The organism is Pseudomonas sp. FSL R10-1339 (assembly GCF_009600545.1).
Lineage (GTDB): Bacteria > Pseudomonadota > Gammaproteobacteria > Pseudomonadales > Pseudomonadaceae > Aquipseudomonas > Aquipseudomonas bubulae.
Genome location: NZ_WIVQ01000001.1, coordinates 1 through 57,127 on the forward strand (window position 1 = coordinate 1; position 57,127 = coordinate 57,127).

Genomic DNA, 57,127 nt, shown 5'->3' on the forward strand with positions numbered 1-57,127 from the left:
CGGTACCGCCGCGACCATGAAACAACAGCAGCTCGACGCCTTGCTCACGGCAGATATTGACCAGGGCTTCCTGCGCCCGGTACTGCGCCCAGGCGGCCGCGGTGGTGCCCGCATCCTTGGCCGAGTCGGAATAGCCGATCATCACTTCCTGCGGGCCCTGCAGGTGCGCGCGATAACCCGGCAACAGCAGCAGGCGCTCGATCACCGGCCCCGCATTGTCGAGGTCGGCGAGGGTTTCGAACAGCGGTACAACCCGCATCGGCCGCTCCAGCCCAGCCTCCTTGAGCAACAGTTGCACCGCCAGTACATCCGAGGCAGCACCGGCCATCGAGATCACGTAGGAGCCCAGCGAGGCGCCCGGTGCGGCAGCGACTTCGCGGCAGGTCGCCAGCACTTCGGCGGTGTCGGCACCCGGCTTGAAATAACCGGGCAACAGCGGCCGACGGTTGTTCAATTCGCGCATCAGAAAGCTAAGACGCGCATCCTCGTCCCAGTCCTCATAGCGGCCCAGGCCCAGGTAATCGGTGATTTCAGTCATGGCCGAGGCATGGCGTGCAGCATCCTGGCGCACATCGAGGCGCACCAGGAACAGGCCGAAGGTTACAGCCCGACGCAGGAAATCGAGCAGCGGGCCATCGGCAATTACGCCCATGCCACAGGCATGCAGGGACTGATAACACAGCTGCAACGGCGCCAGCAGTTCGCGATTGTCCTGCAGCACTTCAGGCGGCGCGGCCTGGGTGCTGTGCAAGGCTGTATGCGCCCAATTGCGGGTGGCCCGCAGGCGTTCACGCAATTGTTTGAGTACGGCGCGATACGGCTCGGCGCTGTCGCCTGCAGCGGCCAGCAGTTGCGCCGAGGCCTGTTGCATCGACAGATCGGCCGCCAGTTTGTCGATATCGCGCAGGTACAGGTCCGCCGCCATCCAGCGCGCCAGCAGCAGTACTTCACGGGTAACGCTGGCCGTGACATTGGGATTGCCATCACGGTCGCCGCCCATCCAGGAAGCAAAGCGGACCGGTGCGGCCTCAAGCGGCAAATGCAGGCCGGTCGCGGCATGCAGGGCCTTGTCAGCCTTACGCAGCATATGCGGCACGGCGTGCCATAACGAATGCTCGATCACCGCAAAACCCCACTTGGCCTCATCCACAGGGGTAGGTCGGGTGCGACGGATTTCTTCGGTGTGCCAGGCCTCGGCGATCAACCGCTGCAAGCGCTGATGAATCTCGGATTTTTCCGCGAGGGTCAGGTCACGATGGTCCTGGGCCGCCAGTTGCTCGGCTATGGCATCGTACTTCTGGATCAGGGTGCGGCGAGTCACTTCAGTGGGGTGTGCGGTGAGTACCAGTTCAATTTCAAGACGGCTGACCTGGCGCGCCAGCGACTCGGGGTCATGGCCTTCGGCGAGCAGGCGCGCAAGCAGTTGCGGCAACACCAGCGCCTCAAACGGCTGGGGCTGGCCTTCTTCACGGCGGTGGATCAGTTCGTACTGCTCGGCAATATTGGCCAGGTTCAAAAACTGGTTGAAGGCTCGCGCAACGGGCAGCACTTCGTCATCGCCCAGGGCGTCCAGAATGGCGCTTAACTCCTCGCCGGTGGTGCCGCGCCGGTCGGCTTTGGCCCCCTGGCGAATGCGCTCGATCTTGGCGAGAAAAGCTTCGCCGTATTGGTCACGAATCGTATTACCCAACAGCTCACCCAGCAGGTGAACATCATCGCGCAAGCGTGCATCAATATCGGTCATCAGCAGTTTCTCCAGCAGGATCCGGGGACAGCTCGTGCCCCAAGAGTGCGTTGCAAAGGCAGTTGGAGGCAAGCCATGGGAAGCACAGATTTAAAAAAATGCGCTGACCAATCGGTCAGAAAATCTTTTAGGCCAAATGCCATCTTTTATTGAACTATTCAAAAAACGCTTCGGTCACAGCCATTAACCATCACCGCTGGAACTCGTGTTCCAACACTCCGGGTGACGTCGCCAGTCGTGATGGAATTTGCTTTTTTAAGGAGCTTCCCAATGGAGTTGAAGACCATGATGACCCGCACTGTCAAAACCACCTCACCTCGCCTGCGCGGGCTAAAACTGGCTGCGCTGGCAATCGGCACCAGCTTCGTTCTGGCCGGTTGTGCTGGCAATCCACCTTCAGAGCAGTACGCCGTGACGCAATCGGCGGTGAACAACGCCGTGAGCGCAGGTGCCACTGAATATGCACCGGTGGAAATGAAGTCAGCCCAGGACAAGCTCAAGCAGGCCGAGCTGGCCATGCATGACAAAAAATATGACGAGGCCCGCCGCCTGTCCGAACAGGCTGAGTGGGATGCACGCGTAGCAGAGCGCAAGGCCCAGGCAGCTAAAGCAGAGAAGGCTGTTCAGGATGCTCAGAATGCCGTTCAGCAATTGCGTCAGGAAGGCATGCGCAGCGTTCAGTAAACGCTGCCCTTTTTTGACTGCATCTGACGACACAGCATTCCTAATCGATAGAAAGGACGACATATCATGCGCAATACAGTAATGATCCCTGCCCTGTTGGCCCTGAGCGTTGGCCTGGCGGCGTGCTCGCACCAGCCCAACGTCAACCTGGAAAACGCCAAGACCAACTTCTCGGCCCTGCAAACCAACCCTGAAGCGACCAAGGTTGCAGCGCTCGAAACCAAGGACGCCAGCGAATGGCTGGACAAGGCTGAAAAGGCTTACCTGAACAAGGAAGACGAGTCCAAGGTTGACCAGCTGGCTTACCTGACCAACCAGCGTGTGGAAGTGGCCAAGCAGACCATCGCGTTGCGAACCGCTGAAAACAATCTGAAAAACGCCGGTGCGGCGCGCAACCAGGCCTTGCTCGATGCCCGTGATGCGCAGATCCAGCAACTCAAAGGCATGAACGCCAAGCAAACCGAACGCGGCACACTGGTGACCTTTGGTGATGTGCTGTTCCAGTTCGGCAAATCCGAGCTGCAACCCAACGGCATGCGCAATATCAACACCCTGGCCGAATACCTGCTGCAGAACCCGGACCGCAAGGTGATTGTCGAGGGTTACACCGACAGTGTCGGTTCGGCGGCTTTCAACCAGACCCTGTCCGAGCGCCGTGCCGAGTCGGTGCGTAATGCACTGGTGCGCAAAGGCGTAGACCCTACCCGCATCGTGGCGCAGGGCTATGGCAAGGAATACCCGGTGGCCAGCAACAGCACCGATTCTGGCCGCGCCCAGAACCGCCGCGTTGAAGTGACCATCTCCAACGACAACCAGCCGGTTGCTCCGCGTTCAACCATGAAGTAAGACATGAAAAAGCCCCGCCTGAGTAATCAGGCGGGGCTTTTTTTTGCGCAAATATATTCACAACTGTGGGAGCGGGCTTGCTCGCGATGCAGACAGCGCGGTCCGTCAGGCATACCGAGGCGATTCAATCGCGAGCAAGCCCGCTCCCACAACAGAACGTTACTGCTCCAGCTTCGGCGTTTCCTGGCCCAGGCAACGTACGGCCTGTTTCTTGTTGTTGACCAGCACACCGGTCAGGCCTTTTTGCTCGGTATCGAACAAGACGATGATGCCGTCGATGCACTGCGCCACCTGGTTGGCCGGCGTGAGCGAGACCTTATAGTCCTCCCCCGGGATAGTCTTGAGCATGGTGAAGTCGCTGAGCAGCAAGGCGTCCTCGGGCTTGGCAAAATGCAGGTAACCGTAGTACCACAGGGCGCCCACGGTGCCGATAATGCTGCAGATACCGGTGATGATCAGGGGGATGGCGTTGCGTTCTTCACTCATTGTTGGCTCTCGGATTCAAGTTCGGTGTTCGGTGACGCGGGGTAATTGGCAATTTCGCCCAGGCGCCGCACGCCATTGAAATGTTGCGGGTCATCCAGGTAACGCAGCATTACCTGACGCCAGGTCGGGTCGGCAAACGTCTGTACATGGCCGCCACGGGTCAGTTGCAGCACCTTGGGCGGTGGCGCAGCCTGGTACAGGCGCAGGCCATTGGAAAGCGGCACGATGGGATCATCGAGGCTGTGGAAGATCAGCATCGGCGTGTCGCCCATGTTCGGTATCGCGTAAAGAGCACTGTCGGCATCCGGTACCAGCCAGGACAGCGGCACCTGCAGCGGCCAGGTCAGCCAGGACGTACTCAGGGCAAACTGCCCCACTTCGCGGTAACTGGCCGGCACGCCATCGAGCACCACCGCCTTGACTCGCGCGCGCTGCTGCGGGTGCTCGCTCAGGTAGTGGATGCCCATGGCGCCGCCCAGGCTTTGCCCCAGCACAATCAGCGGCAGGCCGCGGGTTTGCGGCTCATGCTGCAACCAGTCAAAAGCGGCATCGATGTCCTGATACACCGCCGGCAGCCCGGGCTCTCCTTGGGACAGGCCGTAACCGCGATAGTCGAGCATCAGCACTTGATAACCCTGCTCCGGCAACCAGGCAGTGGCGCCGAGATGGTAAGCCAGGTTGCCGCCATTGCCGTGCAGATGCAGCACCGTGCCCTTGAGCGGCACGCCTTTCTTGGCCGGTAGCCACCAACCGTGCAGGCGCGTGCCATCGGCGGCAGTCAGGGTGACATCGCTATAATCCAGGCCAGCGGCCTTCGGGGTAACCGGCTGGCCGGGCTCAGGGTAGAACAACAGGGAACTGCATCCGCTGAGGGTCAACAGCAGGCAGAGTGCAGCCAGGGTTTTCATCAGAACGATTCGCCTGAACGAGTGAGTGTGGGAGCGGGCTTGCTCGCGATGGCATCGACGCGGTTCAACTGAAACACCGCAGCGCCTGTATCGCGAGCAAGCCCGCTCCCACAGGGTTCACAAAATGTTGGAGTAATCCGCTTCGATACGGTCAAGGCTCAAATGGTTGAGGAAGTTGCTGAAGCACATCCAGGCCGAGAGCGCGTTCATGTCGCGGAACTGGTCCGGCAGATACTTGGGCGCTACCACCAGGCCTTCATCCACCAACTGACGCAGGGTTCGCATGTCCTCCAGGGTGGTCTTGCCACAGAACAGCAGCGGCACTTGTTCCAGCTTGCCTTTGCGTACGGCCAGCTGAATGTAGTTGTAAACCATGATGAAGCCCTTGAGGTAGGACAAGTCTTTGGTGAATGGCAGTCCATTTGGCACCGACCCACGGAAAACCCGACTCGCGTTGCCATAACTTTCTGGCATCTCGAAGCCTTGCTCGCGGAAAAACTCGTACACCTGCATGAAATCTGCGCCCTCCTCCACCATATGGATGGCGCGGGTTCGGTTGGTCAGTTTGCGCAGGCGACTGGGGTAGGAGGCAAAGGTGATGATCTCCATCAGGATTGCCAGACCTTCCTGGGTCACGGTGGAAGAAGGCGGCCCCTTGGACAGGAAGGTGCAGATCGGCTGGTTCAGGCCATTGAGCGTGGTGCCCACATGCACCAGCCCTTCGTGGACTTCGAGGGCGCGCACGTCGCGCTCGTTGAACATCGCATCGGTACGGATCTTGATGTAGTCGGCACCCGCCGCCGCATCTGCCACGATACCGTCGGACTCGAACACGCGGATGGTTTCTTCAGCCTCGCCAAACACCTTGTTCAGGCGGCTTTGCAGCAGATTCACGGCATCCTTGGCGGTCAGGATCTTGGCTTCGTCCTTGAGCGCCCCGCGCCCGTCGATGTTGTCCAGGTAATCGGACATCATCAGGCCCAGGTCAGCCAGGGTCGGATCGCCAGCATGAAACGCATCGGAAGCTGCGCCATACAGCTCCTGGGAAATAAGCCCGAAATCCTCGGTGCCACGGGCTTCGAGCATGCGCACCACCATGCGGTATTCCTTGCACATGCGCCGCATGATCTGCCCGACCGGGTTGAATTGCCCCAACTGGCGGGTGATATCCCGCTCGATGTTCTGGAACTCGGACTTCACCGCCGCCGAATCAAAAGCCAGTGGCCGGCCCAGGTAATAGTCGCGATCAACTGCAGGCATGGCCTTGCCTTTGGCCTTTAAAAAGCCCTGGCGGATGCTGTCATCCCACTTCACCGCATCCAGCACGCGGATCGGTGTCTGTGCCAGCACGATGCGGTCAGACAAGGTGCGTATCGTGCGCTGGTAGTCGTCCACCGGCAGCTTCCTTCAGTTAACAGCGTTATTTGGCCACACGTTTATAGCGGGCCGCTTCGACAAATACGTCGGAATTGGCCGGGTCATCCAGATAGGCAAAGACTTCAGCCGACGGGCTTTTGATCAGGGTACCCGTCCCTTCAGCGGTTTCCACAGGCTCACCGTTCAATGCGGACTGGCCAATGGCCTGCTTGATCTGATCCAGGTCAAGATCGTAGATCACCAGTTCGCCGTTATCGGTCAGCTCAAATCCGCTGAGGGTATGGTTGCCGCCCAGTTTGGCCGGTATCGCGGCCGAGGCATACCAGCGGCTGCCGTGGCGGGCGACGATAAAGACATAGCGCTCACGGGCCTTGGGTTCGCCCTTGGGGTAAACGACGGCCTGGTAGCGTGTTTTGTCGATGGCACTGATATCGAGATTGCGTGCCTGGCCCCAGGCATCCTTGCTGATCCATTTGCCCAGCAGCTGTTTGGGTGCCGGCTGCGCCTCGATCGGGGCCTGGCTGAAGGTCACGAGACAGCCGTTCAACATCAAAAACGACAATGCCATAAGCATCACGCGCCAAACTTTCATGCCTGCATCCTTCTATAGAGCGGCCAACACCAAGTGCATGTAACGCGTAAGAATAGCCAGACGGTCGTCATCCGCCTCGGGCTGCGCGCCATCAAGTAGGGCCTGATATTCCATCCGACCGATAATCGCCGTCAAGACTTTGGCATCCTGCTGAGGTTGTGTGGAGCCTAGCACTTCGAAGATCTGCCCGGCACCCTGCAGGAAAATCTGCTGATGGGCACGTACCAGCACCGCCAGCCGCGGGTTGATCAATGCGGCCTGATGAAAAGCTTGCTCGGCCATCAACTGGTCGCGGCGGGTGAGCAGTTGGCGCTGAAGGTAATCGGCGGTCATCCGTGCAATATCATCGGCCAGCAGCCCCCGCGCCCGGTGGCTGCCATCGCCCTGGGCCATCATTTCCCGCAACTTGCCTTCGGTGCCCTGCCACAGCTTGGCCATAAAGGCCGCACTGCGCTCCACATACTGGGCGAAGGTGTCGTTGATCAGGTCATCGATATCCTTGAAGTAATACGTGGTTGCCGACAACGGCACCCCCGCTTCGGCGGCCACCGCCCGATGGCGCACGCCCCGCACGCCGTCGCGTATGACGATGCGCATGGCAGCATCGAGAATCAACTGGCGGCGCTGCTCGCTGCCATGCCGGCTGGCCTTGCGACCCTGGTATTCGACACTTTGGGCAAGCGCCACCGCAACATTTGCTGCGCCTTGAGGAGGCATCACAGATTCCTTCTGAATTGAGCGGCGTTACCGAAACTGTGGGAGCGAGCCTGCTCGCGAAAGCCACCTTCACGAGCAGGCTCGCTCCCACAAACTCTCCTGATTATTCTGCTGGCTGCATGCCAGGCAATAAAAAGCCGCCTTTAACGGCGGCTTCTTATTCTGCATCGTTACGATTGCGGGCGCATATGCGGGAACAGGATAACGTCGCGAATCGACGGTGAGTTGGTCAACAACATCACCAGACGGTCGATACCGATACCTTCACCGGCAGTCGGCGGCATGCCGTATTCCAGGGCGCGGACGAAGTCGGCATCGTAGTGCATGGCTTCGTCGTCACCGGCGTCCTTGTCGGCTACCTGTGCCATGAAGCGCTCTGCCTGGTCTTCTGCGTCATTAAGCTCGGAGTAGGCGTTGGCGATTTCACGGCCACCGATGAACAGCTCAAAACGGTCAGTAACGTTCGGGTTCTCGTCGTTGCGACGGGCCAGCGGCGACACTTCGAACGGGTACTGGGTAATGAAGTGCGGTTGCTCCAGTTTGTGCTCGACCAACTCTTCGAAAATCATCACTTGCAGCTTGCCCAGACCTTCGAAGCCCAGCACCTTGGCGCCGGCTTTCTTGGCGATGGCGCGAGCCTTGTCGATGTCGTTGAGGTCGTCAGCGGTCAGCTCGGGGTTGTACTTGAGGATCGAGTCGAATACCGACAGACGCACAAACGGTTCGCCAAAGTGGAACACCTTGTCACCGTACGGTACGTCTGTAGTGCCCAGAACCAGCTGCGCCAGTTCACGGAACAGCTCTTCGGTCAGGTCCATGTTGTCTTCGTAGTCGGCGTAAGCCTGGTAGAACTCCAACATGGTGAATTCAGGGTTGTGACGGGTCGACACGCCTTCGTTACGGAAGTTGCGGTTGATCTCGAACACTTTCTCGAAACCACCCACCACCAGACGCTTGAGGAACAGTTCCGGCGCGATGCGCAGGTACATGTCCATGTCCAGGGCATTGTGGTGGGTTTCAAACGGCTTGGCCGCAGCGCCACCCGGGATGGTTTGCAGCATCGGCGTTTCGACTTCCAGGAAGTCGCGTGCCATCAGGAAGCTGCGAATGTGGGCAATCACTTGCGAACGTACACGGAAGGTGTGACGCACGTCTTCGTTAACGATCAAGTCAACGTAACGCTGGCGATAGCGCTGCTCGGTGTCGGTCAGACCGTGGTGCTTGTCCGGCAGCGGACGCAGGGATTTGGTCAGCAGGCGCACGCTGGTCATTTCAACGTACAGGTCACCTTTGCCGGAGCGGGCCAGGGTGCCTTCAGCGGCAATGATGTCGCCCAGGTCCCAGGTTTTTACTTCGGCCAGGGTTTCTTCCGGCAGGGTCTTGCGGTTGACGTAGACCTGGATGCGACCGGTCATGTCCTGGATCACCATGAACGAGCCACGGTTAAGCATGATGCGACCGGCAACCTTCACCGGAATGGCGGCTTCGGCCAGCTCTTCCTTGGACGCTTGCGCATACTTCTTCTGCAGGTCAGCGCAGAGGCTGTCACGGCGGAAGTCATTCGGGAAGGCATTGCCCTTGGCACGCACGGCAGCAAGCTTTTCCTTGCGCAGGGCGATCAGGGCATTTTCTTCCTGTTGCAGGTCTTGCGGGTCGAGTTGTTGGTCGCTCATGTCTTTAAAAATTCCATCACAGTTCTGTTGCCCCCGCCTTGCGGCAGGGGGAAGCGGGCTTTGGCGCGCCCTCTGGGTATCGCACTGGCTTCGCACACGTTTTGTTGCCGACTTACAGCCCTTGTTTCAGGCTGGCTATCAGGTATTCGTCGATATCGCCGTCGAGCACCTTGTCGCAGTCGCTGCGCTCGATATTGGTACGCAAATCCTTGATCCGCGAGGCGTCGAGAACGTACGAGCGGATCTGATGACCCCAGCCGATGTCCGACTTGGTGTCTTCCAGGGCCTGGGAAGCGGCATTGCGCTTCTGGATTTCCTGCTCGTAAAGACGCGCCCGCAGCATTTTCATCGCGGTGTCTTTGTTCGCATGCTGGGAACGTTCGTTCTGGCAGCTCACCACGGTATTGGTCGGCACGTGAGTGATACGTACGGCCGAGTCAGTGGTGTTTACGTGCTGACCACCCGCTCCGGAGGAGCGATAGGTATCGATCCGCAGGTCAGAGGGGTTGATGTCGATTTCGATGTTGTCATCGATTTCCGGCGAAACGAATACAGCCGAAAACGAGGTATGACGACGGTTGCCCGAATCGTACGGGCTTTTGCGTACCAGACGATGGACGCCAATCTCGGTGCGCAACCAACCAAATGCGTATTCGCCTTTGATATGAACGGTTGCACCCTTGATACCGGCAACTTCACCGGCGGACAGTTCCATGATGGTGGCATCGAAGCCGCGCTTGTCGGCCCAACGCAAATACATCCGCAGCAGGATATTGGCCCAGTCTTGCGCTTCGGTGCCACCGGAGCCAGCCTGGATGTCCAGGTACGCGTTGTTGGCATCCATCTCACCACTGAACATGCGGCGGAATTCGAGTTTTTCAAGGGCTTCGCGCAGGCGTTCAACTTCAGCGGCCACGTCATCGACGGCGCCCTGGTCTTCTTCCTCGGCGGCCATCAACAGCAGGTCTTTGGCATCGGCCAGGCCTGTGTGCATCTCATCGAGGGTTTCAACGATCTGCGCCAGCAGGGAGCGCTCGCGCCCCAGTTCCTGGGCGTATGCAGGGTTGTTCCAGACACTCGGATCTTCAAGCTCGCGATTGACTTCGGTCAGACGCTCATGCTTTTGATCGTAGTCAAAGATACCCCCGAATGGTTTCGGAGCGCTCTGACAGGTCCTTGATGCTGTTAAGGATCGGGTTGATTTCCATGGCTGGCGGCACTCTCAGGCGATTTTTACAAAGCCGGGGAGTATACCGTAAACCGAGCGTATCAGCAGCCCGCCTGGCGGGGTTATGTGGCCAGTGACAACAGGTCGCAAGCCTTCTTCGATGAGCGATACGTCGCACACGATTATGGGCACAGAATTACATCTGAAAGACGAGGCCATCTCAGCCGTACGACAAGTTTGAATACTACATAGGAATAATTACCCAATTTGAGAGAAAAGTACTACACGCCAAATAATTGCACTTAAAAACCTGCACCGCTATACCTACAACACACTTACAACACCTGACTACCTGATACCCACACGCCATACCCGAACAACCAATAATTAAATGGCAGCCCCATGTCGAACTTAGCGAACGGTCACTCATTCGGTATAGCGACCCCCCACTTCAAGTCCTCGATGATGGCCATGCAGGCCTATCTAACATCAGGGGCGACCCCGCATGCCTTATTAAGTGCAGCCGTGTCACTGACGTATAACCTCCCGCACTTATGCGGCCTGGGAGGCGACGCAATTATCATGCAATCAACCCCCCATAACCTGGCCATCTTCAACGGAACGGGCAGAACAGGTTTTCACCAGCATCACGACAACTACTTGCATAAAGGCCTTGTATCAATTCCTCGCAGAGGGATTTACAGCACCATGATCTATGGCTGCCCTTCAGCTTATGATCGTTATACACGCCTACATGACATCGACTTGAACGGCGTATTTAAACACCTGCACGACAATGACTTGAAACATGGCGTGGTGGCGTCCAGCAGTTTGATTCAGGCGTTTGATAACAGCACTAAAGACTCACTCAGACAGACACGATTTTCACAATGGAACAAATACTTTATTCAACAGCAAGATCCAGCGCCCTTCTACCGTCAAACCCTGGCCGCTTTGGCGCGTGAAGGTTTTGCATCCATGTACAGGGGGCAGTTGGCGGCGCAGGTATTTGACGCGCTGTCGACCTGTGACCCGCATTTGTATACACCTGAAGATTTTTCCGACTTTACCCCTAACCCCTCAGAAGTAAAAAAAACCACCTTCATGCACGCCAATGTCACGGCGCATGGCAGTAACAGTCCATGGAAAGAGCTGTTCCTGCTCTTGAAAGTCTACCAGTGGAGTGCCGAAGACACGGCCTTGCTCACACCGGCACAGCTCTGTACGGCAGCCGGGCTGATCGACAGCTGGGTGGCATCGCCGCTTTCTTCAGAGACGCACAGCGATGACAGCCTGAGCCAACAGGCCGCCCTGATCTATCAACAGCTCAAATTCGACAACCCCGAACCTGTGCCTCAATTGTCCAAACCCTCCCACACCATCTTTATGGCATGTGCCGAGGCCGACGGGACCCTGACCGGCATAACCAACTCGATCTTTACCCCCCTGGGGTCACTGTTCGAGATCGATGACACAGGCATTATCCTGAGCAACCGGGCATTCTCATTCAATGGCCCCCACCTGGGTTCGACCTTCAAAGGCAACACAGCCGCCAAACACACCACCAACTGCGTGCGCGTCACCACCGATCACCTGGAATTTATCATTGGTACATCCGGGGGGCCTGTGCAGTCCCAGACACTGGCGTACGTCATCTACAAAATTATCGCTGAGCAATGCCCGGTTCAAACCGCCCTGTCGAGCCCGCGCTTTGCCAATCTGGGCCGGCACCCGAAGACAAACGGCATTACCTATTTAAGCGAATCCGCACAAACGAACCCGATATTTACCTGTACTCACGGGCTATCCGATAAATTCGGGGTGGTACAGCTGGCTGGCATCAACACCCTGACCGGTCAGGTGTTCGCCGCTGCAGACCCTCGTGGCAGCGGTGTGGCGCTGGCGGTATGAAGGCTCACGTTTGCGGTTCAGGCCATGCAGCCATACTGACTGTCGCCAGTGCTTTCTTTCTGGAAGTACTGGACGCAACCATCATGCTGATGGCCATCATCCCCATGGCCAACGACCTGGGCGCCAGCATCAGCGGCGTGACACTGTCACTGGCCACCTATCTACTGGCCCTGGTCTTGTTCCTGCCCCTGAGCGGGCATTTGTTCAACCGTTTCGCGCTTGCCCAACAATTCCTGTGCGGCCTGGCGATTTTTTGCCTCGCCTCCCTGGCCTGCGCCATCAGCCAGAATATTTACCTGCTGTGCATCGCCCGCCTTGTCCAGGGCTTTGGCAGTGCGTTGGTGGTACCTGCCGGACGAGCCTTGATCCTGGCCAACACCCCTAAGATTGCCATTCCCAAAACCATGGCCTGGCTGATTGCGCCTGCGCTCGTCGCCCCGATGGTTGCCCCCTATATGGCCAACCTGCTGTTAAACATCGGCAACTGGCGACTGATTTTTGCCTCTATCGGACTCTTTGCCGCAGGATTGATGATTGCCTGCCGCATCACCCTGTACTCACTGCCTGCCCCTGAAACCCCGCGTTTACAGCTTGATAAACATGCCTACGCACTATGGGCACTGTCCTCATCGGCCTTGTTCATGATGTTTATGGCGGCTTCGAATAACTGGCTCTTCTGCAGCGTTCTGGCCGCAGGTGCAATGCTCTATGGCAGCAAACGACTGTGCACTAGGCTGCACCAGCACGCGAAGGCGCAATTGTTTGATTTGTCCTTGCTCAATGATCCAGCGTTCAAGTTCAACATTCTCTCCGGAAGTTTGTTCCGTATCAGCATTTATGCATTTCCAACGCTGCTGATTATTCACCTCATGAAAAATTCGAATTATTCGCCCGTTTCGATTGGCCACTGCCTGTTGTTTATTTTCGCCGGCAACCTTGTTTCAAAACCCGTGGCAGCCCGGCTATTAACAGGCTGCCGCTGCCTGAAGCGCTATTTCATCTATTCGGCACTGACGACATCCGTCACGTTGGGCCTGTTTCTTTTCCCGCCACTGCTCAACCAACTACCGGCACTGTGGTTGATGTGTTTTCTACACGGTTGCGCACGCTCATTTCAATTTCTCGGCTACTCATCCACCGCACTGCGCAATGTGCAACAGCACCGCATGCATCACGCCAATATCCTGATCAGTTCGGTGATGCAACACAACGCCCTGATCGGCCAGGCAGTACCTGCCCTTCTGAGTGCTTTCTTTATTCCCGAACACCTGCCGTTCTTCACGATCGGCATGTCCACCGTGACGCTTGCGTCACTACTTACCGTGCTGGGCGCACTGCGCCTGCCCAACTCAAACAGGAGCCATATCGACCCCATGCACTTCAAGTCCAATTAACGGAAAACCTGGGTATGTCCCGTACTCATGTGGTGTTACGCAAGGAGCTGAAGATGAAAGCATTGACGTTGAAAACCACCGTTGAAATTCCGATAGAGGGCGTTCCTCAACTCACCCGATTTGTGTCCTTTGAAGGTGTCGATAAAGAACACTTCGCGCTATTGATTGGTGACTGTCAAACCACTCCCGTACTCACCCGGGTTCATTCCGAGTGCCTGACAGGCGATGTATTCGGCTCAAAGCGTTGCGATTGCGGCGCCCAGCTCAAAGAAGCCCTGTCGCAAATAGCCGCGCGAGGGGGTGGCGTATTGATCTATCTGCGTCAGGAAGGGCGCGGTATTGGCCTGTACTCCAAGTTCGATGCCTACCTGCTGCAAAACCAGGGCATTGATACCTTCACTGCCAACGAGATGCTCGGGTACGCCGATGACTTGAGAGAGTTTGAAAGTGCGGGGGCCATGCTCAAGGCCCTGCATATTCATCACATCGACCTGATTACCAACAACCCGGCAAAAATCCTGGCCCTGGAAAATTGCGATATCACCATCAATACCACCCTGCCCTCCGGGGTTTTCCTGACCGTCGAAAACGAGGACTACCTGCGCAGCAAAATCAATAAAAAACACCATACGATCAACTTGAAAAACAAAAAATGGTGATCGCAATGAGCACTTACATTCTGAATTTTTCACCTACAGGCATGCTACCGACAAAGCAGATGAACCCCCACACACCCATCAGCACCTCAGAAATTATCGACGATGTATTGATGGCCGCCGAACTGGGTGCGTCCATTGCGCACCTGCACGCCAGGGATCAAAAAACCGGCGAACCGACCTGCGACCTCAACACATTTGCCACTCTCTTCGAAGGCATCAGAAAATATAATAAACAACTGATTTTATGCGCCTCACTCAGTGGTCGAAACATTTCCGATCCGACTCTCAGAGCGCTGCCCCTGTCATTGGACGGTGACGCAAAACCCGATATGGGTTCATTGACCTTGTCGTCCATGAACTTTTCCACGCAGCCCAGCATTAATGCCCCGGCGACCATCAACTACCTCGCCGAACAAATGGCGCTAAAAGGCATCTCGCCCGAGGTTGAGATATTTGATAGCGGCATGTCGAACTACCTGCATTGCCTGATCAAAAAATCGTTAATGCCGCCCACTGTCTACGCCAATATTTTGCTGGGCAATATTTTTGGCGCACAGCCCAGTTTTGCGCACATGGCAGCCATTACCAGCTCACTGCCGGGCAATGTCGTCAGTTCTTTCGCCGGGCTGGGCAGCTATCAACTGCGCAGCAATACCCTGGCTCTCGCCTCTGGTCACGGCATCCGCATCGGCCTTGAAGACAATATCTGGCTCGACCATAAACGCACCACCCTGGCGAGTAATCGCAGCCTGCTCGAGCGCATCACCGCCATTGCCAACCTGCAGGAGTTGACACCCGCCACCCCCAGGCAGGTCAGGGAACAACTAGGACTGCAACCTGGACAAGGTCGCTATGGCTTGCCCCCTATCGTTGACTGATACGAGGAAACAGAAAATGGAGAATGTCTGGTTTACTCCCGAAAATTATCAACGCACCTCCAAAAACCTGCAGAGACGCTGTTTGAAACTATTGCTGTCGTTCGCGCCCCCCCAAGGCACATTGCTGGATGTCGGGTGCGGAACCGGTAATACCCTGCTTTTCACGGACAAAGAAAAGATTGAGCAGTACGTGGGCATTGATATTTCCGCTGACATGATTGCGTACGCCAACCGCGCTCATGCAGCACCCAATATCAGATTTATGGTCAGCGACTTCCTGGACTGTCCCCTCGAACACTGGCCAGCGTTTGACGCAGCCGTCTGTGCCGCCTGCCTGCATTGGTTTATTCCCAACGAACAAACTGTTATCGATAAATTATTCAGGGCTTTGAAACCGGGCGGTTACTTATATTTATCCTGTGCGTTCGACTTCGATTATGTACAAGGTGAGCGATCGATCCAGGAGCGGGTGCTGACCGCTATCCGCCAGCAATACCCCTGTATTGCTGAGCCCGTGGTATTCGATGATTTCAGGTTCAACAGGCACTCCCTTGTCACGGCACTTCACGGTTTCGAGATCATTCGCTCGCACCGTATCGAGGAACCCGTGCACTTCAAGACGTTTGAAGATTTCAGGGATTGGCACCTGGGTAGCGGCTCCGTGGTCTATGGCCAGTTCGAAAAAAGCGTCCGCGACCTGGCAATCGCCGCTTACTATCAAAAACTCTATGAGCACTATTGCGCCGCAGAATACAAAACCGCGTATTCCACTGGCTTGATGCTGCTTAAAAGGAGGGCTGCCTGATGTATACCGGAATTGTTCAAGGCACTGCCCGGGTGCTGTCGGTGCACACGCAGGCTGGGCACAAACGTATCGTCCTGGCCCAGAAAGCCTCTCTATTCGAAAACGTTGATATCGGTGCCAGCGTGTCGGTCAACGGCACCTGCCTGACCGTCGTTGCCTACTCTGCAGGCACCGCGACGTTTGATATTTCTCACCGAACGGCCGAAATCACGACACTCAAACACTTGAGTATCGATGAGCAGGTCAATATTGAACGCTCACATCGAACTGGCGATGAGAATGGCGGGCACGCACTGTACGGCCATGTTGAAAGTACCGCGCAGGTCGTGTCGTGGCAGCCACTGGGCGAAACGGTGACTGCGCAACTCCAGCTGGATGCGTCGACCTTTGCCTACCTGTTCAAAAAGGGTTTTGTCGGTATGCATGGCTGCAGCCTCACCATCGATAGCCTGGATGAAGAGCGGCACTGGGTGACGGTCAACCTGATTGCGCAAACACTCGCCCTGACCAATTTGAGCAGCTTGCGGGTGGGCGACCGGGTCAATATCGAAATCGACCAGACCACCCGCACCCTGGTGGATACCCTTAGGACTACCCTGGCCCGCCTGCTCCCGGGAAACCTGTAGCGTGCGGCAAAGCAGTCATCGTTGATGCCATCGCGCGCAGGCTCGCTCCCACGACAGTGCTGTAAGCACTCCGGCTGTGTGAACGACACAAAACCTGTGGAAGCTGGCTTGCCTGCGATGCAAGCGACAAGGTCTTGAGAGCAATCACTCAATACCCACCTGATTACGCCCATTCTTCTTGGCCAGGTAAAGCCCCTTGTCCGCCGCCGAAATCAGCTCACGGCAGTTGCTACCCTGCTGCGGGGTCATGGTCGACAGGCCAATACTGATGGTCAGGCTGGAGCCTGCTGTCGGCGAAATATGCGGGATTTTCATCGCTTCAACCGCCATGCGCAGTTTTTCTGCCACCAGCCGCGCGCCGCCCTGGGAAGTGTTGGGCAGTACAATGGCAAATTCCTCACCGCCATAACGGGCCGGCAAGTCAGATGGCCGGCTGCTGGCATCACGGATGCCCGCCGCCACCTTGCGCAACGCTTCATCGCCGTCCAGATGGCCAAATGAGTCGTTGTATGATTTGAAGTAATCAACATCGATCATCAACAACGACAATTGGTTCTGCTCACGCATGGCGCGACGCCATTCCAGCTCAAGGTATTCATCAAAGTGGCGGCGGTTGGACAGCCCGGTCAGGCCATCGGAGTTCATCAGCCGTTGCAGCACCAGATTGGTGTCCAGCAATTGCTGTTGGCTGACCCGTAGCGCACGGTAGGCAGCATCACGCTGCAACAGCGTCATGTAGGAGCGCGAGTGATAGCGGATACGCGCCACCAGTTCGATGTTGTCCGGCAGCTTCACCAGGTAATCATTGGCCCCGGCCGAGAACGCCGCGCTTTTGATCAACGGGTCCTCTTTGGTGGACAACACGATAATCGGGATATTTTGCGTCGCCGGGTGGTTGCGGTATTCGCGCACCAGGCTCAAGCCGTCCAGGCCCGGCATCACCAGATCCTGCAAAATCACCGTCGGCTTGATGCGGATAGCCTGGGCAATGGCCTGGTGCGGGTCGGCACAGAAGTGAAAATCAATGTTCTGTTCAAGGGCCAACCCTCGGCGCACGGCTTCGCCGATCATTGCCTGATCGTCTACCAGCAACACCATGGCCGCGTTTTCATCAGTTTTAACGTCGTCCAACTGCAAGTCGCTCATGCGCGTTCACCTGAATTACTGCCTTCAAGCCACTCTTGCCGGGTTCTACCAGTCATTTGGCAAATTTCTCCAGCAAGCGTGGCGCAATCTTGTCCAATGGGCGAATCTCGACTGCGGCATCGATGGCCGCTGCCGCTTTGGGCATTCCGTACACCGAGCTGCTCTGCTGATCCTGGGCAATGGTGAGAAACCCCTGCTGGCGCATGAGTTTAAGACCTTGAGCCCCGTCACGCCCCATGCCGGTCAACAGCACTCCCACCGCTTCACCATTCCAGTAGCGGGCAACACTTTCAAAAAAAACATCGATCGATGGCCGATAAATCTCATTGACCGGCTCGGCGGTGTAAGCCAGCGTGCCATTTTTCAATAGCCTGATATGGTGATTGGTGCCCGCCAGCAGCACGGTGCCCACCTGCGGCGTCTCCCCGTCGCGGGCCAGGCGCACATCAAGTCCGCACGAAGTGCTCAGCCACTCGGCCATACCTGCAGCAAACACCTGATCAACGTGCTGAACCAGTACGATAGCTGCCTCAAAGTTTCTCGGCAGACCTTTAAGCAGGGTTTCAAGTGCAGCCGGACCACCTGCCGACGAACCGATGGCCACCAGCCCTGCCCGCACACCCGGTACACGAGCATGGGTCACTACCGGCTTGACCCGTTTCTCACTCTGCCCCATCAACCAGCCAACATTGAGTATCTTGCGCAGCAAAGGCGCCGCTGCCTCTCTGGGGTTGCTGCCGCCCAGCACGGGGGTATCCACCACATCCAGCGCACCAAAGCCCATGGCCTCAAAAACACGGTGCACATTCTGCTCGCGGTCGATGGTGACAATCACAATCGCACAAGGGCTTTCAGCCATGATCCGGCGCGTGGCCTCGACGCCGTCCATGACCGGCATGATCAAGTCCATCAGAATCAGGTCCGGGGTGTTCTCGGCGCACAGGCGCACCGCCTCCTGACCATCACCGGCAACCCAGATCACATGGTGCGCGGGTTCGAACGCCAGCGCCCGGCGCAAGGCCTCAACCGCCAGGGGCATATCGTTGACGATGGCGATTCTCATGTCTGGGCTCCACCAATGAGTTCAACCACTGCGTCGAGCAGGGCATCGTCATGGAAACTCGCTTTGGCTAGATAATAGTCGGCGCCTGCATCCAGGCCGCGCCGACGGTCTTCTTCACGATCTTTGTACGACACCACCATCACCGGCATTGATTGCAATCGGTTATCGCGACGCAACAGGGTAACCAGTTCGATGCCATCCATGCGCGGCATATCGATGTCGGTAATCAACAAATCGAAATGTTCGGCACGCAGCGCGTTCCAGCCGTCCATGCCGTCAACCGCCACAGCCACTTCATAACCACGGTTAATCAGCAATTTGCGTTGCAGTTCGCGCACCGTCAATGAGTCATCCACCACCAGAATACGTTTGCGGGTCAATTCGGCGGTGTGCCGGTTACGCCGGTCGATACGCTCAAGACGCCCGGTATTAAGCAGTTTGTCTACCGAACGCAGCATGTCTTCGACATCTACGATCAGCACCGGTGAACCATCATCCAGCAAGGCCCCGGCGGAAATGTCCTGGACCTTGCCCAGACGCGGATCAAGGGGCAGGACCACCAGGGTGCGCTCGCCGATAAAGCGCTCAACGGCCACGCCATAGACCGCGTCGCGTTCGCGAATCACCACCACCTTGAGGGTTTCGTCATCGCTCTGGCTGGCAGGGCGCTGCAACAATTGGCTGGCGGCAACCAGCCCCACATGGCGGCCTTCATGCCAGAAGTGCTGACGGCCTTCGAGCTGCACGATGTCGTCGGGCTCCAGGTCGCGCATGCGCTCGATATGGGCCAGCGGGAAGGCATAGGCTTCGTCGGCCACTTCAACCACCAGGCTGCGCACCACCGACAGAGTCAACGGCACTTCAAGATGGAAGCGGCTGCCATGCTGGGGGGTGTGCTCCAGCACAATGGCACCGCGCAACAGGCGCACCATATGCTGTACGGCATCCAGCCCCACACCGCGCCCCGATACTTCGGTGACGGTGTCGCGCAGACTGAAACCGGGTAAAAACAGAAAGGTCAGCAGCTCTTCTTCGCTCAGTTGCGCCACCGTCTCCTCGGTGGACAACTGACGCTCGACGATGGTGCGACGCAAACGGTCCAGATCGACACCGGCACCGTCATCGCTCAACTCCAGCACCAGCAGACCGGCCTGATGGGAGATGCGCAGGCGGATCAGGCCTTCGGCCGGTTTACCCGCCAGCAAGCGCTGTTCCGGGGTTTCAATACCGTGGTCGACGGCATTGCGCAATAAATGGATCAAGGGTGCTTCGAGCTTTTCCAGCACGTCGCGGTCAACCTGGGTTTTCTCGCCTTCGATTTCCAGGCGGATCTGCTTGCCCAGGGCGCGACCCAAATCACGCACCATGCGCTCCTGCCCGACCAGCACATCGGCGAAGGGCCGCATGCGACACGCCAGTGCAGTGTCGTAGAGCAATTGCGCACGCTGGCCAGCCTGCCAGCAAAATTCGTCAAGTTCGGCGGTCTGCTCGCTGAGCAGGTGCTGGGACTCGGCCAGCATCTGCCGGGCATCGACCAGTGCCTGCTCGGCTTCATGGCTGATGCCCGAGACCTTGAGGTGTTCATTGAGCGTGTCCATGGCCCGCAAGTTGGTGCTTTGCATGCGTTTAAGCCGTTGCAATGTCACCAGAAAGGGCTTGAGGCGCTGGGTTTCCACCAGGGATTTGCTCGACAGATCGAGCAGGCTGTTAAGGCGCTGGGCCGTGACCCGCAGTACCCGCTCGCCGCTTTCGGTCAGACGCTGGGGGCGACGTGCTGGCTCCGCTGCCGGCTCGGCTGGCACCTCGACCTGACGCTCAACCACAGGTTCTGGCGCAAATTCGGGTACTGCTGGCGAGGGCATCAACAACAGCTGCGACACGTCAAATTCGGGCGGCGCCACCCGCGCACCGGGGGCAGACGGATCCAGCAGCTCATTCATGTGCGCCACATAGGCGTCGATGTCGTGAGGCGTGACAGTGTTGCCGGGGGTGGCAATGCGCATCAGCAGGTCGGTACCTTGCAACAAGGCATCAATGTGTTCGCGTTGCAGGTACAAACGGCCTTCCTGGGCACTGACCAGGCAGTCTTCCATGACATGGGACACGCTGACCCCGGCATCCACCCCGACAATCCGGGCTGCGCCCTTGAGCGAGTGGGCCGCGCGCATGCAGGCTTCCAGCTGGTCAGCCTGGGTCGGGTTGCGTTCCAGCGCCAGCAGGCCTTCGTTGAGCACCTGGGTTTGCGCCTCGGCCTCCAGGCTGAACAGCTCAAGCAGCGAGGCGTCGCGCATTTGCTCGGGGGTCATGTCAGGCTCCGGGTGATTGCGCTCAACAGTTGCTCTTCATCCAGTAAACGCAGGCTGCGGGTTTTCCACTGCAGCACACCCCGGGTGTATTTGGCGCTGACATGCTCGCCGGAGAGCGATGCAGCATTGATGTCGCCCTCGGCAATATTATGAATGCCATCCACCTCATCCACCGGCAGCACCACGGCTCCACCGTGGGCGGCCACAATCAGCATGCGCGGCATCACCCGCTGCGATGAGGCTCCCGGCGTGGCTGGGTCAAGCCCCAGCAGTTCAACCAGCGACAGGCACGGCACCAGAGTGCCGCGCACATTGGCCACACCGCGCAAGGCCCGGGAACGCTGGTGCGGCAGGGAGTGAATGGTTTGCATCGGTGCCACTTCATCCAGGCAACGCGTGGGCAGCCCCAGCCACTCCTCACTCAGGCGGAAAATCACCAGTGAGCAGGTTGCAACCTTTTGCTCATGGGCCTGCGGGGCATAAAGCTCCTGGCTTTGCTGCTCAAATGAATAGCGGTCGAGCAAACGGGTCGCGGCAGCAGCATACGTGTCGCAGTTGCGGCAATGGATATGCTGGGGCAGCAACGGGCAGCTTTTGTCACCGTAGATGCCAATGCGGTTCCAGCAGTCATCAATGGCCTGCGCTTCGGAGTGAATCAAGCTCTGTGCTGCTAAAGCGCTCATTGTTTACGCTCACTTTGAGTGGAACGCCCGTTACGGGCTGCGCGCTCGTGCAAGCGCCGGGCGCCTGCTTCATCGCCTTGTGAAGCCAACAGCGCTGCCAGATGGGCCAGCGCTTCCGAATGCTGGGGTTCCAGGTACAGCGCCTTGCGATAGAAGCCCTGGGCCTCTGAGGTCTGGCCCTGCACATCGCTGAGCAGGCCCAACCAGTAAAACACCTCGGCCTGCGGGTCATGCCGCTGCAAGAACTGTTCGCAGACCGCACGCGCCTCAAGGCTTTTGCCTTCATTGGCCAGGCTGGCAATCTGTTCAAGCAACAGACCCGGCCCATCCACTGGCGAAGCCGATTTTTGCCCGATCGGGGCTTGCGCGCGCGGGGCAAAAGGCCGGCTGGCCGGTGTCGGCACAGGCGCTGGCGCTTTTGGTCGTGCCAGTGGCTTGAGTTCGGCAAGCACAGGGCGCGCTGCCGGCAATGGCTCATGATTGTGGCAAAAGGCAAACGACTGCGGAGCACCGATCGAACGCATGCCCAGCCGGTTGAGCAAGCTGCCTTCGGCCGGACCTATAAATAAAACACCATCATCACGGGTCAGGCGCTTGAGCACATCAAGGGCCTGCTGCTGGGTTTTAAGATCAAAGTAGATCAACAGGTTGCGGCAGAACACAAAGTCATAAGGCTCGTGGCTGGCGAGCAGTATCGGATCCAGCAGATTGCCTGCGGTGAAGCTGACCTGCCCGCAGACCCGCTCCGACAACTGATAACCATCGCTCTCGACACAGAAGTAGCGCTCACGAAAATCTGTTGGCTGGCCTCGAAAGGAGTTTTTGCCATACAGCGCGTTTTGCGCACGCTGCACCGAAAGCGGACTGACATCCAGGGCGTCGACCTTGAATTGGTGTGCAGCAAAGCCGGCATCGAACAGTGCCATGGCAATCGAATACGGCTCTTCGCCGGTCGAACACGGCAGACTCAGGATACGCAACGGGCGTCGGCTGCCGATTTCCGCCAGGCGCTGCCTGGCCAGGCGGCCCAGGGTGGCAAAGGATTCGGGGTAACGGAAGAACCAGGTCTCGGGCACGATCACCGATTCGATCAGGGCTTGCTGTTCATCCTGGGAACTGAGCAGGCGCTGCCAGTAGCGATAGTTATCAGCCATGCCCAATGCAATGCAGCGCTGGCGTACGGCACGTTCGATAATCGCCGGGCCGACCGATGCCACATCCAAGCCGATGCGCTGCTTCAAATAGTCAAAAAAACGCTGATCAAGACTCATGGCGCCACCTGGACGCAGGTGTCATCTTCGCCCTGCGCAAAAAGCAGAGCAGACACCGCAGGGCTGAGCAGATCGTCGACACTTAACCACTGCAACAGCCCGGCCTCATCTTTACGCACCGGTCCCAGGTAAGGCGCATCGCGGTTATCGACACCGTAGGGCTGAAACTCCGCCGGATCGCAGCGCAAAGTGTCACTGGCCTGTTCAAGCAGCAGGCCGAGCAATTGCCCGCGATAATTGACCAGCACCAGCCGGGTGCTGGTGCGGGCTACGGCGGCGGTGCCAAAGGTCATGGCACTGATATCGATCACCGGAACCATTCGATCACGATGAGCAAAAACCCCCGCTACCCACTCGGGGGCATGGGCTATGGGCTTGAGAGGCAAGCGCGGCAACACTTCGACCACATCGCCAGCGGCCAGTGCATAGCGCTCGTTACCAATATAAAACACCAGAAACAGGCGTTTTTGCGACACCTTGGCGCCCGGTTTTTTGGCTGAAAGCTCGCTCATCAGACTTTGAAACGCGAAACGCCGCTGCGCAACCCAACGGCAACCTGACTCAATTCGTCGATCGCGAAGCTGGCCTGACGCAGGGACTCGACGGTCTGGCTGCTGGCATCACCCAATTGCACCAGCGCAAGGTTGATCTGCTCGGCACCGGTAGCCTGAGCCTGCATGCCTTCATTGACCATCAGTACACGCGGCGCCAGGGCCTGAACCTGATGGATGATCTGCGACAGCTGCTCGCCCACTTGCTGCACTTCGGACATGCCGCGGCGTACTTCTTCAGAGAACTTGTCCATGCCCATCACGCCCGCCGACACTGCCGACTGAATCTCGCGCACCATCTGCTCGATATCGTAGGTAGCCACGGCAGTCTGGTCGGCCAAACGGCGCACTTCGGTAGCAACCACAGCAAAACCGCGGCCGTATTCACCGGCTTTTTCAGCTTCAATGGCCGCGTTAAGCGACAGCAAATTGGTCTGGTCGGCGACCTTGACGATGGTCACCACCACCTGGTTGATGTTACCGGCCTTCTCGTTGAGGATCGCCAGCTTGGCGTTGACCAGATCGGCAGCCCCCATCACCGAGTGCATGGTTTCTTCCATGCGGGCCAGGCCCTGCTGCCCGGAACCAGCCAGGATCGAAGCCTGGTCGGCTGCCGAGGTCACTTCGGTCATGGTGCGCACCAGATCACGGGACGTGGCGGCAATTTCCCGGGAAGTTGCACCTATTTCCGTAGTGGTGGCTGCGGTTTCAGTGGCTGTGGCCTGTTGTTGCTTGGAGGTAGCGGCAATTTCCGTAACCGACGTAGTGACCTGCACCGAAGAGCGCTGGGCCTGGGACACCAACGTAGTCAGCTCGGCCATCATGTCGTTGAAGCCGGTTTCCACCGCGCCAAACTCGTCCTTGCGCTCCAGATTCAAGCGCGAGCTCAGGTCACCGGAACGCATCACTTCCAGAATCGTGACGATACGCTGCATCGGCGACATGATTGCGCGCAGCAACAGGAAGCCACACAGCGCTGCTGCAAGTACGGCAATAACCAGGGAAATGATCATGCTGATCTTGGCAGTCAATACGGCGTGACCAATATTGTCAGTGGCGAGCTTGGCCGACTCGCTGCTGCCTTCAATGATGCTATTGAGCAACTTGCGGCCTTCCATCTAGGCTGGAGCCAGTTGCTCACTAAGCACCTTGTGGGCCTGGGCGTAATCCTTGTTCTGATAGAGATCAAGAATTTTCGCCAACACCACGCCGTACTCTCCATGCAGACGCTCGAAGTCGTCGAAGTGGGCCCTGTCTTCACCTTCAAAAATAGTGCCGCGATAGTTATCCAGTTCTTTGTTCAAGCGGTCTTCGTAGCTGGCGTACAACTTGCGGTCTTCGTTGGTCAGGTCACGCTGATTAAGCGAGCCCACCAGCTCCAGGGTCAGGACATAGCTGTCGACCCAGGCGCTACGAATCATCGAACTGTAATAGACCCCGGGAATCGAGTCGGTTTGCACCTTTTCTTCACTGGTTTCGATCGACAGCAGGCGCGAGTAAGACGCAACAACCATCAGCAGCATAATGGCGATGATTACAGCAAAGCTCGCCAAGATGCGTTGGCGTAACGTCCAGTTCTTCACAGTCGATCCTCGGGTGCCATTCAAATGAAGGTGAGTATAGCCGAGGGTAAGCAATGATTCGTACAGGCGTTGAGACAGATCTCACAGCAATAGACAAAAATTCCTACATGCAAAACTTCAAACCTGTGGGAGGGCTGTTGTCAGAACATCAATGCATTGGTCAGGTCGCCCATGGGCGCTTGCCCCCGCGCCTTCATGGCATCGTCACGTTGCTTGAGGCCATCCAGCACTTCCAGCTGATGCACCCGGCTAATCAGGCGCAGAATCGAAGCGGTGTCATACACCGTGTGATCCACCGTCCCCTTGCGTGCGAAAGGTGATACCACCAGAGCCGGAATCCTTGTACCCGGCCCCCAGCGATCACCTTTGGGCGGTGCAACGTGATCCCACCAGCCACCGTTTTCGTCCACGGTAAGCACGATCACCATGTTTTGCCATTGCGGGCTGTTGCGCAGCACCTTGAGCACACGGTCAAGGTGCCGGTCACCAGCAGCCACATCGGCATAGCCAGCGTGCAGGTTGAGGTTGCCCTGAGGCTTGTAGAAACTCACGGCTGGCAGGCTGCCAGCCTCGGCGTCAGCCAGAAAGCGGTTGCTGCCGGACTCATCGCCCAGGCCTGCGTCGCGCAGGCGCTTGCTGCGCTCCTGCGGGTTCTGCGGGCCTTGTTGAACAAAGTAGTTGAATGGCTGGTGGTGGTACTGGAAGTTGGGGATCTTGGGGATCCCGTCCGAGCCCTTGAACTGCTCCAGCGTGGCCTGCCAGGCCCCCGCGTACCAGGCCCAGTCAATGTTCTTTTTGCTCAGTTTGTCGCCGATATGCTCATGGCTTTGTGGCACCAGTACGCTTGGCAGGTCGGACTTGGCATAGTCGGGACGCTCGGGGTCGCGGATCCAGGTCGGCCAGTAAGGCGGCGCCATGGTGTTGACTGCAAAACCGTCCGGAGTAAGAGCGCTGGGACCGAACTGCGCGGCGCCGGTCATGGCGCTGGCCGGGGATTTGTCCAGAGCCTTCAAGCGTGTACCGGCAGGGTCATCGCCCTGCAAAACAGCAATCTGCGCCTCGGCAACAGAGGTATTCGCGTTCGGATAGAACGGCACCGCTGCGCTGATCAGGTATTGGTGGTTAAGGAACGAACCGCCAAAAGCCCCCTGGAAGAAGTTGTCGCACAGTACGAATTCACGGGCTACGTCCCACAGACGCAGCGAATACTGCGACTGGGCGTAGTAACCCATGGGCAAGCCGCCGGAATCCCCCCAGGCCACGAACTGGTCGTTCTTGCCATCGTTGATCTGCATCTGGTTCTGATAGAACACATGCCACAGGTCGCGGGTCACCAGATTCAACGGCAGATCTTGCTGATTCGGCCCTTTCAGCGCGAAGGGGGCGTTGGGCAGGTTCTCCTGAAACTGCTCACCCGGCGCATAGGTCACGCCATCTACCGTCTGCGGTCCCACTTGCAGCAGCCCGCCCCATATCGGTGGCAGGGTCTGTAGCAGGCTGCCATCACGGTCGCGTTGCTGGTAGTCGGCGGGTTTGAGGGCCGACAACGGCTTCTCGACACCGGGGAAATTTGCAAACAGGTTGTTGAAGCTGCGGTTCTCGGCATAGATCACCACGATGGTCTTGACCTGTTCGTGGAGCTTTTTGTCCAGCTCGGCCGGGGTCAGCGGTTGCGGCCTGACGGGGGGTTCATGCTGACTGCTGCCGCAAGCGCTCAAGGTGGCCGCGCCAACGCCCAGTGCGGCAGCACCGGCGAGGAAGCGACGGCGGCTGCTGTCGGCAGGGCATTGGGTGTCCTGGTCTTTCTTGTCGCTCATTGCGGCTTCCTGATTACACGTAACAAATTATTTCTGGCGGGCAGGCTAACAGGGGATTATGACGGGGAAGTTGCAGTGGATCGAAGCCACGAAGCATTAAAAAACGCCCCGGGCCGTTGCGGCTCGGAGCGTCTAAAACAAGCATGTTGCGGCGCCTGCATCGTGATGCAGGCTCGCGCCCACAGAGTGCGCTAGCCCTGCGCCTGCTTGACCTGGGCTTCCAGCTCGATCTTGAGCCCCGGGTCGAGCTTGAGCTGTTTGGCCAGCTCTTCCAGATAGGCGCGCTCCATGAAATGTTCTTCATCCACCAGAATCAGGCTGGCGATATACATTTCGGCCGCGATTTCCGGGGTGCTGGCAGCTCTGGCAACCTCTGCCGGGTCCAGCGGCTTGTTCAGTTCAGCTTGCAGCCATTGGCGCAATGCAGGGTCGCCATTGAGTTTGTTCAACTCGCCATCGATCAGTTGGCGCTCACGCTCATCCACATGCCCATCAGCCTTGGCAGCAGCCACCAGGGCCTTGAGGATCGCCTGGCTGTGTTGCTCCACTTGCGGCGCCGGAACACGGTCAATGGTTTGCGGCTCGGTCTGCGGTGCCGTGCCCTGATTGGCCTGCCAGTTGCCGTAAGCCTTGTAGGCCAGAACGCCCAGGGCGGCAAGGCCGCCATAGGTCAGTGCCTGACCACCGTATTTGCGCGCACTCTTGTTGCCCAGCAGCAGCCCCAGGGCACTGGCTGCCAGAGCGCCGCCACCCGCGCCGGAAAGCAGGCCGCCCAGACCACCAGACCCGAGCAGGTCACCCAGGCCGCCTTTATCGTCACGGGAGGCGCTGCCTTGGGCGCCGGTTTTTTTCGCCAGCATCTGTTGGCCGGATTTAAGCAGTTGGTCGAGCAAACTCATAAGCATCCTCTCTTAACAGGGTCAGGGGGCGCCAGAAAACCCGCCCGCAGGCAGGTTTATCGTAAAGAGCACTGGCTATCAGTCGCGCAGGTCGGACTCATGAATCGGTTGGTCGCGATGGGTCGCGCGCTGGTACTGGGCTGGCCAGATGGCCTTTTTACCGCCCAGGTCATCGTCTGCATGCAACGGCCAATACGGGTCACGCAACAGTTCACGCGCCAGCAGGATCAGGTTGGCCTGCCCGGTACGCAAAATATGCTCGGCCTGGGCCGGTTCGGTGATCATGCCCACCGTACCGGTGGCAATGCAGGCCTCCTTGCGCACGCGCTCGGCAAAACGGGTCTGGTAGCCAGGCCCCACCGGAATCTCGGCATTGGCTGCGGTACCGCCCGAAGACACGTCGATCAGGTCCACGCCCAATGCCTTGAGGCGTCGTGCCAGTTCGACGGTTTCGTCAGGGTTCCAGCCGTCTTCCACCCAGTCGGTGGCCGAGACCCGCACAAACAGCGGTAGCTCCTGCGGCCATACACCGCGCACGGCCTCGGTGACTTCCAACACCAGACGGATGCGATTCTCGAACGAACCGCCGTATTGGTCACGTCGCTGGTTGCTCAACGGTGAAAGAAATTGATGCAACAAGTAACCATGAGCAGCATGTACTTCAACCACCGAGAAGCCAGCCTCCAGCGCTCGCTTGGCGGCAGCCACGAACGCCTGGATAACCTCTTTGATCTGGGTCTCGTCCAGTTGCACTGGCGCAGTGTGCTGTGGGTCGAAGGCAATGGGGGACGGCCCGACAGGCACCCAGCCGCCCTCCTCCACCTTGACGCTGCCATGCTTGCCCAACCAGGGGCGGTGGGTGCTGGCCTTACGCCCGGCATGGGCCAGCTGGATGCCGGCTACAGCGCCCTGGGCGCGAATAAAGCGGGTGATGCGTTGCAGGGGTTCAATCTGCTCGTCGTTCCACAGGCCCAGATCCTGGGCAGTGATACGGCCTTCGGGGGTGACGGCAGTGGCTTCGGTAAAAATCAGCCCGGCGCCGCCAACGGCACGGCTGCCCAGGTGGACCAGGTGCCAGTCATTTGCCAGCCCATCGACGCTGGAGTACTGGCACATTGGCGAGACCGCAATGCGGTTAAGAAGGGTCAGTTGGCGCAGGGTATAGGGTTCGAGCAGCAGACTCATGGGTCACCTCTAATTCCAGTGGGCAGGCTCCAAGTACTTCTGAAGAGCCTAGTCGACAACACTGGATGAGGGGGAGTTCATATCGCAACGGGACGTGGTGGTTTTGGTGGGAGCGGGCTTGCTCGCGATACGGGCACCGCGGCCTGTCAGGCCAACCGCGGTGATAGCATCGCGAGCAAGCCCGCTCCCACAGGGGATTGGCGGATTAGCGCGGCTCGATATGGGCAATCATCAACTGTACGGTTTCGTTGCCGCGAAATTCGTTGAGGTCAAGCTTGTAGGCCAGTTCCACCCAGCGAATGGTCGGGTTCGGCCACACTTCGCGATCGATCCCGAAAGCAATGCCGTCGAGCTTTACGCTGCCGCATTCGGTCTTGAGCACGACTTTCAAATGCCGCTCCCCCACGATGCGTTGCTCCACCAACTGGAATACCCCGTGGAACAGCGGTTCGGGAAAGTGCTGCCCCCATGGCCCGGCATTGCGCAGGGCACGCGCCAGCTCCAGGTGAAACTCTTCCACTGCCAGGCTGCCGTCAGACAGCATGCGCCCGGTCAGGTCTTCTTCACGCAATTGACGCCGCACTTCAGCATCAAAGGCCTCACAGAACAGCGGGAAGTTAGCCTCAGGCAAAGTCAGGCCAGCCGCCATGGCATGGCCACCGTATTTGCTGATCAAGTCCGGATGCTGTGCAGCCACCACACTCAGTGCATCACGAATATGAAAGCCCGGCACCGATCGGCCGGAGCCCTTGAGCATGCCATCCCCGGCATCGGCAAAGGCAAAAGTCGGGCGGAAGTAACGCTCCTTGAGCCGCGAAGCCAGAATTCCGATCACTCCCTGGTGCCACTCGGGGTCGAACAGGCACAGGCCAAACGGCATGCTGTCGATGGTCAGATCCTTGAGCTGGGCCAGCGCTTCACGTTGCATGCCCTGCTCGATGGATTTACGGTCCTGGTTCATTTCGTCCAGTTGCGCAGCCATTTCCCGTGCGGCATTGGCGTCATCGGTGAGCAGGCATTCGATACCCAGGCTCATGTCGTCCAGGCGCCCGGCGGCATTCAGGCGCGGCCCGAGGATAAAACCCAGGTCGGTGGAGGTAATTTTCGAATGGTCACGCTTGGCCACTTCCAGAATAGCCTTGAGCCCGGGCCGGGCACGCCCGGCACGGATGCGCTCAAGCCCCTGGTGTACCAGGATGCGGTTGTTCGCATCCAGCGGCACCACGTCCGCGACGCTGCCCAGCGCCACCAGATCCAGCAACTCGGCGATATTCGGCGCCTTGCTGTCCTGGTACCAGCCCAGGCTGTTCAAGCGCGCCCGCAAGGCGATCAGCACATAGAAGATCACCCCTACCCCCGCCAGCGCCTTGCTCGGGAACTCGCAGCCGGGCTGGTTGGGGTTGACGATGGCATCCGCGGCCGGCAACTCGCTGCCCGGCAAGTGGTGGTCGGTAACCAGCACGCTCAAACCAGCTTTTTTGGCTGCGGCCACACCTTCGATACTGGAGATTCCGTTATCGACCGTGATCAACAAGTGCGGCGTGCGGGTAAGCGCAACTTCGACGATTTCCGGGGTCAGGCCGTAACCATATTCGAAGCGGTTAGGCACCAGGTAATCGACATGGGCCGCCCCCAGCAGGCGAAGACCGAGCATACCCACGGTGCTGGCTGTGGCGCCGTCGGCGTCAAAGTCGCCGACGATCAGGATGCGCTGGCGCTGCTCAAGCGCGACCACCAGCAAGTCCACCGCAGCATCGATGCCCTTGAGCTGCTGATACGGAATCAGCCGCGCCAGGCTCTTGTCCAGTTCTGCTTGCGACTGCACACCCCGAGCAGCGTAAAGACGGGTCAGCAGGGTTGGCATTTCGCCCAGAAAAGGCAGGGTTTCAGGCAGTGGACGAGGTTCGATGCGCATAAGCAGGTGAAGAGTCTCTGAGCGTAGAAAAAGTGTTGTAACTTAGCCGCGTTCGCCTTGCAGCCACTGCAATTGCACTTCGTGCTGGCCGCGATCGTCGGTCACGAAAATCGTGCCTTCGCTGATCATCACGTCCCACTTGATAACCCGTGGCATATCTTTGGCCAGCACCTCAAGAATCTCTTGCGGAACGGCTGCGATATTGACGTTCTTCAGGTTCTTGATTGCAGGAATCACCTTCCCTTCCCACACACGCAAGCTGCCATAGGCCAGCAGGCTGGTGCGCTCGGTACGGCGCGAGCACCAGGTCAGACGGTCGGCATCGGGCTGTCCGACTTCGATCCAGTGCAGAACACGGTCATCCAGGCTTTTTTCCCACAGGGCCGGTTCGTCTACATCTGACAGGCCTCGACCAAAAGACAGCTGCTCGTTGTACCAAAAAGCGTAGGCCAGAAGGCGCACAGTCATGCGTTCTTCGGTCTCCGAAGGGTGGCGGGCGATGGTCTGTTTGACGCTTTCATAGACCCCGCGATCGAGATCGGTAAGGTTGAGTTCAAACTTGTAGGTCGTGGACGGCTGTGCCATGAACGGGCTTCTTGATACGGAGAAAGGCGACAAGTCTAACCGATACACCGTGATTGAACGAATCGGCCAGCTTCTTGCCAGCCGCCAGCTATGTTAAAAGGCTGTACTCGCTCGCCCTTGGACAAGGATTCCACATGCCGCTCGCCACCAAACCCCTTTCAGGCCTTAAAGTTGTTGAATTGGGTACCCTGATCGCCGGGCCATTTGCATCGCGCATTTGCGCCGAGTTTGGCGCCCAGGTGATCAAGGTCGAATCCCCTGACGGCGGCGACCCGCTGCGAAAATGGCGCAAGCTGTATGAAGGCACATCGCTATGGTGGTTCGTCCAGGCGCGCAACAAAAAATCCCTGACCCTGAATCTAAAACACCCCGACGGTCTGAGCATTCTCAAGGAGCTGCTGACAGACGCCGATATTCTGATCGAAAACTTTCGCCCCGGGGTTCTGGAGAAACTCGGACTGGGTTGGGATGTGCTGCATGCACTGAACCCCAAGCTGGTGATGGTGCGCCTGTCCGGCTTTGGCCAGACCGGCCCGATGAAAGATCAGCCGGGGTTTGGTGCGGTCGGCGAATCCATGGGCGGGCTGCGTTATATCACCGGTTTCGAAGATCGTCCGCCAGTGCGCACAGGCATCTCGATTGGCGACTCGATTGCCGCGCTGTGGGGTGTGATCGGTGCCCTTATGGCTTTGCGTCATCGCGAGGTCAACGGCGGCCAGGGCCAGGTGGTAGACGTGGCGCTCTACGAAGCGATTTTTGCCATGATGGAAAGCATGGTGCCCGAGTTCGATGTGTTCGGTTTCATCCGTGAACGTACCGGCAATATCATGCCGGGAATTACGCCCTCTTCCATCCATACCAGCCTGGACGGCAAGCACGTACAGATCGGCGCCAATGGCGACGCCATTTTCAAGCGCTTTATGCAGATTATCGGGCGCGACGATCTGGCCAACGACCCGGAGCTTGCACACAACGATGGTCGTGACGCACGCCGTGACGAACTGTATGGCGTGATTGACCGCTGGGTCGGCTCGCTGCCGCTGGCCACGGTACTTGAACAACTGGGCGCAGCGCAGGTGCCTGCCAGCCGTATTTTCTCGGCAGAAGACATGTTCAGCGATCCACAGTTTCTGGCCCGTGAAATGTTCCTGCAGGCCAAACTGCCTGACGGTAAAGACTTCAAGATGCCCGGTATCGTGCCAAGGCTCTCCGATACTCCGGGCACGGCAGATTGGGTAGGCCCCGAACTGGGTGCACATAACATCGAGGTGTTGAACAGCCTGGGTTACGACGCTGCAGCAATCGCCAACCTCAAGCAAGCGGGCGCCATCTAGGCGTGTTGCCCATTTTTAGTGGCCACCCAAGGAGATCAGCAGCATGACCCAGCGTTCGACCTTGCGAAGACTTTGGGCAGGCCTGATCACCGCATTGTTTCTGGCCTGGGCCCCTGGCAGTCAGGCAGCACCCACACTCATCTGGTTGTTGCGCGACCTGCCACCGTTAACGGTGTTTCATGGCCCGCAAAAAGGTAAGGGGATAGTCGACCAGGTGATGCCAGCCCTGATCGCAGGCATGCCGCAATACCAGCACGTGATAATGCGGGTTAACCGGGCTCGGGCCCTGCAGATGCTTGAAGAACCCTCGCTGACCTGCGATCCGGCGCTGATCTGGAATCCCGCCCGCGCCCTCTCGATCGTTTACTCCGAGCCCGTTGCGATCATGCACAGCAATGGCATGGCCATACTGCGTGAGAATCAGCATTTGATCGAACCCTTTGTCCATGACGACAAGGTAGACCTGCCGGGGCTGCTCAAGGCGCAAACCCTCAAGCTTGGAGTCATTGCCAAACGCAGCTACGGAGTATTGATTGATAGCCAGCTGAAGCTGAGCCCGCCAGGCCAGATTGTCATGCATTACGGTAACGATCCGTTGGGCAGCCTGCTGCAAATGCAACATGCAGGCCGTATGCCGACGCTATTGGGCTACTGGCCAGAAATCCAGGCCAAGGCCAGACAGCAAGGTTTGTCATCCGACGAACTGCTGTTTTATCCGATCCAGGGCGCCCCGGAATATCAGTCGATTTACGTTGGCTGCTCGGACACTGCGCAAGGACGTGAGGTCATTCGCAGGGTCAATTCGATACTCACCACATTGGGCTCGCCATCCCTGTCTTACCTGGATGTGCAATGACACGTACGCATAAAAAAACCCCGAACAGTGGGGAGGCTGCTCGGGGTTTAACAGGGTCATGATAACCCGCTCAACAGGCTACAAGTATCGGAGCAATAAACTTGCTCCTGCTGATGAAAAATCTGACAAACCAAACCTGCTGGAAGTTCCCCCGGTACTGGCAATTAATCTGCATTCGCGCCATCAGCACTTATCTGCTGTAGCTCGAAGGCGCCCAACAATTGCCCCAGCGCCCCTATGGTCACGGGTTTTGACAGACACCCCAGCACCCTGAGACCTTGACTGCGGGCCACTCTGGCCGCCCTCTCGACCACCGGAGGTGCAGCAGCACTCAAAATGATCAACGCTGCAGCTTTGCGTTCAAGGGCCAACTCGCTGATCAGCTCCTGCCCTGATGCCCCTTCCATATACAAATCACAAATGGCCACGTCTATGGCACCGCGCCTGAGCAAGGACTCGCGGGCGCAATCAACGCTTTCGGCCGTCAACACGTCAAAAATGCGGAAGGCGTTCAACATCTGATGCAACACCATTAATTGAAACGGGTTGTCTTCAAGAATCAATACTTTCAAAGATCGCATCATGGGCCTTCAGGCATAAACCTAGCGCTACAGAGGAGGTAAACCTTAGTGGGCTCAACACTCAATACATATAGGACATATCTGTAAATACCATAGGAATCCACAACGCCTTTCATTTACTGGATCAAACCAGCTTACTGATCCCACTTTTTAGCTTCAGACTTGTCGAACCATCCTCCTACCAGCCCCTCCAGACGCCCAGTCTCTGAATAAAACGGAACAACCCACTGATAGATTTCCATGCCTCCGGACTTAAACTCCACCCAACGTTTTTGGTAACAGGGTTTGCGGCTTTGAATCATGCGCATTATTTCCCGCTGGAGCTTCTCGGCCAGCTCCTTCGAAAACAAATCAACATCAGTCACCTTCAACCCGCGAATCCGTCCCAACTGGACTGATAAACGCTGCTCATAGCTTTGATTGCAGGTAATCAGCTCTCCCTCCAGGCCAACCACGAAAATCGGGCTGGGAATGCCATCCAGAAAGCGGTAACTGAGCCCCAACTGCTCATTCAGGGTTTTCTCGGATTGACGCGCAATAATCAGTTGCCTGCGCAGAAACCAGTTGTACACAAACAACATAAGCCCGGCCGCAATCAAGACCGCTATCGCCCAATAAAGACGGGCTGAGTGATACAGGCCACTCTCGATGATCAGCGGTTTGCCCACCCCCCCCAGCCACTTGGTTCTCAGCGCCCGAATCTCGGCCATGGGCATGGCTTCCAACGCCTTGTTCATGATGCTGAAAAGCTCCGGGTATAGAACAGGGACCGAAAAGCTGGCGGCAGCCCATTGCCCGTCAACACTGCGTCCGACCTTGAGGCGCCCCGGTGGGTAAAGATGAGCCTGTGTCTCTGTTTGTATCGTCGCATCTGCCTCGCCATTGGCGACCGCGTGACGTGCCTGGGCGTAGGTATCAACCAGATGCAAGGTGATTGCGGGGTATTCACGTCGAATCAAGTCTTCGAGGGCGTGCCTGGCTGGAAGCGCCAGAACCTTGCCGGCCAGTTCGTCCAATGAACCCAGCCGGGAATCATTGACTCGTACAACAAACACCCAGGGTGCCCCACCGTAGGAATAGGTGAAGTTCAAAAAAGCTTTGCGCTCACGACTTCTGGAGAGGCTTGAGTTCATCAGTGCCTCGCCACTTTTGAGCATGTCGAGGATTTGTACCGTTGAAAACGCTTCTTTATGTACAAACTGCAGCCCGGTCATGCGAGAAATTCGCGCCAGAATATCCACACTCAGCCCTACCCAACGACCGTCCCCGGTCTTGAATGCGTACAAGGGGAACTGCTGGGTCGCCAGGGCTACAACCGGATTGCGCTGGATCCACTCAAGCTCGCCGGGCAGCAGGTTGATATGCGATTGAACAGCGTGCCCTTCAAGCCCGATGATCCAGCGTGAAAGCACCATGCGCGATGTATTGTCATCAAGGCTGCCCAGCGCGCGGTTGATCAGCAACCCAAGTTCGGGGTCAGAGAGGCGTGTAGCAAATGCAAAACCGGAGGATGGCAAGGCGCTATCACCGATAATGCGCACCCCCGAATGAGGCCGGACACTTTTGAATGACTGCACGATAAGTTCATTGCCGATAAACCCGTCGATATCCCCCTCAACCAGCGCGTCCATTGCATTATGCAGGTCACTGATGGTGGTGATTTCACTGTCAGGGTAAAACGCCTGGGCGGTATGAATATCGACGTAGCCCTCCATAAAGCCGATTTTTTTCCCGACCCAGTTTTTGACCGGCTCTTCCTCACATGAGCGACAAACGATAACCAGTCGATCAGTCATGTACTCCCGGGAAAAAGCTACACCTTCAATCCCTCGCTCAAACCCGCTGGCGCTGGCCAGAATATCGATATTGCCGGCCAGCAGCTCTGCAACGGCCTGATCACGACGCCTGTAGCCCAGGACTTCAACAGGCACGCCCAACGTGTCTCGAACGATGCTCAGGTAATCTGCGCTGATGCCCTGATAGTTATTGCGGTCGTCGGTGATGTCGACCGGTTCGTAATCACCGATGGCGATACCAACCCGTAGCGTTCCATGATTGGCCAGCCATTGCCGCTCCGGGGCATCCAGTTGCAGAGGCTGGATATCCACAAAGCGTGTTGCGAGCCTGAAAGGCGTTCCGGAAGCGCCCATCACCGGCAGGGCCAGGCTCAACAAGGCCATGCCCAGCACTATGCGCATCCATGATTCAAATGTCTGGTGAATACGTGACATGACAGCATCCTTGACCGGGTATTCGCCAGCACAGAAGGGGCGAAGACTTGGCAAGTTTGCCATGCACCAATAAAAAAGCCCGTCAGATGACGGGCTTCAAATTACGTAAGACGAATGCCGTTAAAGCGGCTTGCCACGGTTGCCATGCTGGCTGACAAAGCCCTGGACAGCCTTGAGGTCATTAGCCAGTACGGTGTAACGCTCCTCTCGCTCAAACAAGTCAGAAAGGTGAGACGGCAGTTCGAGCGCTTTTCCTATGCCGGCTTTTTCAACCGCTTCAGGGAACTTGACCGGATGTGCCGTGCCCAGAATGACCATCGGGATATCCAGACTGCGACGGCATTCACGGGCCGCACGCACACCGATAGCGGTGTGCGGATCGAGCACTTCGCCGCTTTCGACAAATACCTGAGCGATGGTTTCGCAGGTTTGCTCATCATCAACCGCCAGCGAATCAAACAGACGACGCGCTTCGGTCCAGCGATCTTCATCAACGCTGAAATTACCGGTTTGCTTGAAGGTATCCATCAGACCGGCAACGGCTGCGCCATTGCGACCATGAAGGTCGAACAGCAAGCGCTCGAAGTTCGACGACACCATGATGTCCATCGACGGCGACAGAGTCGCGTGCAAGGTGTCCTTGGCGTACTGATTGCCGCTCATGAAGCGGTGCAGGATGTCGTTGCGGTTGGTGGCAACGATCAGCTGGTTGATCGGCAGGCCCATGTTGCGTGCCAGGTAGCCCGCAAAGATGTCGCCGAAGTTGCCGGTAGGCACCGAGAACGACACGGAACGGTGTGGCCCGCCCAGTTGCAGGGAGGCATGGAAGTAGTAAACGATCTGGGCCATGATCCGCGCCCAGTTGATCGAGTTTACGGCGACCAGGCGTGTACCCTTGAGGAAACCCTGGTCGGCGAAGCTGGCCTTGACCATTTCCTGGCAGTCATCGAAGTTGCCTTCGATGGCGATGTTATGAATGTTGTCACCGAACAGCGTGGTCATCTGCCGACGCTGGACTTCCGATACCCGGTTGTTGGGGTGCAGGATAAATATGTCGACGTTTTCGCAATGCTTGCAACCTTCGATCGCCGCCGAACCGGTATCCCCGGAAGTCGCGCCGACAATCACTACACGCTCGCCACGTTTTGCCAGCACGTAATCGAGCAAGCGGCCGAGCAGTTGCAGGGCGAAATCCTTGAACGCCAGGGTCGGACCGTGGAACAGCTCAAGTACCCATTCATTGCCGTTTAGCTGACGCAGTGGCGCTACAGCTGCGTGGGAAAACGCGCCGTAGGTTTCTTCGAGAATCTTTTTGAAGTCTGCATCCGGAATGCTGCCGGTCACGAACGGGCGCATAACCCGAAAGGCCAGTTCGTGGTAAGGCAAACCGGCCCAGGAAGCGATTTCTTCCTGGGTAAAGCGCGGCAGATTTTCCGGTACATACAAACCGCCATCACTGGCCAGACCGGCCAGCAACACATCTTCAAAATTCAGGGCCGGTGCCTGGCCACGGGTACTGATATAGCGCATGGGTTCAAACCTTCGGTTTGAGCGCCAAGCGGTTTAGCGCCAGGCAACAAGTAAAAGCCGATGTGCTCTTGCTTGCCGCTTGCCGCTGCCGCTTGCCGCTCTTAATTAATTAAGATGCTCAACGCGGATGCGAACGACCGGACCCACAACGCCCTGCAATGCTTCAAGCGCGGCAATGGCATCGTTGATGTGCTGTTCAATTACCCGATGGGTCAACAGGATCATTGGCACCAGGCCGTCATGCTCTTCGACTTCTTTCTGCATGATCGATTCGATGTTGATGCCGCGCTCGGACAAGATGCTCGCTACCTGGGCCAATACGCCCGGGTGATCTTTGGCCTGGATGCGCAGGTAGTAGGCGCTTTCGCACGCTTCGATCGGCAGGATCGGATGGTCGGAGAGCAGATCCGGCTGGAAGGCCAGGTGCGGTACGCGGTTTTCCGGGTCGCTGGTCATGGCACGCACCACGTCTACCAGGTCGGCAACCACGGACGAAGCCGTTGGTTCCATACCGGCGCCAGCACCATAGAACAGGGTCGAACCGGCAGCGTCACCGTTGACCATGACTGCGTTCATTACGCCGTTGACGTTGGCGATCAGGCGGTCAGCCGGAATCAGCGTCGGGTGAACCCGCAACTCGATGCCGTTGGCCGTGCTGCGTGCAACACCCAGATGCTTGATGCGATAACCCAGCGCCTCTGCGTAATTCACATCAGCGGTTGTCAGTTTGGTAATGCCTTCGGTGTAGGCCTTGTCGAACTGCAACGGGATACCGAAAGCAATCGACGCCAGAATGGTCAGTTTGTGCGCCGCATCGATACCTTCAACGTCAAACGTCGGATCTGCCTCGGCATAACCCAGCGCTTGTGCTTCAGCCAGCACGTCTTCGAACGTACGGCCTTTTTCGCGCATTTCGGTGAGGATGAAGTTACCGGTACCGTTGATGATGCCCGCCACCCAGTTGATACGATTGGCCGAGAGACCTTCACGGATCGCCTTGATCACCGGGATACCGCCTGCAACGGCCGCTTCGAACGCCACGATCACGCCCTTTTCCTGGGCTTTGGCGAAGATTTCATTACCGTGAACGGCAATCAGCGCCTTGTTCGCGGTCACGACATGCTTGCCGTTTTCGATGGCCTTGAGCACCAGTTCACGGGCGATGGTGTAACCACCAATCAGCTCGATAACAATGTCGATTTCAGGGTTGGTCGCAACAGCGAATACATCGTTGGTAATGGGGGTACCGGTAATGTCGCACTGAGGGTTTGGCGTACGCATTGCAATTTGCGCAACCTGGATACCACGCCCGGCACGGCGGGCAATCTCCTCGGCGTTACGCTTTAGTACGTTGAAGGTGCCGCCACCGACGGTCCCGAGCCCACAGATACCTACTTTGACCGGATTCACGCTGAACTCCCCATAAAACGGCCGACTCAAGGTCGGCCGTGAAAAACAACCGTGGATTGCCACGGTTCTCTATTAATGGCCGGGCAACTGAACTGCCCCGCCATGATCGTCACAGGCTTATCGTGACGACACTGGATTATTTAACACTGAGTGCCAGCTTGCCAACCTGCGCAGCAGGCTGATAACCCGGAATCACCTGACCGTCAGCCAAAACGATGGCTGGCGTGCCATTGACGCCGATGGACTGGCCCATGGCGAACTGCTTGGCAACCGGATTGGCGCATTTTGGCGCCTCGACGGTTTTACCATCAGTCATCTTGTCCATCGCCGTTTTTTTGTCCTTGGAACACCACACTGCCTGCAGCTGCTGGTCACCCGGTGAGCCGAGGCCCTGACGCGGGAACGCAACATAGCGCACTTCAATCCCCATCTTGTTCAGTTGCGGGACTTCGGCATGCAATTTGTGGCAATACGGGCAAGTGGTGTCGGTAAATACCGTGATATGGGACTTGGTTTCGCCGATGGCAGGGTAAACGACGGTCTCTGCCACCGGAATGCCATTAATCAACTTGGCCACGCCAACACGTTCGGCCTGCTCGGTCAGGTTCACCGGCTTGCCGTCCTTGAGCTGGAACATGTAGCCCTGAACGATGAACTGGCCATCGGCACTGGCATACAGCACGCGGCTGCCCTTGAGCTTGACTTCATACAGGCCGGCCATGGGGCTGGCACTGATGCTCTCGACCGGCACATCCAGTTGCAGGGTTTCGAGGCTCTTGCGGATTGCTTGTTCGGCGCCGGTATCGGCGAACGAGAAGGTGCTGACCAACGCAATGGCTGCGGCGGCGAAAATCTGGATCACACGCATGGGAACTCCTGAAGACGGGCAAAGCTGCCAACCCCGATACCCGTCCTGAAACAACGGGTTTGGGCGGCGCGCTTTCTAAACCGGCAAAGCCTACCACAGATGGCCTGCATGACCGACTCCGACTAGCCACGCGGGTGATGGAGGGCATGCAGGTCCTGCAGTCGGGCACGGGCAACATGGGTGTAAATCTGCGTCGTCGAGAGGTCGCTGTGCCCCAGCAGCATTTGCACCACACGCAAATCGGCGCCGTGATTGAGCAAATGGGTGGCGAAGGCATGGCGCAAGGTATGTGGCGACAGCGACTTGTTGATCCCGGCCACCCTGGCCTGATGCTTGATGCGATGCCAGAAGGTCTGGCGGGTCATCTGTTCACCGCGCTGACTGGGAAATAGCACATCACTGGGGCGACCGCCCAGCAGCTCATGCCGGGCATCGCGCATGTAGCGCTCGACCCGGACGATGGCCTCCTCCCCCATCGGCACCAGGCGTTCCTTGCTGCCCTTGCCCATCACGCGCAAAACGCCCTGGCGCAGGTTGACCTGCTCCAGGGTCAGGCTGATCAATTCGGTTACGCGCAGGCCACAGGCATACAGTACTTCAAGCATGGCCCGATCACGCTGGCCGATGGCCTCACTCAGATCAGGGGCGGCGAGCAGCGCTTCTACGTCTGCCTCTGACAGGGACTTGGGTAATGGCCTGCCCAACTGGGGCATATCGACCTGCAAGGTAGGGTCGACGGCAATCAGGTTTTCTCGCAGCAGATAACGATAGAAGCCACGCAAACCTGAGAGCAAGCGCGCAGTCGAGCGAGGCTTGTAGCCCTGCTCCAGGCGCCAGGCGAGATGATCGAGGATCAACTCGCGCCCGGCGCTGGCCACAGCGATACCGCGCTCCTGCAACCAGCCATTGAATAAGGCCAGGTCACTGCGATAAGCACCGCGGGTGTTGTCCGACAAGCCTTTTTCCAGCCACAGGGCATCCAGAAAACGGTCGATAAGTGGGTCGTCTATAGCGGGCATTGGCTCTCGAAACGCACAGGCCGGAGGCTGCGCACAAATATAAAGTGAACTGCAAAAGTGAGCGCTAGTCTTTCATGGCTGGCGGATGCCATAAACCCCAAGTTTTCACAGGATGACCTTATGACCGAACAACAGATTTTGCTGTCTTTCGGCGGCATCGGCATCGCTGCCCTGGGCTCACAGTGGCTGGCCTGGCGACTGAAGCTGCCGGCCATCCTGTTTCTGCTGTTGAGCGGGATCCTGGTCGGCCCGGTATTGGGCTGGCTGGACCCGCAAGAATTGTTCGGCCCGCTGCTGATGCCGCTGGTCTCACTGGCGGTGGCGCTGATTCTGTTTGAAGGCAGCCTGACCCTGCATTTGTCCGAGTGGCGCGAAATCGGCACTGTGGTCCATCGGCTGGTCACTATCGGTGCGCTCTCGACCTGGGCCGTGATCACCCTGGCGACCCATTGGCTACTGGGCTTTGACTGGCTTCTGGCCTTGCTGTTCGGCACGCTGACACTGGTCACCGGGCCTACGGTGATTGTGCCGATGCTGCGCGTAGTACGGCCCAAGGCATCGATTGCCAATATCCTGCGCTGGGAAGGCATTGTCATCGACCCGATTGGCGCGCTGCTGGCGGTGGTGGTCTACAGCTTTATCATCGCCAGCGCCACGGGCGAAGGCCTGAGCCACAGCCTGCTGACCTTTGCCGGGGTGATTGTATGCGGCAGCTTGTTCGGCATTGTAGGTGGCTGGATCATGGGGCAGATCGTACGCCGCCAATGGCTGCCGGAGTACCTGCACAGCCTGGCCACGCTGGCAGCAGTGCTGGGCGTATTTATTGGCGCCAATACGGTGATGCATGAGTCCGGACTGCTGGCGGTCACCTTGATGGGCATGTGGATGGCCAATATGAAGGGGGTGGATGTACGCAACATCCTGCACTTCAAGGAAAACCTGAGCATCTTCCTGATCTCGGGGCTGTTTATCCTGCTGGCGGCGCGCCTGGACTTGAACGCCATGATCGGCCTGGGGCCTGTGGTGCTGGTGTTGCTGCTGATTATTCAATTTATCGCCCGGCCGCTGAACGTGGTGATTTCGACCTTTGGCTCAAAACTAAACTGGCGCGAACGCGCCTTGCTCGCCTGGATCGCCCCACGCGGGATCGTCGCGGCAGCCGTTTCAGCAATTTTTGCGATCCGCCTGGACGAAGCAGGCCATGACGGCGCGCTGCTACTGGTGCCCCTGACCTTTGCAGTGATCATCGGTACGGTGGTGCTGCAAAGCGCGACGGCACGGCCCCTGGCCCGCCTGCTCAAAGTGGCGGAGCCGGCCCCCAGCGGCTTTTTGATCGTTGGCGCCAATGGCCCGGCCCGGGTTATTGGCAAGGCATTGCAGCAACTGGGCAGCCGCGTACTGCTAACCGATTCCAACTGGGAACACATTCGCGCCGCGCGCATGGACAACTTGCCCACTTACTTTGGCAATCCGGCTTCAGAGCATGCCGAGAGTCACCTGGATCTGGTGGGGCTGGGGCATTTGCTCGCACTGTCACCCTCTGGCGAGTTGAATACCCTGGCAGCGGCACGCTTTCATCACGAGTTCGGGCTGCAGCGCTTGTTTACACTGACCAATGGCCAGGAAATTCGTCGCACTGACAAGCATCGCGCCAGCCACGAGTACCGCGGTCAAGCCCTGGGCAACCCGGCGCTGACCTACGGCCAGCTCGCCAGTGAGTTGAGCCAGGGAGCCGAGCTGTACAGCACCACACTGACCGACAACTTCACCTGGGCGGACTACCTGGCCCTGCATGGCAAGCGCGTCACCCTGCTCTTCGCCCGCGACAACACTGGCTGGGTGCATGTAGTGACACCTGACAGTGAATTGAAACCAGGCTCCGGGTGGACGCTGCTGGCGTTGATCAGGCACCCGTAGCAGCTGTTACGAGGCAAACCCTGGCAACACCGGTACCGGGCGCTTGTCATCATCGATGGCGACAAAGCTGAACAAGCCCTGGATCGCCAGTTCGCGACCATCGCAGCTCATGCTTTCGACATACACCTCGACCTCAACCTTGAGGCTGGTGTTGCCAACTTTAACCACACGCCCCACCAGCTCAACGATGGAGCCAGCCGCGATCGGATGGTTGAAATCAATACGGTCCGTGGACACCGTCACCAACGGCAGACGACAAAAACGCGTTGCGGCAATAAACGAAACTTCGTCCATCCACGCCAGCGCGGTGCCGCCAAACAGGGTGTTGTGGTGATTGGTGGTAGAGGGGAATACCGCTTTGGTAATACGGGTAACGGAGAGGTCGGTACGGCGTTGAATCTCTTGCTCACGCGAAGTCATGCTTTCTTACTACCTACAACTGGACAAAGGTCTGACAAATCTCAGGCAACAAAAAAGCAGCCCGAAGGCTGCTTTTTTCTGCATCGGGAAGCTGGACTTAAGCCAGTTTTTCCTTGATGCGAGCTGCTTTACCCGACAGGTCGCGCAGGTAGTACAGCTTGGCTTTACGCACGTCACCGCGACGCTTAACAGCCATGCTGTCGATTTGCGGGCTGTAGGTCTGGAAAGTACGCTCTACGCCAACACCGTTGGAGATTTTACGAACAGTGAAAGCACTGTTCACGCCACGGTTACGCTTGGCAATCACTACACCTTCGAAAGCTTGCAGACGCGAACGATCGCCTTCCTTCACTTTCACCTGAACGACAATGGTGTCGCCCGGGGCAAAAGGAGGGATCTCTTTAGTCATCTGCTCTGCTTCGAGTGCAAGGATGATTTTGTTAGTCATGCTGTGCTCCTAAGGTAGATCAACTGATCTACCATCGATACGTTGTTAACTATCGTCCCGCTCGCGGATGTATTCCTCGAGCAGCTTCTTCTCTTCTCCAGAAAGCGAGCGGCTTTCCAGAAGATCGGCGCGTCGTTCAAAGGTCCGCCCAAGGGACTGCTGTAAACGCCAACGCCGGATGTGTGCATGATTGCCACTAAGCAATACGTCGGGAACACGCTGATCCGCATACACCTCCGGTCGGGTGTAGTGCGGGCAATCCAGCAGACCATCCGTGAAGGAATCTTCCTCCGCGGAGTCCGCATGCCCTAAAGCTCCAGGCAGCAGTCGTGTAACCGCATCAATCAGAACCATCGCCGGCAGCTCGCCACCAGAGAGTACATAGTCACCAATTGACCACTCTTCATCGACATAAGCGTCTATAAAACGCTCGTCAATGCCTTCATAACGACCTGCAATAAGGATTAATGCTTCCTCATTCGCCAGCTCGCGTACCGCCGACTGATTCAGTTGACGGCCTTGGGGCGACAGGTAAATCACCTTCGCCGCCGCTCCGGCTGCTTCTCTGGCCTGAACCAGTGCATCTTCCAGAGGCTTGATCTTCATCACCATGCCCGGACCACCGCCAAATGGGCGATCATCCACAGTGTGATGCCGATCCGTTGTGTAGTCTCGCGGGTTCCAACAAGTCAGCTGCAAGAGCCCTTGTTTCACCGCACGACTAGTGATGCCGTAGTCGCTGATGGCGGAAAACATTTCGGGAAACAAACTGATCACTTCTACGCGCAATTTAGCCACGCTTAGAAGTCCGCATCCCAATCCACCTTCATCTCGCCAGCTGCAAGGTCGACGCTCAACACGCATTGCTCTGTATAGGGCAACAAGCGATCACGATCATCCAGGCTACCTGGGCAAGGTTTGACTTCCATGACATCGTTCGAGCCAGTTTCCATCAGGTCAACAATCTTGCCGAGCAATTGCCCTTCAAGGTTGGTCACTTTCAGTCCCTGCAGCTGGTACCAGTAGTACTCGCCGTCGGTCAGTTCAGGAAACAGGTTACGCGGCACGCAGATTTCGAATTCACGAAGAAGACCAGCTTCATCACGGTCATCGAGACCTTTGAGCTTTACAACCAGAAACTTGCCGTTATGAGAACGGCCACTGACCAGCTCTGCCTGTCGTACATCATTACCGCGCCGAAGCGTCAGTTTTTTGTAGTCCAACAGGTTATCAATTGGATCCGTAAAGGAATAAACCTTCACTTCGCCGCGCACGCCGTGAATCGAGTAGATTTTGCCGATAACGATCAAATCATCAGCAGTTTCAGGCGTCACGCTCATATTGCTCAGGCCGCAGCCTTAGCGTTTTCTTTAACCAGCTGAGCAACACGCTCAGACAGTTGAGCACCAACGCTCAGCCAGTAGGCGAGGCGGTCTTCTTTAACGGAGAAACGGATTTCCTGACCACGGGCAACCGGGTTGAAGAAACCAATTTGTTCCTTGTGGGAACCGTCACGTGGGTTACGGCTGTCGGTAACGGTCAAGTGGTAAAACGGGCGCTTTTTGGAGCCGCCAAGGGCAAGACGGATTGTTAGCATGTGAACATCGTTCCTGTAGTCGGTGCTGCAAATCTAAAGGCACAGCGGGCATAGGTGCCCGAAAGGCCGCATATTCTAAGGAATATCCGGACTTTTGCAAATGTCTTTTTCTGGCGCCTATCGGCATGCCGTACAGACTTGCAACTAGGTCACCACGAATGGTGACAGGTCAGCTCCCGCACAGTGCGGGTTTGCCGGGTGTCTCGCATTGCTGCGAGTTGCCCGGACGCAAGCGTCCGGGCGGGTAAATTACATTTTTGGCATGCCGCCGCCGGGCATCATCGAGCCCATGCCGCGCATCATTTTCGCCATCCCACCTTTGGTGGAGAATTTTTTCATCATCTTTTGCATCTGCTTGTGCTGCTTGATCAAGCGGCCGATGTCCTGCACCTGAGTGCCGGAGCCCATGGCAATCCGGCGTTTGCGCGAACCGCTGATCAGCTCAGGGTCGCGGCGCTCGGCCGGGGTCATGGAGTTGATGATGGCTTCCATCTGCTTGAACTGTTTCTCAGCTGCGCCCTGGGCATTGCCCATTTGCGCCAGATTGACACCACCCATGTTCGGCAGTTTGTCCATGAGGCCGCCAAGGCCACCCATGTTCTTCATCTGTTGCAGCTGGTCGCGGAAGTCTTCGAGATCGAAGCCTTTGCCTTTTTTAAGCTTTTTAGCCAGTTTGTCGGCTTTGTCTTTATCGAGGGTCTGTTCGGCCTGCTCGATCAGGCTGAGCACGTCGCCCATGCCGAGGATGCGCGAAGCGATACGATCCGGGTGGAACGGCTCGAGCGCATCGCTCTTCTCACCCATACCGATGAACTTGATCGGCTTGCCGGTAATGGCTCGCACGGACAACGCCGCACCACCCCGGGCATCACCGTCGACCTTGGTCAGGATCACCCCGGTCAGCGGCAATGCATCACCGAACGCCTTGGCGGTGTTGGCCGCATCCTGGCCAGTCATGGCGTCGACGACAAACAGGGTTTCTGCCGGCTTGACAGCCGCGTGCAGCTCCTGGATCTCGGTCATCATCTCGGCATCGATATGCAGGCGACCTGCGGTATCGAGGATGACCACGTCGATGAACTTCAGCTTGGCTTCCGCAATGGCGGCGCGAGCGATGTCTACCGGCTTCTGGCTAAGGTCGGACGGGAAGAAGGTTACACCGACTTCATTGGCCAGGGTTTCGAGCTGTTTGATCGCAGCCGGACGATAAACGTCGGCCGAGACCACCATCACGGTTTTCTTTTTGCGCTCTTTAAGGAAGCGCGCCAGCTTGCCGGCAGTCGTGGTTTTACCAGCGCCCTGCAAACCGGCCATCAATACAACGGCTGGCGGCGTGACATTAAGGACCAGGTCCTCGTTGGCAGCGCCCATCAGGCTTTCAAGTTCAGCCTGAACAATTTTTACAAACGCCTGGCCCGGCGTCAGGCTGCGCGACACTTCAGTGCCGACAGCGCGCTCTTTGACCGCAGCGACGAAGTCTTTGACCACTGGCAAAGCCACGTCGGCTTCCAGCAACGCCATGCGCACTTCACGCAGGGTGTCTTTGATATTGTCTTCGGTCAGCTTGGCCTTGCCGGTGACATGGCGCAGCGTCTGCGAAAGACGGTCGGTTAAATTTTCAAACATGCGCGATCCTTTCAGGCCCAAAGTAGACCGGGGTTATTGCGGCCCAGCCCGTGTAAAACTGATGCTCGGCGAGCCTGCGGCGTGGGCAGGTCGCGGATTATAGCGAAGACTGGCCGTGTCCGACACCATGCCGTCGGCTTATGTGGTCTTTCGTGCACAGGCGGTTGTATGCCAAACTCAGTCCTTTCGGGCTTGCCTAACAGGATTTATGCTCCCCTTGTCACCCAGTTTGCTACCCAGCCTCGCCGCCGCCTGCTTGTATGCCGCTGCGACCTTCTATCAGGGCTCTTGTCTGCGCCAGGGCGCAAAGGCAAACAAACGCCTGTTGGTGACGCTCGGCATTCTTGCCGTACTCGCCCACGCCGCCAGCCTGTTCACCCACCTGATGACGCCTGCAGGCCTTGAACTGGACTTCTTCAGTGCAGCCAGCCTGATTGCCGTGGCCGTGATTACCGTGACCCTGGCGGCCTGCGCCCGCATACCGGTCGAGAACCTGCTGCTGCTTTTATACCCGCTGGGCATGCTGACAGTACTGCTGTCCGAATTCGCCCCGCCCGGCACGGTTCAGGTCATTAATGAAGAGCCAGGCATACTCGCGCATATCCTGCTGTCGATTCTGGCCTATGGCATGTTCACCATTGCGGTGTTCCAGGCGCTGTTGCTGTCGCTGCAGAACTATCAGCTCAAGCACAAGCATCCCAAGGGCCTGATCAAGAACTTCCCGCCACTGCAAACCATGGAAAGCCTGCTCTTCGGCTTTCTCTGGGCCGGCTGGTCGCTGCTTTCGCTGTCCCTGGTTTCCGGTTGGCTGTTTCTGGGCAACCTGTTCGCCCAGCACCTGGTGCACAAGACCCTGCTGGCCTGCCTGGCCTGGATCGTATTCAGCGTGCTGCTATGGGGCCGCCATCACCTTGGCTGGCGCGGTCACAAGGCCATCCGCTGGACGTTTGCCGGTTTTTGCCTGCTGATGCTGGCCTACTTTGGCAGCAAGCTGGTTCGTGAATACATTCTGCATATCTGACGGGCGATAATTATGGATAGCTTGCCCCCTGGGCCGATTCTGACAATTTCGGCACTATTGATCGCAGGAGCCGCTGTATTTATCGGCTTTATACTGGGCAAAAGCAGTGCCCGCGCCAGGCGCACCAACGCCCAGCAGCTGCGAGAGGAGGCTCCCCAGCAACAGGACGAGCAGCCCAACAGCCGCCCGGCCCTGCTATCAGGCATCCATGCGCTGGACAACATCACGGTCAACGATATCCTGATCCCGCGCAACGAAGTCGAAGGCCTGAACCTCGACGACCCGATCGAAGACCTGATTGAGCAGTTGCGCCAGACCTCGCGCACACGCCTGCCGGTGTTTCACAACGACATCAACCAGGTCGAAGCCATCCTCAATACCCGCCACATCCAGCACATGCTGCCCGACGCCAGCCTGACCAAAGAAGCACTGCTGGCCGTTTGCCACGAACCTTACTTCATCCCCGAAAGCACCCCGCTGCAACTGCAACTGCTTAACTTCCACAAGCAGCAGCGCCGCCTGGGCGTGGTGGTCGATGAATACGGCGAAGTGCTTGGCATCGTGACGCTTGAGGACATCCTCGAAGAGATCGTCGGCGAGTTCGAAGACGAGCAGAATATCGATAACCCCCATATCGACCCCCTGCCCGACGGCCGTTATGTTGTCGATGGTGCAGCCTCCATTCGCGAGCTGAACAAGGCCCTGGGCTGGCACCTGCCCTGCGACGGCCCGAAAACCCTCAATGGCCTGGTCACCGAAGCGCTGGAAACCATCCCCGAGACCACCGTGTGCCTGAAAATCGGCGGCTATCGCCTGGAGATCCTCCAGACCGAAGAAAACCGCGTCAGCCGCGTACTGATCTGGCACAACAGCGTCAAGCCCGCGGTTTAATCGCCGCGCAAGGTCTTGTTACATTTGAGCGGGCCTCCCTATAATCATCATCGCTTACCCAAGCCTCGCCAACACGCGTGTTACCCGCACCCAGCGCTGTCGGCGCGTTGTATGACGCAGTACCTGCGTACGTTCCCATCCTGAACTGCGCTTGCACCCTGTTATCCCTCAGGGCCAACGACCATAAAAATTGCTCGCCATGTCGCACCGCCAAAGCGGACATCGGCACAGGGCTCATAACTGTCAGGGATATACGCATGACCTCCAGCACAACCTATAGCGAAGCTACGCCCGACAAGCCGGCCAACTCCGCCACCCGCGTCGCCACGGCCAGCTTTATTGGCACGGCCATCGAGTTCTACGACTTTTATGTGTATGCCACCGCCGCTGCACTGGTGATAGGCCCGGTATTTTTTCCGCAGGCATCCGGTACCGCACAAATGCTGTCGGCGTTTCTGACCTTCGGCATCGCCTTTCTCGCCCGCCCGCTGGGCTCGTTCCTGTTTGGCCACTTCGGTGACCGCATCGGACGCAAATCTACCCTGGTGGCCTCACTGCTACTGATGGGCGTGTGCACCACATTGATCGGGGTGCTGCCGGGCTACGCCACGATCGGCGCCTGGGCCCCGATCCTGCTGTGCGTGCTGCGCTTCGGCCAGGGCCTGGGGTTGGGTGGCGAATGGGGCGGCGCGGCATTGCTGGCCACCGAGAACGCCCCCAAGGGCAAGCGCGCCTGGTATGGCATGTTTCCGCAACTGGGGCCTTCGATCGGTTTTCTGGCGGCCAATGGCCTGTTTCTGATTCTGGCCATGAGCCTGAGCGATGAGCAGTTCCGCTCCTGGGGCTGGCGCATCCCCTTCCTGCTTAGCGCAGCGCTGGTGATGGTGGGTCTGTATGTACGCCTGAAGCTGGAAGAGACACCGGTGTTTGCCAAGGCCGTAGCACAGCACGAGCGGGTGAAAATGCCCATCGTCGAACTCTTCAGCCAATACTGGGCACCGATGCTGCTGGGCGCCGCTTCGATGGTGGTGTGTTACGCACTGTTCTATATCTCGACAGTGTTTTCCCTGAGCTATGGCGTCGCCACCCTGGGCTATACCCGCGAAACCTTCCTCGGCCTGCTGTGTTTTGCCGTGCTGTTCATGGCGGCGGCCACACCTCTGTCCGCTTGGGCCAGTGACCGTTATGGACGCAAGCCGGTGCTGATAGTCGGTGGCGTGCTGGCGATCTTGTCAGGTTTTCTGATGGAGCCTCTGCTCACCCACGGCACCACCTGGGGTGTGGCGCTGTTCCTGTGCATCGAGCTGTTTTTGATGGGCGTGACCTTTGCCCCGATGGGTGCCCTGCTCCCTGAACTGTTCCCGACCCGCGTGCGCTATACCGGCGCGTCGGCGGCTTACAATCTGGGTGGCATTGTCGGAGCTTCCGCTGCACCTTTTTTTGCGCAAAAGCTGGTGAGCATGGGGGGGTTGAGCTGGGTAGGCGGGTACGTGTCGGGCGCAGCGATTCTCAGCCTGATTGCCGTGCTGTGCCTGAAGGAAACGAGAGAGGCTGACCTGAACAAGGTAGCTTGAAGAAACACTTAACCTGTGGGAGCGGGCTTGCTCGCGATTGCAACGCCTCGGTACATCAGATGTACCGGGGCAATTGAATCGTGAGCTAGCCCGCCCCCACAATGGTTTTTACAGCTCTACAACTACTGCCTTGGCCGCGCGGGTCGCTTTGGCGCGAGCTGCTTCAATCGACTCATCGCGAGCCAGGGCCACGCCCATGCGACGCTGGCCGTTGACCTCTGGCTTGCCGAACAGGCGCAATGCGGTGTCCGGTTCGCTCAGGGCAGCACCCAGGTTGGCGAATGCCGTCCGGGTCGACTGGCCTTCCACCAGAATCACCGCCGAAGCCGATGGCCCGAACTGACGAATCAATGGAATCGGCAGGCCGAGAATGGCGCGAGCATGCAATGCGAACTGCGACAGATCCTGAGAAATCAATGTCACCAGGCCGGTATCGTGCGGGCGCGGCGACACTTCGCTGAACCACACCTGATCGCCCTTGATAAACAACTCAACGCCAAACAGACCACGACCACCCAGCGCTTCAGTAACAGCCTTGGCGACACGCTCGGACTCGGCCAGAGCAATCGGGCTCATGGCTTGTGGCTGCCAGGATTCCTGGTAATCGCCCTTCTCCTGTCGGTGACCAACCGGTGCGCAGAACGTGGTACCGCCAATATGGCGCACGGTCAGCAAAGTAATTTCGTAATCGAAGTCGATAAAGCCTTCGATAATGACCCGACCCTTCCCTGCACGACCACCCTCTTGCGCGTAGTCCCAGGCAGCCTTTACATCATCGGCGCTGCGCAGAAGGCTCTGGCCCTTGCCTGACGAACTCATTACCGGTTTGACCACACACGGAAAGCCCAGGTCCAGCACGGCAGCGCTGTAGTCTTCGAAGGTGTCGGCAAAGTGGTACGGCGAGGTTGGCAGGTCCAGTTCTTCAGCCGCCAGACGACGAATGCCTTCGCGGTTCATGGTCAACGACGTGGCACGCGCCGTCGGAATAACGGTGAAACCTTCAGCTTCCAGCTCCACCAGGGTGGCGGTGGCGATGGCTTCGATTTCCGGAACGATAAAGTGCGGTTGTTCTGCTTCGATGACGGCACGCAGGGCGGCGCCGTCAAGCATGTTGATCACATGGCTGCGATGGGCAACCTGCATGGCAGGTGCATTGGCGTAGCGATCGACGGCGATCACTTCGACCCCCAGGCGCTGCAATTCGATGACAACTTCTTTGCCCAGCTCACCGCAGCCACACAACATGACGCGGGTCGCAGTGGGCGACAGTGGAGTTCCGATACGGGTCATTTCAGGTCCTCAAGGAAACAAAATCATCGAAGGCACTGACCAAGCCAGCGCCTGCAGGGGGATACAAAGGCCGGCATTTTACATGACTAGACCGAGGCTTTGCGCAAACGCCAGGCCATTGCCAGCCATACGCAGGTGACGCCGGCGAATTTCGAGGCCATGGCGGTAATGATCACGCCAGGGGTGAAGGCATCGATCATGCTGAAGAAGATAAAGGTGTCGATCGGGATGCTCAGCGCAGAGCTGATCCACAAGCGGTCATGCAAAGGCCGCTTGGTGATGCTGAAGACCAGCCAGTCGATGCACTCGGACACGGCGAAGGCAGTGGCGCTGGCCAGTGCAATGGAAGGATCGGAGGTGACGTACGACAACACCAGGGCCGCCAGCATGGCCAGCAGGGCACCGTGACCGAATCGGGTTTGCACCATGTCGCGCAATACAAACACCAGGCCACCCCAGGCTGACCAGATGATGTCCAGGTGCGGCGCAGTGGAAAACGCGTAGTTGATCAGCACGACGCTGGCGATATAAGCGACAAGAAACAGCATGGCAGCGGGCGACACCTCTAAATAAGGCGCACAGGGTACTTGAGTCGCAGTCGATTTTGTACCCGCGACATCCCCCTGCGGGAGCGGGCTTGCTCACGATGACATCAGCGCAGTTTGCCTGACAGGTCGCGGCGCCTGCATCGCGAGCAAGCCCGCTCACACAATAAAGAAGCGTTGTCAGCTACCGGAACCCAACATCCACACCACACCACTGGCTTTGGCCCGCTCATGGCACAGCACTAGCACCTCGCGGCGCTCCGGGTTGGTCATGCGGCTCCAGCGGGTGATTTCCGCCACGGTACGCTGGCAGCCACTGCACACATCGTCGTCGTCCAGCGCGCAGATATTCACACAGGGCGAGGCGACCGGGCGCTCTGCTTCCGTCATTGTTCTTGCACCTGAAGGTCACGGGCATATCGCTGGCCGTTCTTGACGTAGTGGGCCGCGCTGGCTTCCAGCAATTTTTTCTGCTCATCCGTCAGGTCACGTACCACCTTGCCCGGCGACCCCATGACCAGCGAGCCGTCCGGAATTTCCTTACCTTCGCCAATCAACGAGTTGGCGCCAATGATGCAATGCTTGCCGATTTTCGCGCCATTGAGGATCACTGCATTGATACCGATCAGGCTGTAATCGCCCACCGTACAACCATGCAACATGGCGTTATGACCGATGGTCACGCCCGTGCCAAGTGTGAGCGGATAGCCCATGTCGGTATGCATCACCGCACCATCTTGCACATTGCTGTGCTTGCCGATCAGGATCAGTTCGTTATCGCCACGCAACACGGCGTTAAACCAGACACTGGCGCCCTCTTCCAGGCGCACCTTGCCGATCAGGGTGGCATTGGGTGCGGTCCAGCTTTCGGGATGGGTTTCGACGAACGAGTCGCCCAGGCGGTATTTCATGGGATGTCCTCAAGGCAGGCGTGGCCGTCTGCTGACGGCTCTAAATTGGAATGGAACGTTCAGGCGGGGTATGCAGGTTGATATTGACGTCGTCATAGAGCAGGTTCATCAGCTCCACGATCATGATTGCCGTCAGTCCCCAGATTTTATACACGCCAAAACGGTAGCTCGGCACGTACCAGCTACGGCCCTGGTAGTCGATGCGATGAGTGTGCTCACGCGGATCCTGGCGGAAGAACTCCAGCGGCACGCTGAATACCGCGGCGATTTCGGCGTCATTGGCCAGATACTCAACGTAGTCCGGGACCAGACCGACATAAGGCGTTACGCGAATACCGTGTAACGAGATCAAGGGGCTCAGCGGCCCGATCACCTCGACCAGCCCCGGCGGCAAGCCGATTTCTTCTTCGGCCTCACGCAGGGCGGTGAACACCAGGTCGGGGTCTTCCGGGTCGCGGCGACCGCCCGGAAAAGCCACTTCACCACCGTGGGTCGACAACCCGCTGGCACGCAGGGTGAGAATCAGCTCAGGCTCAGAACTGCGTGTGACCGGCAACAACACCGCAGCTTCCGGGTAATTCCGTTCTGTTTCCAGCGTCCGTGGGGTATAGCGGCTCACACGGCCAAGCAGCTCGTCCAGCATAGGTCATCTCGATCCGGCACTTATCGGGCATCATGCACCAAATCGCACCGGGCACCCAAGTCCTACAGTGTCGCAGCCCGCCAGACCACACTTGCCGCGAGCCCACCTCAGCCCCCAAGATAGGCAACGAGCCAGAGACCACAGCATGAAATTTTGTAGCCAGTGCGGCCATTCCGTCAGCCAGCATATCCCGCAAGGCGATTCGCGCCTGCGCTATGTCTGCGACCACTGCCAGACCATTCATTATCAAAACCCCAATATTGTCGCCGGTTGCGTGCCCGTGTGGGGCACACAAGTGCTGCTGTGCCGTCGCGCCATCGAACCGCGCAAAGGCTACTGGACACTGCCCGCAGGCTTTATGGAGAACGGCGAGACGGTTGAAAACGCGGCCCGACGCGAAACCCTGGAGGAAGCCTGTGCCGTGGTTGAGAACCTGGCCATCTACACCCTGATCGATGTGCCGCATATCAATCAGGTGCATATTTTCTACCGCGCCGACCTGCTGGGCCCGAACTTCGCAGCCGGTGAAGAGAGCCTGGAAGTGCGCCTGTTTGAAGAAGTCGACATCCCTTGGTCAGAGCTGGCTTTCCGCACGGTCAGCCGTACCTTAGAATGCTTTTTCGCTGACCGCCCGGGCGCTCACTACCCCGTACGCAGCGAGGCTGTAGCACCGCTGGCCAGCCTGAAGACCGCCCAAAAATAATGCTGCTTGCCTTGTAACTCAGGAATGTTCCTCTAATGCGTTGGTTGCTCGCTGCTCTATGCCTGTCATTTGCCGTTACCTGCCAGGCCTCTGTTGTCATAACCGTAAACGGCAAACCCGTTGATAAAAACCAGGTCCTGAAACCCGCCCCTTCGTCGCTTCCGGTACGTCCCGGGCAGAATATCGACAAGGTGCTGGTCATCAAGTCTGCCCGCAAGCTGGAGCTGATCAGCAACGGCAAACCGGTCAAGACCTACCGCATCTCCCTGGGCAAACAACCCAAGGGCCCAAAAGTACGCGAAGGGGACAAACGCACCCCCGAGGGCATCTACTGGGTCGACTGGCGCAAAAAAAGCGACAAGTTCAACCTGGCGATGCACATCAACTACCCCAACATCAGCGACGCTGCCACGGCCCGGCGTGAAGGCCTGAACCCGGGCTCGATGATCATGATCCACGGCACCCCGGACAGCGAAGACAACCCCGAGGAACTGTTCCATACCCTGGACTGGACCGATGGGTGTATCGCGATGAAAAACCACGAAATGCGTGAAGTCTGGAACCTCGTTCCAGACGGCACCATGGTTGAAATCCGCCCATAGCCAGCTGTCATACGAGCAACAAAAAACCCGCTGACCGGTAACGGTTCAGCGGGTTTTTTATATGACTTGTGGCTAGAAATCAGCCAGTTGCCACACTTCGTACGCCGGGGTTTCATACGGGTGGCTGTGCTTGAGCGCAGCCACCACGGCCTGAATCAGATCATCGGCGACGACCAGCTCAACCTTCCACTCCCCCACATACTCGACCTGACCAGTTTGCCCGATGAACGGCTGGCTGCCGTCCAGCGCGCGAAACTGGCCCTGGCCCATGGTCTGCCAGGCGCAGTGGTCATAGCTGCCGATCCGTCCGCCACCGGCAGCGAATACGGCATCCTTGACCACGTCCACATGGCTCGGAGGAACGAAAAAGCTGAGCTTGTACATGCTCTTAATCTACCCACACACGAGCGTTACGGAACATGCGCAACCACGGCGCATCTTCGTTCCACTCTTCCGGGCGCCACGAGTTCTGCACGGCGCGGAATACCCGCTCCGGGTGCGGCATCATGATGGTCACACGGCCGTCACGGCTGGTCAGGCCGGTAATCCCGCGCGGCGAGCCGTTAGGGTTGGCCGGGTAGTTTTCCGTGACCTTGCCGTGGTTGTCGACGAAGCGCAGCGCCACCGAACCGGACAGGTCCGCTTGCAGCATGGCTTCTTCGCTGGCGAACTCGGCATGACCTTCACCATGAGCAATGGCGATCGGCATGCGCGAACCGGCCATGCCCTGCAGGAAGATCGAGTTCGACTCCTGAACCTGAACCATCGCCACACGGGCTTCGAACTGCTCGGAACGGTTGCGCACAAAGTGTGGCCACAGCTCGCTGCCAGGGATCAGTTCGCTCAGGTTGGACATCATCTGGCAACCGTTGCACACACCCAGGGAGAAGCTGTCAGTGCGCTCGAAGAAGCTCTGGAACGCATCGCGGGCACGGGCATTGAACAGCGCCGACTTGGCCCAGCCTTCACCGGCACCCAGTACGTCGCCGTAGGAGAAACCACCGCAGGCAACCAGACCTTTGAACTCGTTAAGGTCGACACGGCCGGCCAGAATATCGCTCATGTGTACGTCGATTGCATTGAAACCGGCACGGTCAAACGCCGCGGCCATTTCAACCTGACCGTTGACGCCCTGCTCACGCAGGACAGCCACTTGCGGACGAATGCCTTTCTTGATGTACGGCGCGCTGATATTGGCGTTGACGTCAAAGCTCAACTGGGCAGTCAGGCCCGGGTTGTCTTCTTCGAGCAGCACGTCGAACTCTTGCTGTGCGCAGTCCGCGTTGTCACGCATACGCTGGATCTGGAAGCTGGTTTCAGCCCACTGGCGCTGCAACTCGCCACGCTGACCGACAAACACTTTTTCATCGTTGAAGGTGATGGTGACTTCGCTGTTGTTCAGCGGCTGGCCGATCACGTCGACACACTCGCCCAGGCCTGCAGCGCTGAACTGTGCAAGCACATCAGCAGTCGCGTCCTGACGCACCTGAATCACGGCGCCCAGTTCTTCGTTGAACAGGATGGCCGGGAGCTGGCTGGCGCTGTCTGCGAGGCAATCCAGGGTCAGGTTCAGACCGCAGTGGCCGGCAAAGGCCATTTCCATCACGCTGGTCAGCAAACCACCGTCGGAACGGTCAT

The 57,127-nt window shown here is 58.0% G+C and carries 53 protein-coding genes and 2 pseudogenes (1 of these 55 cut by a window edge); 16 read left to right on the top strand and 39 right to left on the bottom strand.

Going from position 1 to position 57,127, the window contains the following annotated elements; genetic code table 11:
- Positions 1-1,744, bottom strand: a 1,744-nt coding sequence (locus GHO03_RS00005; RefSeq protein WP_153398740.1) for a phosphoenolpyruvate carboxylase, incomplete at its 3' end; no start/stop codon positions are given.
- A gap of 270 nt (positions 1,745-2,014) precedes the next feature.
- Here GHO03_RS00005 and GHO03_RS00010 point away from each other — a divergent pair.
- Positions 2,015-2,428 carry a DUF4398 domain-containing protein gene (locus GHO03_RS00010; protein WP_019822131.1) on the top strand — a complete coding sequence of 138 codons (414 nt, stop codon included), beginning with the start codon at positions 2,015-2,017 and terminating at the stop codon, positions 2,426-2,428.
- Positions 2,429-2,494: 66 nt separating this feature from the next.
- The gene (locus GHO03_RS00015; protein WP_095001282.1) at positions 2,495-3,274 is read left to right on the top strand and encodes an OmpA family protein; all 780 of its coding nucleotides are present in this window, start codon (positions 2,495-2,497) and stop codon (positions 3,272-3,274) included.
- Positions 3,275-3,433: 159 nt separating this feature from the next.
- Here GHO03_RS00015 and GHO03_RS00020 read toward each other — a convergent pair whose 3' ends face one another.
- From GHO03_RS00020 to prfB, 7 genes are all read right to left on the bottom strand, one after another.
- Positions 3,434-3,760: a hypothetical protein gene (locus GHO03_RS00020; protein ID WP_029611547.1), complete on the bottom strand. Its 327-nt coding sequence runs from the start codon at positions 3,758-3,760 to the stop codon at positions 3,434-3,436.
- Complete coding sequence (locus GHO03_RS00025) at positions 3,757-4,668, bottom strand: alpha/beta hydrolase (RefSeq protein WP_095026622.1); 912 nt, start codon at positions 4,666-4,668, stop codon at positions 3,757-3,759. The genes GHO03_RS00020 and GHO03_RS00025 overlap by 4 nt, the downstream gene beginning before the upstream one ends.
- A 117-nt stretch (positions 4,669-4,785) precedes the next feature.
- Complete coding sequence (locus tag GHO03_RS00030; RefSeq protein ID WP_095001280.1) at positions 4,786-6,063, bottom strand: flavohemoglobin expression-modulating QEGLA motif protein; 1,278 nt, start codon at positions 6,061-6,063, stop codon at positions 4,786-4,788.
- Between the two features lie 25 nt (positions 6,064-6,088).
- Complete coding sequence (locus GHO03_RS00035) at positions 6,089-6,637, bottom strand: hypothetical protein (protein ID WP_095001279.1); 549 nt, start codon at positions 6,635-6,637, stop codon at positions 6,089-6,091.
- Positions 6,638-6,649: 12 nt separating this feature from the next.
- Entirely contained in the window at positions 6,650-7,354 is a 705-nt protein-coding gene (locus GHO03_RS00040; protein ID WP_095001278.1) for a TetR/AcrR family transcriptional regulator, read from the bottom strand.
- 170 nt (positions 7,355-7,524) lie between these two features.
- The gene (gene lysS / locus GHO03_RS00045) at positions 7,525-9,027 is read right to left on the bottom strand and encodes a lysine--tRNA ligase (protein WP_153398742.1); all 1,503 of its coding nucleotides are present in this window, start codon (positions 9,025-9,027) and stop codon (positions 7,525-7,527) included.
- Positions 9,028-9,139: 112 nt separating this feature from the next.
- A protein-coding gene (gene prfB / locus GHO03_RS00050; protein ID WP_130872011.1) for a peptide chain release factor 2 occupies positions 9,140-10,235 on the bottom strand; the annotation gives its coding sequence in 2 pieces (ribosomal slippage) (positions 9,140-10,162 and positions 10,164-10,235; 1,095 coding nt in all).
- 425 nt (positions 10,236-10,660) lie between these two features.
- Between prfB and GHO03_RS00055 the strand changes: the two genes are divergently transcribed.
- The 6 genes from GHO03_RS00055 to GHO03_RS00080 are packed head-to-tail and all read left to right on the top strand — an operon-like array spanning position 10,661 to position 16,468.
- Complete coding sequence (locus GHO03_RS00055) at positions 10,661-12,106, top strand: gamma-glutamyltransferase (RefSeq protein WP_178110280.1); 1,446 nt, start codon at positions 10,661-10,663, stop codon at positions 12,104-12,106.
- Positions 12,103-13,500 (top strand): MFS transporter, encoded by a 1,398-nt coding sequence (locus tag GHO03_RS00060; protein WP_153398746.1) that lies wholly within the window; start codon positions 12,103-12,105, stop codon positions 13,498-13,500. The genes GHO03_RS00055 and GHO03_RS00060 overlap by 4 nt, the downstream gene beginning before the upstream one ends.
- 14 nt (positions 13,501-13,514) lie before the next feature.
- Positions 13,515-14,159 carry a GTP cyclohydrolase II RibA gene (gene ribA, locus GHO03_RS00065; RefSeq protein WP_232527636.1) on the top strand — a complete coding sequence of 215 codons (645 nt, stop codon included), beginning with the start codon at positions 13,515-13,517 and terminating at the stop codon, positions 14,157-14,159.
- A gap of 5 nt (positions 14,160-14,164) precedes the next feature.
- Entirely contained in the window at positions 14,165-15,037 is an 873-nt protein-coding gene (locus tag GHO03_RS00070; RefSeq protein ID WP_095001395.1) for a 3-keto-5-aminohexanoate cleavage protein, read from the top strand.
- Positions 15,038-15,053: 16 nt separating this feature from the next.
- Complete coding sequence (locus GHO03_RS00075) at positions 15,054-15,842, top strand: bifunctional 2-polyprenyl-6-hydroxyphenol methylase/3-demethylubiquinol 3-O-methyltransferase UbiG (protein ID WP_178110281.1); 789 nt, start codon at positions 15,054-15,056, stop codon at positions 15,840-15,842.
- Positions 15,842-16,468 (top strand): riboflavin synthase subunit alpha, encoded by a 627-nt coding sequence (locus GHO03_RS00080; RefSeq protein WP_095018188.1) that lies wholly within the window; start codon positions 15,842-15,844, stop codon positions 16,466-16,468. Before GHO03_RS00075 ends, GHO03_RS00080 begins: the two co-directional genes overlap by 1 nt.
- Positions 16,469-16,612: 144 nt before the next feature.
- Here the strand turns inward: GHO03_RS00080 and GHO03_RS00085 are convergent, their stop codons facing one another.
- The 12 genes and pseudogenes from GHO03_RS00085 to GHO03_RS00140 form a co-directional block, all read right to left on the bottom strand.
- Positions 16,613-17,614 carry a diguanylate cyclase gene (locus GHO03_RS00085; protein ID WP_095001271.1) on the bottom strand — a complete coding sequence of 334 codons (1,002 nt, stop codon included), beginning with the start codon at positions 17,612-17,614 and terminating at the stop codon, positions 16,613-16,615.
- Between the two features lie 52 nt (positions 17,615-17,666).
- Positions 17,667-18,677 carry a chemotaxis response regulator protein-glutamate methylesterase gene (locus GHO03_RS00090; RefSeq protein WP_095001270.1) on the bottom strand — a complete coding sequence of 337 codons (1,011 nt, stop codon included), beginning with the start codon at positions 18,675-18,677 and terminating at the stop codon, positions 17,667-17,669.
- On the bottom strand, positions 18,674-20,983 hold the full coding sequence (locus GHO03_RS00095; RefSeq protein ID WP_095018190.1) for a hybrid sensor histidine kinase/response regulator: 2,310 nt from the start codon (positions 20,981-20,983) through the stop codon (positions 18,674-18,676). Before GHO03_RS00095 ends, GHO03_RS00090 begins: the two co-directional genes overlap by 4 nt.
- The gene (locus tag GHO03_RS00100) at positions 20,980-21,666 is read right to left on the bottom strand and encodes a chemotaxis protein CheW (protein ID WP_095001268.1); all 687 of its coding nucleotides are present in this window, start codon (positions 21,664-21,666) and stop codon (positions 20,980-20,982) included. Before GHO03_RS00100 ends, GHO03_RS00095 begins: the two co-directional genes overlap by 4 nt.
- On the bottom strand, positions 21,663-22,937 hold the full coding sequence (locus tag GHO03_RS00105; protein ID WP_153398750.1) for a protein-glutamate O-methyltransferase CheR: 1,275 nt from the start codon (positions 22,935-22,937) through the stop codon (positions 21,663-21,665). Before GHO03_RS00105 ends, GHO03_RS00100 begins: the two co-directional genes overlap by 4 nt.
- Entirely contained in the window at positions 22,934-23,449 is a 516-nt protein-coding gene (locus GHO03_RS00110) for a chemotaxis protein CheW (protein WP_095020557.1), read from the bottom strand. The genes GHO03_RS00105 and GHO03_RS00110 overlap by 4 nt, the downstream gene beginning before the upstream one ends.
- Positions 23,449-25,071, bottom strand: a pseudogene (locus GHO03_RS00115) (methyl-accepting chemotaxis protein). The gene GHO03_RS00110 and the pseudogene GHO03_RS00115 overlap by 1 nt, the downstream one beginning before the upstream one ends.
- A gap of 140 nt (positions 25,072-25,211) precedes the next feature.
- A complete protein-coding gene (locus tag GHO03_RS00120; protein ID WP_130872007.1) occupies positions 25,212-26,888 on the bottom strand; it encodes an acid phosphatase in 1,677 nt (558 codons plus the stop codon).
- A gap of 191 nt (positions 26,889-27,079) precedes the next feature.
- Positions 27,080-27,787 carry a tellurite resistance TerB family protein gene (locus GHO03_RS00125; RefSeq protein ID WP_095018194.1) on the bottom strand — a complete coding sequence of 236 codons (708 nt, stop codon included), beginning with the start codon at positions 27,785-27,787 and terminating at the stop codon, positions 27,080-27,082.
- 78 nt (positions 27,788-27,865) lie between these two features.
- Positions 27,866-28,972 (bottom strand): NADH:flavin oxidoreductase/NADH oxidase, encoded by a 1,107-nt coding sequence (locus GHO03_RS00130; RefSeq protein ID WP_153398752.1) that lies wholly within the window; start codon positions 28,970-28,972, stop codon positions 27,866-27,868.
- A 205-nt stretch (positions 28,973-29,177) separates the two neighbouring features.
- The gene (gene recJ, locus GHO03_RS00135; protein ID WP_095024899.1) at positions 29,178-30,887 is read right to left on the bottom strand and encodes a single-stranded-DNA-specific exonuclease RecJ; all 1,710 of its coding nucleotides are present in this window, start codon (positions 30,885-30,887) and stop codon (positions 29,178-29,180) included.
- Positions 30,888-30,929: 42 nt separating this feature from the next.
- Positions 30,930-31,472 carry a YaeQ family protein gene (locus GHO03_RS00140; protein WP_016781928.1) on the bottom strand — a complete coding sequence of 181 codons (543 nt, stop codon included), beginning with the start codon at positions 31,470-31,472 and terminating at the stop codon, positions 30,930-30,932.
- Between the two features lie 134 nt (positions 31,473-31,606).
- Between GHO03_RS00140 and GHO03_RS00145 the strand changes: the two genes are divergently transcribed.
- Positions 31,607-32,806, top strand: a complete 1,200-nt coding sequence (locus GHO03_RS00145; protein ID WP_095018197.1) for a CaiB/BaiF CoA-transferase family protein — start codon at positions 31,607-31,609, stop codon at positions 32,804-32,806.
- Between the two features lie 43 nt (positions 32,807-32,849).
- Positions 32,850-33,662 (top strand): TIGR02285 family protein, encoded by an 813-nt coding sequence (locus GHO03_RS00150; protein WP_153398754.1) that lies wholly within the window; start codon positions 32,850-32,852, stop codon positions 33,660-33,662.
- A gap of 164 nt (positions 33,663-33,826) precedes the next feature.
- On the opposite strand, the gene GHO03_RS00155 is transcribed toward GHO03_RS00150, so the two are convergent.
- From GHO03_RS00155 to xerD, 6 genes are all read right to left on the bottom strand, one after another.
- Positions 33,827-34,246: a response regulator gene (locus GHO03_RS00155; RefSeq protein WP_095001258.1), complete on the bottom strand. Its 420-nt coding sequence runs from the start codon at positions 34,244-34,246 to the stop codon at positions 33,827-33,829.
- Between the two features lie 131 nt (positions 34,247-34,377).
- Entirely contained in the window at positions 34,378-36,474 is a 2,097-nt protein-coding gene (locus tag GHO03_RS00160) for a transporter substrate-binding domain-containing protein (protein ID WP_153398758.1), read from the bottom strand.
- A gap of 120 nt (positions 36,475-36,594) precedes the next feature.
- Positions 36,595-38,004 (bottom strand): threonine synthase, encoded by a 1,410-nt coding sequence (thrC, locus tag GHO03_RS00165; RefSeq protein WP_095001256.1) that lies wholly within the window; start codon positions 38,002-38,004, stop codon positions 36,595-36,597.
- A gap of 105 nt (positions 38,005-38,109) precedes the next feature.
- Positions 38,110-39,414: a homoserine dehydrogenase gene (locus tag GHO03_RS00170; RefSeq protein ID WP_016781922.1), complete on the bottom strand. Its 1,305-nt coding sequence runs from the start codon at positions 39,412-39,414 to the stop codon at positions 38,110-38,112.
- Positions 39,415-39,550: 136 nt separating this feature from the next.
- A complete protein-coding gene (locus tag GHO03_RS00175; RefSeq protein WP_095001255.1) occupies positions 39,551-40,282 on the bottom strand; it encodes a DsbC family protein in 732 nt (243 codons plus the stop codon).
- 122 nt (positions 40,283-40,404) lie between these two features.
- Positions 40,405-41,301, bottom strand: a complete 897-nt coding sequence (xerD, locus tag GHO03_RS00180; RefSeq protein WP_095023042.1) for a site-specific tyrosine recombinase XerD — start codon at positions 41,299-41,301, stop codon at positions 40,405-40,407.
- A gap of 120 nt (positions 41,302-41,421) precedes the next feature.
- On the opposite strand from xerD, the gene GHO03_RS00185 reads away from it, so the two are divergent.
- Entirely contained in the window at positions 41,422-43,218 is a 1,797-nt protein-coding gene (locus tag GHO03_RS00185; protein ID WP_095001253.1) for a sodium:proton antiporter, read from the top strand.
- Between the two features lie 6 nt (positions 43,219-43,224).
- On the opposite strand, the gene GHO03_RS00190 is transcribed toward GHO03_RS00185, so the two are convergent.
- The 6 genes from GHO03_RS00190 to ffh all read right to left on the bottom strand — a co-directional run bounded on the left by GHO03_RS00190 (position 43,225) and on the right by ffh (position 47,309).
- Positions 43,225-43,638 (bottom strand): acyl-CoA thioesterase, encoded by a 414-nt coding sequence (locus GHO03_RS00190; protein WP_095001252.1) that lies wholly within the window; start codon positions 43,636-43,638, stop codon positions 43,225-43,227.
- A gap of 97 nt (positions 43,639-43,735) precedes the next feature.
- The gene (gene rplS / locus GHO03_RS00195) at positions 43,736-44,086 is read right to left on the bottom strand and encodes a 50S ribosomal protein L19 (RefSeq protein WP_003440273.1); all 351 of its coding nucleotides are present in this window, start codon (positions 44,084-44,086) and stop codon (positions 43,736-43,738) included.
- A gap of 45 nt (positions 44,087-44,131) precedes the next feature.
- A complete protein-coding gene (trmD, locus tag GHO03_RS00200; RefSeq protein WP_340068264.1) occupies positions 44,132-44,884 on the bottom strand; it encodes a tRNA (guanosine(37)-N1)-methyltransferase TrmD in 753 nt (250 codons plus the stop codon).
- A 2-nt stretch (positions 44,885-44,886) separates the two neighbouring features.
- Positions 44,887-45,426, bottom strand: coding sequence for a ribosome maturation factor RimM (gene rimM / locus GHO03_RS00205; protein ID WP_048363294.1), 540 nt, complete (start codon positions 45,424-45,426; stop codon positions 44,887-44,889).
- Between the two features lie 5 nt (positions 45,427-45,431).
- On the bottom strand, positions 45,432-45,683 hold the full coding sequence (gene rpsP / locus GHO03_RS00210) for a 30S ribosomal protein S16 (protein ID WP_095001251.1): 252 nt from the start codon (positions 45,681-45,683) through the stop codon (positions 45,432-45,434).
- A 249-nt stretch (positions 45,684-45,932) separates the two neighbouring features.
- Positions 45,933-47,309, bottom strand: coding sequence for a signal recognition particle protein (gene ffh, locus GHO03_RS00215; protein ID WP_095001250.1), 1,377 nt, complete (start codon positions 47,307-47,309; stop codon positions 45,933-45,935).
- A gap of 208 nt (positions 47,310-47,517) precedes the next feature.
- On the opposite strand from ffh, the gene GHO03_RS00220 reads away from it, so the two are divergent.
- The 3 genes and pseudogenes from GHO03_RS00220 (at position 47,518) to GHO03_RS00230 (ending at position 50,795) form a co-directional block, all read left to right on the top strand.
- Positions 47,518-48,330: an inner membrane protein YpjD gene (locus tag GHO03_RS00220; RefSeq protein ID WP_095001249.1), complete on the top strand. Its 813-nt coding sequence runs from the start codon at positions 47,518-47,520 to the stop codon at positions 48,328-48,330.
- Between the two features lie 186 nt (positions 48,331-48,516).
- Positions 48,517-49,221 (top strand): annotated as a pseudogene (locus GHO03_RS00225) (transporter associated domain-containing protein); the annotation flags it as partial.
- Between the two features lie 257 nt (positions 49,222-49,478).
- Positions 49,479-50,795: an MFS transporter gene (locus tag GHO03_RS00230; protein ID WP_153398764.1), complete on the top strand. Its 1,317-nt coding sequence runs from the start codon at positions 49,479-49,481 to the stop codon at positions 50,793-50,795.
- Between the two features lie 108 nt (positions 50,796-50,903).
- Here GHO03_RS00230 and purT read toward each other — a convergent pair whose 3' ends face one another.
- The 5 genes from purT to GHO03_RS00255 form a co-directional block, all read right to left on the bottom strand.
- A complete protein-coding gene (gene purT / locus GHO03_RS00235) occupies positions 50,904-52,085 on the bottom strand; it encodes a formate-dependent phosphoribosylglycinamide formyltransferase (RefSeq protein WP_095024903.1) in 1,182 nt (393 codons plus the stop codon).
- Positions 52,086-52,171: 86 nt separating this feature from the next.
- On the bottom strand, positions 52,172-52,633 hold the full coding sequence (locus GHO03_RS00240; protein WP_153398767.1) for a VUT family protein: 462 nt from the start codon (positions 52,631-52,633) through the stop codon (positions 52,172-52,174).
- Between the two features lie 177 nt (positions 52,634-52,810).
- Positions 52,811-53,020 carry a DUF1289 domain-containing protein gene (locus tag GHO03_RS00245; RefSeq protein WP_016781908.1) on the bottom strand — a complete coding sequence of 70 codons (210 nt, stop codon included), beginning with the start codon at positions 53,018-53,020 and terminating at the stop codon, positions 52,811-52,813.
- The gene (locus GHO03_RS00250) at positions 53,017-53,541 is read right to left on the bottom strand and encodes a gamma carbonic anhydrase family protein (protein WP_095001245.1); all 525 of its coding nucleotides are present in this window, start codon (positions 53,539-53,541) and stop codon (positions 53,017-53,019) included. The genes GHO03_RS00245 and GHO03_RS00250 overlap by 4 nt, the downstream gene beginning before the upstream one ends.
- Before the next feature lie 40 nt (positions 53,542-53,581).
- Positions 53,582-54,184, bottom strand: a complete 603-nt coding sequence (locus GHO03_RS00255; protein WP_095001244.1) for a CoA pyrophosphatase — start codon at positions 54,182-54,184, stop codon at positions 53,582-53,584.
- 145 nt (positions 54,185-54,329) lie between these two features.
- On the opposite strand from GHO03_RS00255, the gene GHO03_RS00260 reads away from it, so the two are divergent.
- Positions 54,330-54,887 (top strand): NUDIX hydrolase, encoded by a 558-nt coding sequence (locus tag GHO03_RS00260; RefSeq protein WP_095001243.1) that lies wholly within the window; start codon positions 54,330-54,332, stop codon positions 54,885-54,887.
- Positions 54,888-54,922: 35 nt separating this feature from the next.
- On the top strand, positions 54,923-55,489 hold the full coding sequence (locus tag GHO03_RS00265) for a murein L,D-transpeptidase family protein (protein ID WP_095001242.1): 567 nt from the start codon (positions 54,923-54,925) through the stop codon (positions 55,487-55,489).
- A 72-nt stretch (positions 55,490-55,561) separates the two neighbouring features.
- On the opposite strand, the gene GHO03_RS00270 is transcribed toward GHO03_RS00265, so the two are convergent.
- On the bottom strand, positions 55,562-55,873 hold the full coding sequence (locus tag GHO03_RS00270) for a YqfO family protein (protein WP_095001241.1): 312 nt from the start codon (positions 55,871-55,873) through the stop codon (positions 55,562-55,564).
- Positions 55,874-55,877: 4 nt separating this feature from the next.
- Positions 55,878-57,127, bottom strand: partial view of a phosphoribosylformylglycinamidine synthase gene (gene purL / locus GHO03_RS00275; protein WP_153398770.1) — the 3' portion only. Its footprint extends 2,647 nt past the window's final position; only the last 1,250 of its 3,897 coding nucleotides appear in the window; the start codon falls outside the window, past its right edge; the stop codon is at positions 55,878-55,880.

What these genes read in the sequence shown, in the direction of transcription:
- GHO03_RS00010 (WP_019822131.1), top strand. Translation starts at nt 2,015, where the DNA reads ATGGAGTTGAAGACCATGATGACCCGCACTGTCAAAACCACCTCACCT.
- GHO03_RS00015 (WP_095001282.1), top strand. Translation starts at nt 2,495, where the DNA reads ATGCGCAATACAGTAATGATCCCTGCCCTGTTGGCCCTGAGCGTTGGC.
- GHO03_RS00020 (WP_029611547.1), bottom strand. Translation starts at nt 3,760, where the DNA reads ATGAGTGAAGAACGCAACGCCATCCCCCTGATCATCACCGGTATCTGC.
- GHO03_RS00025 (WP_095026622.1), bottom strand. Translation starts at nt 4,668, where the DNA reads ATGAAAACCCTGGCTGCACTCTGCCTGCTGTTGACCCTCAGCGGATGC.
- GHO03_RS00035 (WP_095001279.1), bottom strand. Translation starts at nt 6,637, where the DNA reads ATGAAAGTTTGGCGCGTGATGCTTATGGCATTGTCGTTTTTGATGTTG.
- GHO03_RS00040 (WP_095001278.1), bottom strand. Translation starts at nt 7,354, where the DNA reads ATGCCTCCTCAAGGCGCAGCAAATGTTGCGGTGGCGCTTGCCCAAAGT.
- lysS (WP_153398742.1), bottom strand. Translation starts at nt 9,027, where the DNA reads ATGAGCGACCAACAACTCGACCCGCAAGACCTGCAACAGGAAGAAAAT.
- GHO03_RS00055 (WP_178110280.1), top strand. Translation starts at nt 10,661, where the DNA reads ATGGCCATGCAGGCCTATCTAACATCAGGGGCGACCCCGCATGCCTTA.
- GHO03_RS00060 (WP_153398746.1), top strand. Translation starts at nt 12,103, where the DNA reads ATGAAGGCTCACGTTTGCGGTTCAGGCCATGCAGCCATACTGACTGTC.
- ribA (WP_232527636.1), top strand. Translation starts at nt 13,515, where the DNA reads ATGTCCCGTACTCATGTGGTGTTACGCAAGGAGCTGAAGATGAAAGCA.
- GHO03_RS00070 (WP_095001395.1), top strand. Translation starts at nt 14,165, where the DNA reads ATGAGCACTTACATTCTGAATTTTTCACCTACAGGCATGCTACCGACA.
- GHO03_RS00075 (WP_178110281.1), top strand. Translation starts at nt 15,054, where the DNA reads ATGGAGAATGTCTGGTTTACTCCCGAAAATTATCAACGCACCTCCAAA.
- GHO03_RS00080 (WP_095018188.1), top strand. Translation starts at nt 15,842, where the DNA reads ATGTATACCGGAATTGTTCAAGGCACTGCCCGGGTGCTGTCGGTGCAC.
- GHO03_RS00085 (WP_095001271.1), bottom strand. Translation starts at nt 17,614, where the DNA reads ATGAGCGACTTGCAGTTGGACGACGTTAAAACTGATGAAAACGCGGCC.
- GHO03_RS00090 (WP_095001270.1), bottom strand. Translation starts at nt 18,677, where the DNA reads ATGAGAATCGCCATCGTCAACGATATGCCCCTGGCGGTTGAGGCCTTG.
- GHO03_RS00095 (WP_095018190.1), bottom strand. Translation starts at nt 20,983, where the DNA reads ATGACCCCCGAGCAAATGCGCGACGCCTCGCTGCTTGAGCTGTTCAGC.
- GHO03_RS00100 (WP_095001268.1), bottom strand. Translation starts at nt 21,666, where the DNA reads ATGAGCGCTTTAGCAGCACAGAGCTTGATTCACTCCGAAGCGCAGGCC.
- GHO03_RS00105 (WP_153398750.1), bottom strand. Translation starts at nt 22,937, where the DNA reads ATGAGTCTTGATCAGCGTTTTTTTGACTATTTGAAGCAGCGCATCGGC.
- GHO03_RS00110 (WP_095020557.1), bottom strand. Translation starts at nt 23,449, where the DNA reads ATGAGCGAGCTTTCAGCCAAAAAACCGGGCGCCAAGGTGTCGCAAAAA.
- GHO03_RS00120 (WP_130872007.1), bottom strand. Translation starts at nt 26,888, where the DNA reads ATGAGCGACAAGAAAGACCAGGACACCCAATGCCCTGCCGACAGCAGC.
- GHO03_RS00125 (WP_095018194.1), bottom strand. Translation starts at nt 27,787, where the DNA reads ATGAGTTTGCTCGACCAACTGCTTAAATCCGGCCAACAGATGCTGGCG.
- GHO03_RS00130 (WP_153398752.1), bottom strand. Translation starts at nt 28,972, where the DNA reads ATGAGTCTGCTGCTCGAACCCTATACCCTGCGCCAACTGACCCTTCTT.
- recJ (WP_095024899.1), bottom strand. Translation starts at nt 30,887, where the DNA reads ATGCGCATCGAACCTCGTCCACTGCCTGAAACCCTGCCTTTTCTGGGC.
- GHO03_RS00140 (WP_016781928.1), bottom strand. Translation starts at nt 31,472, where the DNA reads ATGGCACAGCCGTCCACGACCTACAAGTTTGAACTCAACCTTACCGAT.
- GHO03_RS00145 (WP_095018197.1), top strand. Translation starts at nt 31,607, where the DNA reads ATGCCGCTCGCCACCAAACCCCTTTCAGGCCTTAAAGTTGTTGAATTG.
- GHO03_RS00150 (WP_153398754.1), top strand. Translation starts at nt 32,850, where the DNA reads ATGACCCAGCGTTCGACCTTGCGAAGACTTTGGGCAGGCCTGATCACC.
- GHO03_RS00155 (WP_095001258.1), bottom strand. Translation starts at nt 34,246, where the DNA reads ATGATGCGATCTTTGAAAGTATTGATTCTTGAAGACAACCCGTTTCAA.
- GHO03_RS00160 (WP_153398758.1), bottom strand. Translation starts at nt 36,474, where the DNA reads ATGTCACGTATTCACCAGACATTTGAATCATGGATGCGCATAGTGCTG.
- thrC (WP_095001256.1), bottom strand. Translation starts at nt 38,004, where the DNA reads ATGCGCTATATCAGTACCCGTGGCCAGGCACCGGCCCTGAATTTTGAA.
- GHO03_RS00175 (WP_095001255.1), bottom strand. Translation starts at nt 40,282, where the DNA reads ATGCGTGTGATCCAGATTTTCGCCGCCGCAGCCATTGCGTTGGTCAGC.
- xerD (WP_095023042.1), bottom strand. Translation starts at nt 41,301, where the DNA reads ATGCCCGCTATAGACGACCCACTTATCGACCGTTTTCTGGATGCCCTG.
- GHO03_RS00185 (WP_095001253.1), top strand. Translation starts at nt 41,422, where the DNA reads ATGACCGAACAACAGATTTTGCTGTCTTTCGGCGGCATCGGCATCGCT.
- GHO03_RS00190 (WP_095001252.1), bottom strand. Translation starts at nt 43,638, where the DNA reads ATGACTTCGCGTGAGCAAGAGATTCAACGCCGTACCGACCTCTCCGTT.
- rplS (WP_003440273.1), bottom strand. Translation starts at nt 44,086, where the DNA reads ATGACTAACAAAATCATCCTTGCACTCGAAGCAGAGCAGATGACTAAA.
- rimM (WP_048363294.1), bottom strand. Translation starts at nt 45,426, where the DNA reads ATGAGCGTGACGCCTGAAACTGCTGATGATTTGATCGTTATCGGCAAA.
- rpsP (WP_095001251.1), bottom strand. Translation starts at nt 45,683, where the DNA reads ATGCTAACAATCCGTCTTGCCCTTGGCGGCTCCAAAAAGCGCCCGTTT.
- ffh (WP_095001250.1), bottom strand. Translation starts at nt 47,309, where the DNA reads ATGTTTGAAAATTTAACCGACCGTCTTTCGCAGACGCTGCGCCATGTC.
- GHO03_RS00220 (WP_095001249.1), top strand. Translation starts at nt 47,518, where the DNA reads ATGCTCCCCTTGTCACCCAGTTTGCTACCCAGCCTCGCCGCCGCCTGC.
- GHO03_RS00230 (WP_153398764.1), top strand. Translation starts at nt 49,479, where the DNA reads ATGACCTCCAGCACAACCTATAGCGAAGCTACGCCCGACAAGCCGGCC.
- purT (WP_095024903.1), bottom strand. Translation starts at nt 52,085, where the DNA reads ATGACCCGTATCGGAACTCCACTGTCGCCCACTGCGACCCGCGTCATG.
- GHO03_RS00240 (WP_153398767.1), bottom strand. Translation starts at nt 52,633, where the DNA reads ATGCTGTTTCTTGTCGCTTATATCGCCAGCGTCGTGCTGATCAACTAC.
- GHO03_RS00245 (WP_016781908.1), bottom strand. Translation starts at nt 53,020, where the DNA reads ATGACGGAAGCAGAGCGCCCGGTCGCCTCGCCCTGTGTGAATATCTGC.
- GHO03_RS00250 (WP_095001245.1), bottom strand. Translation starts at nt 53,541, where the DNA reads ATGAAATACCGCCTGGGCGACTCGTTCGTCGAAACCCATCCCGAAAGC.
- GHO03_RS00255 (WP_095001244.1), bottom strand. Translation starts at nt 54,184, where the DNA reads ATGCTGGACGAGCTGCTTGGCCGTGTGAGCCGCTATACCCCACGGACG.
- GHO03_RS00260 (WP_095001243.1), top strand. Translation starts at nt 54,330, where the DNA reads ATGAAATTTTGTAGCCAGTGCGGCCATTCCGTCAGCCAGCATATCCCG.
- GHO03_RS00265 (WP_095001242.1), top strand. Translation starts at nt 54,923, where the DNA reads ATGCGTTGGTTGCTCGCTGCTCTATGCCTGTCATTTGCCGTTACCTGC.
- GHO03_RS00270 (WP_095001241.1), bottom strand. Translation starts at nt 55,873, where the DNA reads ATGTACAAGCTCAGCTTTTTCGTTCCTCCGAGCCATGTGGACGTGGTC.